This window comes from Huijunlia imazamoxiresistens (genome assembly GCF_037132455.1).
In the GTDB taxonomy this organism is placed as follows: Bacteria; Bacteroidota; Bacteroidia; order Chitinophagales; family Chitinophagaceae; genus Flavisolibacter; species Flavisolibacter imazamoxiresistens.
The window spans coordinates 1-57,671 of the sequence record NZ_JBBBEI010000009.1; the positions used below are offsets into that span (position 1 = coordinate 1).

The following is a 57,671-nucleotide window of genomic DNA, read 5'->3' on the forward strand; positions in this document are numbered from 1 at the left end:
TGCCGCATAAGGCTTTGTAACGACTTTATTAATCCTTAGATTCGAACAAAACATCAGTTTTTAGACAAACTGACGTTGTAGGCAATTTTTAGGCAGACATTTGCGGGAACTTCAAACAACAAAATTAAAAATGGACAAAGAACTTCAGCTGAACGAATTAATTAAGAGCCATATAGAAATTCAAAAACACAATTTAATAGAATGGAACAGCTTTAGGAACAAGTCTCATATTGGAGCTATCCCATTCGGCAATAAAGATTTACATGGCGACTTTATCTATAATGAAAACAAAATTAATAAAAGGTACTCGCCTTTATTTGAAGCATTAAATGACGAAGGCTATATTCATGACAATTGCCTAATGGATACAGGATATACAACGCTGATAGTTTGCCGAAAAATTGGAGCAACAAAAGGTAATAAAGAGATTTCCTTTAAACATTATAGTAGCTTTACGAAAGTTGAAGGGAAAATTGAAAATAGGTTTTGTGTTTTTCAGGACCCGTTGACAAAACTTTCACAGCACGGACATTTCGATATACTTGGCATATATCCAACCGCTGATGAGGCGCAAACTTTTTCCCTGCATTTTACGAGGTCTGAGGAAATTTCAACCGTAATAGCAAAAATAAAGTTTTGTATCACTTGGCACTAAGCAATTCAAACCGCCTACAACATCGGCTTGCCAAAATACGGGCTTGCGAACCTCCGCTGATCTAATTATACATACTGCGCAACAAAGCAAAGGTTTGGCTAAAATGCTTTGAATTCCCGTACTTCTACAAGCCATTGGACGTTATGGGCAACCTTATGCAACCAGTTTTATTGCTTATCATATTTTTCTTTATAGTTAATTTTCAGGAACACCACTTCCAGGGACGAAAAGTGACGCTAAATGATATTACTTGGACATTTGTAATTCCTGAGCCCTTACATTTCTCCGACTCTTTATTCGATAAAAATGGCAACATCAAACCTGAAAAATGGACGCAGAGCGGAGAGCCCTTCTCCTTTGACTTGTTTTCAATTAATAATGGCAACAAGGGCTCTATCGGGGCTTTTCTTAGGAAAGACACGCTAAGTGCTAAACAATGGGAGGACGACTTAAGAAAGGACGCTACATGGTATTTTGAATCTGTCAGTCAGCTTCCTACTAAAAGGTTGCTTGATTCAGCCTATAGCAGCGAAGTTTTCAATCAACAAACCTATAAAAGACAGTACATTAAATACTTTGATGCTAAAAGGAAAGACACCGTGTTTTTATTTCATTACTTTACCAGGTGCAAGGCGAAGCAAAAGAATCTAAACCTAACTCTTGATATTAGCTTTGCTTTTACTGACTCCTGTTATGGACATAAGTATTTTGAGTTGGTAAACAGTTCTAACTTTTCCGACTGATGCGCATAACAATAGCTTTGTAAAAGTTGGGCTGAAGAACTATTTTTCAACATGAAATCAATATTAAACTGAGGTGCTAAAATGAGGCTGAAGGAACTCAGAATGCCCAACCTTCACAAAGCTCCTCGACGTTATGGGCAACTCCAACAGTCATTAAGTTCAATGATAAAAGATTTGACAATTCAACAACGTCAATTAGCAGGCTTCATGGGTGACATTTCCGAACGTTGCTATTATGCAGGTTGGATGCAAGGCTTAGAATATGTTTTATGGGATGCTTTGTTGCATGGACAAAGGCAATATGGTCATGGTACCATTTCTCAGAAAGAAATAAAGGCTTTGGAAATATTTTCTAACGCAGCTAACGCCTGGATAGTCTTTGATGGCGAGAAAGAAGAAACGGCTATAGATTTACAGGAATGGAAAAAGAAGTTCCGGCAAGATATTGAGCAAAATCCTGGGCTTCTTAAAGGTTAATAAGATGCCTGTGATATGATCCTGGCCAAAACAGGCCTTAGGGAAATATTGTAAATTCAGACCATTGTTCAGCAGAGGCGTAAAGGTGGAGCTATATCTTTCTAAATGCCATGGCCCCAGGCTTTTCGCCAAATCCCTCTACGTTAAGGATAATTGGGTTTATTGATTTTTCATATATTTGGAACATGGGACAGCTCGCCGACATCAGAAAAGTTTTGGAACAGCTTAAACCAGAATTGGCTCGAAAATACCATGTCCAGACCATTGGTCTGTTTGGCTCCGTAGTCAGGGATGACTTTTCGCCAAACAGTGACGTTGATATCCTTGTAGATTTTGACCGGCCCATTGGCGTGGAATTTATTGATCTGGCTGATTACATAGAGCAGCAATTGCAGTATAAGGTTGACCTAGTTTCAAGAAGGGGTATCAAAGACAAATACTTTAAAGCAATAGAAAGGGAAATTGTTTATGTCTAAACGTGATCCCAGGCTTTTAGTTGGCGACATACTCGATAGTGCTAATAAAATATTGGCTTATACGGAAGGCTTAAGCTTTGAGCAATTTTCAGCTGACAGCAAAACTATTGACGCCGTTATACGGAACTTTGAAATCATTGGCGAAGCGGCCAACAGGCTTCCGGAAGAATTTAAGGAACAATATTCCTCTATTGATTGGCGCCGGATCCGGGGATTTAGAAACCGCATTGTGCATGACTATTTTGGGATAGATTACACGATTGTTTGGACAATTAAGGAAACATTTCTGCCTGATTTAATATTGCAATTGAAGCAAATTGATTGGTAGTTGTTGAAGGTGCCCATAACAGCGGCTTGCTGCTATGCTGGCTGGATGAATAAATCATCGAATTTTGCCCTCTATTCCTCCGTAGCTCCGGCTGGACGTTATGAATTGAGCAATGAAACAAATTCTGTACTTTAATTTTTAATCGGCTGCGGTTTGGGCTGACTCAACGCGAATTGCCAGCACAGAAGGAAGCCGTTGAACGTTAGCGGTCATTGTAGCAGAACCCACGAAAACAGACTCACAAAAAAGAGAATTTGAAAAAGGTAATTGCAGCCATCAATATGACGCTTGACGGGTTTTGCGACCATACCTCAGGTGTCCCTGACGAAGAAATACATCAACATTATGCCGACCTGTTGCGAAGCGCTGGTACCGCTTTATATGGCAGGATAACCTACCAGCTTATGGAATTCTGGCGAACCGTGCTGGATAATCCCACAGGCGATAAAGCAATGGACGACTTTGCAGCCGCAATAGACAACACCCCTAAGATCGTCTTTTCCCGCATACTGAAAAATGTAGATTGGAAAACTGCGAAATTAGCCGGTCAGGACCTTGAGCAAGAAGTTTTGGAACTCAAACAGCAACCGGGTAAAGACGTTTTCGTGTGCAGTCCGAGCTTGATCGTCGCTTTGACGAAACTTAATTTGATAGACGAATATCAACTTTGCGTTCACCCTGTTATCGCAGGCAGCGGTTTGCCGTTATTTAAAAACATCAGCGAAAAAATTACGCTTAAACTGATAAAGACCAAAACGTTTAGCAGTGGTGCCGTCATTCTTTATTATGAACCGGCAAACGAAAGAATAACGAACCGCTAACAGCGCAGGAAACCTATTTTCCCAAACCGGACAAGAGGACCTTAGATGTTGATTCCATCTTCCTACAGCGGGAGTTGTTTTTTGATCCCACTATATATTGATGGATAGCGACAGAAAAGGCCATCCAGGGCAGGCGATTGCGCTGCATCTCTTTAAAACACCCCCTCAAACTTTATCTTTCTTTTCTGTTTTACCAACGGTTGCTGGCTTCAATATTGATGAAGGCTTTTTTATGAAAAGCATGCTTTTATCCCTCCTCACCTGCTTGCTGCTGGCGGTTACCCTGCAGGCACAGCAGGCAAAAGGCCGGTTGGACATACAACTCCATAAAAACATCCTGCAACCGGGTGATTCGTTATCGGTAAGGGTGGATTACAAAGATGGTGGCGGCCAAAAGGCGTCCCTGGCTACGCTGGAACTGATAATTGAAAACGAACAGGGGCTGCGCACCCGCCTCCGTTGGCCCCTGATCAACGGCCAGGCTTCCGGCGCCCTGTATCTGCCCGATTCGCTGCCCCGTGGCAAATACATATTGCTTGCCGGTTTACAGCAACGGTTCTTTGAGGTGATCGGCAAAGTACAGAACGCCGGGAACAGCGGCAGCATACAAGCCCTGCTCCTCACCAAAACCGGCGACTGGGACGAGCAGGAAGTGCCCGTGGCGCCGGACGGCACCTTTGCCATCCGTAACTGGTTGTTTGAAGACAATGCATTGATGGCTTTTTCCGCAACAAAGAACCCTAATAAGCCGCTGGATATCCTTATCCGTACCCAACTCGATTCCAGCTCTACTCCGTTGGCGGTGGCCGGCCGGGCATTTTACATAGGTAACCCGCCAGCAACGGTGCGGTCCACCCTCCACCAGCCTGTGGAAACCACTGAGGCGGTTTTTGCAGACCGGGGAAGGGTACTACCCGCAGTAGTGGTCAGGAGTACCGCCAAAAGCCCGGCACAGCAGTTCAACGAAAAAAATGTGAGCAGCTTGTTCCGCTCGGGCGACGAGCGGCTGGTGAGCGTTATGGACGACCCCAGCGCGCCTGGTTTTCCCAATATTTTCGCTTACCTGCAGGGCCGCGTTGCCGGTCTGCAAATAGAACCGGCAGGTGCCAATGACGGTATGGTTAGGTGGCGGGGCAGCCCTGTAACCTTTTTCATGGATGAAGTACGCACATCCGCCCAACAGGTTGCCGGCATCCCCATGACAGACATTGCCATTGTAAAAGCCTATCCCCCGCCTTTCGTTGGCGCTCCCGGGGGCGGTGGCGGCATTGCCATTTATACGCGCAGGGGCGGCGAAGCAAGTTCCCTTCCTCCCAATAGCCAGGTGTTTAAAGTAAGGGGCTACACTCCATCGGCCACGGTGCTGAACATGAACAAGCTAAGCATGTAAACTATATAGAAAAAGAAATCAAAATCCCCCCGGCCGGAGGGGATTTTTTTTAAGGCGTTGCGGATTTCGTCGGTTACGGCCTCCTGATTATCCAACGCGGCGGGACAGCTTTTCCCGGAGCTTTAGTTCCTCCAAATCCACCAGGGAAAGGTATTTGCGGATCAACTCCTCATCGAATTCGGCAGAGCGGTTCATTTCGCCCAGCCGCCGCCGCTGCCGCTCCAGGAGCTCCAGGTAAATGCCTTCAAAACGTTTTAAGGAATCTTCCCTTGCCCCATTGCCATCATTCCCATCCAGCAGTTGCAGGTCTGTTTGTTGCCGCGCATACAAACTTTTTACATAGGGATTCTGCCGGCATTCCTCCACATACCCCTCTTCCAGGAACTGCAGGGAGACCTGTGCGATCTTCTTTTGAATGATCAGCTCCTGTTCTTCTTCCGGCAGGGTGGCATACTTGTCCCCCAGGTTGATTTTCCGGATCAGCCAGGGAAGGGTGATGCCCTGGAACACCAGGGTGACCAGGATCACGATAAACGTAATAAAAAGGATCAGGTTGCGGTACGGGAACGGCTGCCCCCCGGGAAGGAGCAGCGGTACCGAAAGGGCTGCGGCCAGGGATACCACCCCCCGCATGCCGGCCCAACCCAGGATCACGGGGCCTTTCCACCCGGGATTGGCGTCGGCCACCGTAATAAAATGGCTGGCCAGCCGGGTGAACTGGGCTGCCCCAAAGGTGCACAACAGCCGGCAGGCGATCAGCACCCCGGAAATAGCCAGCCCATACCCGATCGCCGTACCTAGGCCTATGGCGCCGAGTTGCCCCGTAATGGAAGGCAGTTGCAGCCCGATCAGCAAAAAGACCAGTCCGTTCAGCACAAACACCAGGTTGGTCCAGACATTGACGCTCTGGATGCGGCCCTGGTAAGTGAGGATATGCTGGCGCCTGCTGGAGAGGAACAGCCCGCCGCTGACCACGGCCAGCACACCCGAAAAATGGAAATGCTCCGCGGCGTAATACATGCAATAAGGCGCCACCAGCGTCAGCACGATCTCGATGCTGGCCGTGGTGGGCAGCCACCGGTGCACGACGTAGAACAGGGTGGCCACGGCCAGGCCGATCAGGATGCCCATGAAAATGACGCCGAAAAAGCTGGCGGCCGCCTGCTGAAAATAGAACTGCCCGGTAACCACGGCCGCCAGGGCAAACCGAAAGACAATAAGGGAGGAGGCATCGTTGAGCAGGCTTTCCCCTTCGATGATGCTGACCATGGACTTCGGCACTTTCACGCCCCGCATGATGGTGGTGGCGGAAACCGCGTCCGGCGGGGAGATGATGCCGCCCAGCAGGAAGCCCAGCGCCAGGGTAAAACCGGGGATCAACGCCCGGGACACCAGGGCAACGACGCAGGAGGTAAGGATCACGATGGGAAACGCAAAGCTGGTGATCACCCGCCGCCACTTCCAGAATTCCTTCCAGGAGGTTTGCCAGGCCGCTTCATACAGCAGGGGCGGCAGAAAAATAAGGAAGACCAGCTCCGGGTCAATGGTGATGCCGGAAAACCGGGCCGTAAGGCTGAGTGCCAATCCGCCCAGGACCAGCACGATGGGGTACGCCAGCCGGAGCTTTTGTGCCAGCATCACCAGCGCCAGGATAATGAGGATAAGAAAAACGTATTGGATAAACAGTTCCTGCATGTAGAAGTAAATATGAATAAAAATAACAAAAGCCCCGGTGGGGGCTTTTGAAAGGGAGCGCCTATTTTCCTGGTTGACGAACAAGCCGGAATCACTGTACCCATAGGCTTAAATTTCAAATGTTACCTCCCCCAGCCATTTTACGGTGGCCGGATCGCGGTGGTCCAAAAAGAGGCTTACCTCCTGGTCCAGCGTTTTGATCGCCTCCATGTCTTCCCCGCTGAGCTGAAAGTCGAAGAGGTGGAAGTTCTCCACGATCCTTTCCGGGCGGACGGATTTCGGAATGGCCACGACGCCCCGTTGGGTGAGCCAGCGCAGGACCACCTGGGCAACCGTCTTTTGGTATTTGGCTGCGAGGGACACCAGGAGCTCGTTTTCAAACATGTGGTTTTTGCCCTCGGCAAAAGGCCCCCAGGACTGGAGCTGAACGCCCTGCTGCTGCAGGAACGCCGCCGTTTTTAGCTGCTGGCAGAACGGGTGGGTTTCAACCTGGTTCACCGCAGGCACCACCTCGTTGTGCACGACCAGGTCCATGAGCCGGTCGGGCTGGAAGTTGCTCACCCCGATGGCCCGGACCCGGCCTTCCCACAACAGGTCTTCCAGGGCCCGCCAGGAACCATGCACATCCCCGAAGGGCTGGTGGATGAGGTACAGGTCCAGGTACTCCAGCCCCAGGCGCTGCAGGGACTTTTCAAAAGCCTTCCGGGCCTTTTCATACCCGGCATCCTGGACCCACAGCTTGGTGGTCACAAAGATCTCTTCGCGGGGCAGGCCGCTTCTTTCGATCGCCCGGCCTACGGCTGCTTCATTCCCATAGGCAGCCGCGGTATCGATCAGGCGATAGCCCGTTTGCAGCGCAGCAGACACGCTTCTTTCGCATTCTTCGGCTTCCGGTATCTGGAAAACGCCAAAGCCCAGAACGGGCATTTCCACGCCATTATTCAAGACAACTTTTTCCATAATTTTTCGGGATTCTTATTTTTTGTTTTGTCGATCGGTTGGACAGGGCAAAGCTCCGCCGCCTTTTTCAGGGAAGGGCGATACCCATTACTGTTTTTCCAACCAATATCACTGGTGGAAGCCTGCGGAACGGGTGAACGACCGGGGAAGCGGTACCTTTGAAGCCGTGAATACGAAGGATATGGATAAGCTATTGGCATTCGATACCATTGCCCAATACAATGCCTACAACAACCACGAAACGCTGCATCCGCTGGTCAGCGTCCTGGACCTCTCCAAAGCGGCGCCGAGGCAGCGATACGGATGCGCCTGGGTTTTTATGTGGTCGTTTTAAAACAGGTCAAATGTGGCGACCTGCAGTATGGGCGGCATTATTATGACTACCAGGAAGGCACGCTGGTGTTCCTGGGACCGGGACAGGTAATCGGTATTGAGAATGACGGCGAGCTGTACCAGCCCCAGGGGCATGCCCTGGCGTTTCACCCGGACCTGATCCATGGCACTTCCCTGGGCCGCCATATCCAGGACTATACTTTTTTCAGCTACCATGTAAACGAGGCGCTGCATTTATCCGAACGGGAAAGGAAAATGGTGCTGGACAGTTTTTCAAAAATCCAGTATGAGCTGGAACAGGCGGTGGACAAGCACAGTAAAAAGCTGATCGTCACCAACATCGAGCTGTTCCTGAACTATTGCGTCCGGTTCTACGACCGGCAGTTCATTACCCGGGACAATGCGCATAAAGGGGTGCTGGAGCGATTCGAGCGGTTGCTGCATGAATATTTCGGGTCGGACGCCCCGCAGACGGCAGGCCTGCCCTCCGTGAAATACTGCGCCGACCAACTGCATTTGTCCGCCAATTATTTCGGCGACCTGGTAAAAAAGGAAACCGGCAAATCCGCACAGGAGTATATCCAGCTGAAGTTGATCGATGTGGCGAAGGAAAAGATATTCGACCCGGGCAAGTCGGTCAGCGAGGTCGCCTATGAGCTGGGATTCAAATACCCGACGCATTTCAGCCGGCTGTTCAAGCAGCGCACGGGATATACGCCCAATGAATACCGGATGCTCAATTGACCGACATTTAAAAGTAAAATAGGTGCGGAGGAGTTAAGCCAGTTGATTCTTTGCTTACCTCCTCCGGCCTTTAATAAGCTTTCCGCAGCATATCGGCAAATTCGGCCGGCAGCGGGCTTTCTTCAATGGCTTTCGCAGCTTGCTCCACGTCATAGTCAAAGCGTACGAACTCCACCTGCACCGTTTCCTTGTTCCCAATGGCGCTGTCGGCGTTGATGGTCAGCAGCACGTAACAGCCACGTGCATCTCCGTCCTTGGGCTTACCCACCGAACCGATGTTGACGGCATGGCGGTAATGCGGCTGCTCCTGCGGCTCCGTGGGCAGCACCCGGTGGTAGGGCTTGTGGGTATGCCCGAAGCAAAGGATATCGGCATCGGCTTCTTCCATAATGCGCAGCAGGCTTTTTTCTTCCCGTTCCTCAAACAGGTATTCGTTGATCTTGCGCGGGCTGCCGTGCACCAGCAACAAATTCAGCTTGTCGTTGTTCAACTGGAACGCTACCCGGATGTGGGCCGGCAGGGTGCGCAGGTACCGGCGTTCGTCGGGCCGCACGGCTGCATCGGTAAAGGCGATGGATCGCTGACCCAGGTCCTTATCCTTGTCGGTCTTGTAGGCGCAGCCGCATTCGCCTGTCATCAGGCCGATGCCCTGGTCGTAATTGCCGGCAATGGTGGGGATGCGCCGGCGGCGGATCTCGTTGATCACTTCGTTGGGCCATACGTTGTAGCCCACCAGGTCGCCCAGGCAGTAAACGGCATCGGGCTGTTGTTCGTCGATACTTTTCAAACAAGCCTCCAGCGCGGGCAGGTTGGCGTGGATGTCGCTGAATAAGGCAATTTTCATTTTTGTTGGGGGTTATAAGTTAAGTATTTCCATACGGGAATGGCCGCTACGGCTCCCGCAGTGGGGGCGGTCAGGTAGATCCAGAGGGAGGCGGTATGGCCGGACACCAGGGCGGGCGCCAGGGAGCGGGCGGGGTTCATGGAGGCGCCGCAAACGGGACCGGCAAACATCGCCTCCAGCAGTACCGTTGCGCCTATGGCCAGGCCGGCAAACAGCCCCTGCTCCTTGCTGCCGGTAGCCACGTTTATGATCACCAGCATCAGGAAAAACGTGAGCAGGAATTCCAGCACGAACGACTGCAGGTCGGTTCCGGCCGGCAGGGTAGCGCCCAGCAGCGGGTTTTGCGGAAACAGGAAGCGCAGGGTCAGGCTCGCCAGCAGGGCGCCGGCCACCTGGCTCAGCGCATAGGGAACGACTTCCCTCCAGGGAAACCGCCCCGCCACGGCAAAGGCAATGCTTACCGCGGGGTTCAGGTGTGCCCCCGATATGCCGCCCAGGGTATAGATCATGGCCATGACAATGAAGCCGAAGGTCATAGCAACGCCCACATGGGTCACCACCCCTCCGCTTTCCTGGTTGATGACGATGGCGCCGGTGCCGCAAAAGACCAGGGCAAAGGTGCCGAGTAATTCAGCCGTATATTTTCTCATGACGGGCAACAGCCGGGTTCGCAACAGGTATTTGGTTTCTCGGCATAGACGGTAATGCTGTAAATGCCCGTACCGGAAGCTTTGAAGGCGGCGATCTGGCCGGCATCCAGGTAAGCGGCCAGGATATCATCCGGCAGGTTGATTTGCTTTTCCTTTTGCAGGGTGATGTTCTGGAAACCGTTGCCTTCAATCAGCTCCAGGTATACCTGCTTTTGAATGGCACCGGACACGCAGCCGGCGTACATTTCCGCGGCGCTGCGGATGTCATCGGGAAGGTTGCCCTCCAGCACGATATCGGAGATGCTGAAGTGGCCGCCGGGCTTGAGCACGCGGTAGATCTCTTTAAAGACACCGTCCTTGTTGGGCACCAGGTTGAGTACGCAGTTGGAGACGATCACGTCGGCCACATTCGCGGTCAGGGGCATTTTTTCAATATCGCCCTGGCGGAACTCCACATTGTTGAAGCCCCGTTTTTCCGCATGGGCCCGGGCTTTTTCGATCATGGCGGGGGTAAAGTCGATGCCGATCACCTTGCCGGTTGCGCCGGTTTCGTGGCGGGCGACAAAGGCATCGTTGCCGGCACCGCTGCCCAGGTCGATTACCACATCCCCCTTTTTGATTCGGGCGAATTGGGTGGGCAGGCCGCAGCCCAGCCCCAGATCGGCGTCCGGGTGATAGCCTTCCAGCTGGTGGTAGTCATCGGCCATGATATTGTATACGTCGGTGCTGCAGCAGCCCGACCCGCAGCAGGACGACTGGTTGGTTTGCTTATCCTGGAGGGCAATTTCAGCATACTTCTGCCGCACCATTTCTTTGAGCTGTTCCTGGGTTTGCATGGTTGACTATTTTAGGATGAAGAAATAAAGTTCCTGCAAGGGGGGTAGTTTACCCATAATTATTACATTGCAATATTGCAATGATAAAAGCCAAAAAAATCAGCAGCAACGGCTGCCTGTTGCCTTGTAAGAGGCAAAAAAGTTTGCTACCAGGTCTTTACAGAGCTTCCAGTGCTGCTCATCGATGCAATAGCAAACGGAAGTTCCTTCCACGGTGCCTTTGATCAGGCCGGCACTTTTCAGTTCCTTGAGGTGCTGGGAGATGGTCGCCTGGGCCAGTCCCAGCTCTTCTACCAGGTCGCTGCAGATGCAGGCATTGGCCTTGATCAGCTCCTGCAGGATGGCAATGCGGGCCGGGTGGGCCAGCGCCTTCATCAGCTGCGCCAGCTGGTTTTGCTCTTTGGTAAATTTTTCGGATTTGGTAACACCCATAATTACATTGCAATATTACGATGATCCGGCAATAAAAAAAACAGGGCCCCCAAAATATTTTATGCTCCCTCCTTACCCCGCCACGATCGGAACAGGCCGGCAATTTTTTTGGCCTGTTCTGATAATCCCATCAGGAAATAAATTTGTAGCACTGAAGCGTAAAGATCTAAAGAAGGACCGGCGGTACCGGCAGGAATAAAACATTAAAAAAAACCGCTCTTATAAAAAATGTAAGTATGTACACACCCAATGGCTTCCGGTTTCCGGACGAAGCGGAAAAAATAGCTTTTATGAAGCAATACAGTTTCGCAACGATAATCACCAATAAAGGCGCTCTTCCCCTGGCGACCCAGCTGCCGTTCTTTATCGACGACCGTTCGGACCGATTGGTCCTCAGCGCTCATTTTGCCCGTGCCAACGAGCAGGCCCAATATATTGAGGCCAACACCTCCCTGGTCGTATTTGCCGGGCCGCATGCCTATATCTCCCCGGTACATTACGACAGGCGGGAAAGCGTACCTACCTGGGATTACCTGGCGGTACACGCTTATGGAAAAGCGAAAATTATGGAAGAGGAATCTTCCAGGCTTAAAGCCCTGGAACAGATGATCCGTTTCTATGAACCGGGCTACCTGGAACAATGGAACAGCCTCCCGGATACATTCAAACAGGGAATGATAAAGGGTATTGTCGCCTTTGAGCTGGAGGTAACCGACTTGCAGGGGCAAAAGAAATTAAGCCAGAATAAATCCGCAGCAGAGCGGCACCGGATTATGGAGCATTTGGAAAAAAGTGCGCATACTCATGAACAAGACATCGCCGCCTACATTAAAAACTTATAATGGAACCGGAAGCGTATGGAAAATATAACCATCAAAAGAGTCACGGCCAACGATATTGACCAATTGCAACAAGTGGGAAGGCAAACCTTTTTCGAGACCTTTTCCGCCGGGAACACCGAGGAGAACATGCAGCAATATTTGGAAGAACGCTTTTCCCTGGAGCAACTGGCTGCCGAATGGAACAACCCTCACTCGGAATTTTATTTTGCCGCACTGGACGATAAGGTCCTCGGTTATTTAAAACTGAACGCCGGGCCGGCACAAACAGAGCTAAAAGACGACCGTGCGCTGGAAATCGAGCGGATCTATGTGCTAAAAGAATTTCATGGAAAACAGGTGGGCCAATTGCTGTATGAAAAGGCCCTGCAAATCGCCCGGCAGCGAAACGCCCGGTATGTTTGGCTAGGGGTATGGGAAGAAAACCCCAGGGCCATAAATTTTTATAAGAAGAACGGCTTCCTGGAGTTTGACCGGCATATTTTTAAATTAGGCAGCGAGGAGCAGACCGATATACTGATGAAAAAAATTTTGGAATAATGCGTTTGATCCGTGCGGGCAGGCACATATGGTACCCTTTATTTTACACTCCCCTTCATCTTGCCGGCATACAACCTGCTTACCACCGCTTCCCGGGAGACCGACCAGCTCAGTAAGGCTTCCAGCAGCTCCGCCAGGCTTCGGGCCGGTAACCCGGCCTTACGGGCGGAAGTTATTAGTAAACGGGATACCTGTTAATATCAGGTGATTACCGGCTAAAATAGGTTGATAGCACCAAGCGGAACCTTCCTAGTTTTATGGGGAATTCTCCCTGAAAATTACCCCGGGAGGTGAATAGGGGGGAGCAAACATAACCTTAATGATCAAGAGGATGTAAACATGAAAATGTACAAAGTATTCTTGCGCGTCAGCCTGTTCGTTGCGGTTTTGAGCCAGGGCGGAAACACCGCTGCCCAGGCACAAAACGGGGACCAGATACTGGACGGGATCGGCGAAACCGAAATGATTGCCCGCTATGTGTTTAACGGAGATGTCCGGGACTGGTCCCGCAATAATCTGCACGCCCGGTTCCAGGGCGCCGAAGCCCCGTTTGTCCAGGACAACCGGTTTGGAAAGGTGTTGTCGCTTTCCGGGGAGCACAATGCGTTTGTGACGATCCCGGGAGAAGCGCTGACCGACCTGGAATCGCTCAGCATATCCGGGTGGATCTACCTGCGCTCCAACCAACCCGGCCAGCGCTTCTTTGACTTCGGAAGGAGTGCCGCCAAACATTTTTTTGCGGCCCCCGCCGGCACAAAGGCCCAGGAAGGCTACCAGGCCCTGATCACAACGGAAAAAGGCAATAAAAAAGGCGCGGTGGCCCCGGCAATCGAAACGAACAAGTGGGTGCACCTGGCCATCGTGATCGATATCCCTTCCAAAACCATGGTCACCTATGTCGACAACAAGCGGGTCGGCGAAACCCGGGACATCCCGCTGGAATTAACCGATGTCTTCGGCCAGCAGCCGGGAGAAAAGCTGCTCTATATCGGCAAATCGCTGCTGCCGGGAGATCCCAACCTGAATGCCCTGGTCCATGATTTCCGGATCTACCGTGTTTCCCTGAGCAGCGGGCAGGTGGCCGGCATTTATAACCATGCCCAAAGCGGCAGGGGCCTCAATGCCGGCGCGGTAAATACCGGACGCCGGCGCGTGGAGGAGGACCTCCCCCGCTTTTCGCCCACCGAGGCACGGCTGTATAACACCTACCTGGCCCAGGTATCCGACGTGGCAGTGGAAACGGAAGTAGGAAACCTGCCGCGGCTGCCCAGTTACGTACCGGGAACCTACACGAATAAAATGAACGGCAAAGGCCCGCAAGTACGGGTGCTGTGGCCGGCCGCCACCGACAACAGCGCCGTGCTGCAACCCGGACGCTACACCATAACCGGACGGGTGGCCGGAACTCCCTTTCAGCCGAAGGCGGTGGTCACCGTAAAAGCGCCAGGGAAAACCGCTACGCCTGCGGTAAAGCTGGAAACCTTTGACCTGAACCAGGTAGCCCTGAAAACCGATGCACACGGCCACGAGACCAAATTTGTCGAAAACCGCGATAAGTTCATCCGGACACTGGCGACCACCGATCCGAACTCCTTTCTCTATATGTTCCGCCATGCGTTTGGCCAGCAACAGCCCGAAGGCGCAAAACCCCTGGGCGTCTGGGACAGCCGCGACACCAAGTTGAGGGGGCATGCCACCGGCCACTACCTGACGGCCATTGCACAGGCCTATGCCGGCACCGGGTACGACAAGGCGCTCCAGGCCAATTTTGCCGGCAAGATGGAGTATATGGTCAATACGCTCTACGCGTTGTCCCAACTGTCCGGAAAGGCGAAAGAAGCCGGCGGCACGCAGGTGTCCGACCCGGGGGCGGTGCCGTACGGTCCCGGCAAATCCGCTTTTGATTCCGACCTCAGCGATGCGGGCATCCGCACCGATTACTGGAACTGGGGAACAGGATTCATCAGCGCTTATCCGCCGGACCAGTTTATCATGCTGGAAAACGGCGCCAGGTACGGCGGGCAGAAAAACCAGGTGTGGGCTCCGTATTATACCCTGCACAAGATCCTGGCCGGCTTGATGGACGTGTATGAAGTGAGCGGCAATAAAAAAGCCCTCGCCGTCGCTTCCGGCATGGGCGACTGGGTCTATACCCGCCTGAGCAAAGTGCCCACCGATACGCTGATAAAAATGTGGAATACCTACATCGCCGGGGAGTTTGGCGGCATGAACGAGGCCATGGCCCGCATGTACCGGATGACCGGCAAACAGGAGCACCTGAAGACAGCGCAGCTATTTGACAACATCCGGGTGTTCTTCGGCGATACCGCCCATGTGCACGGGCTGGCCAAAAACGTGGACCTTTTCCGCGGGCTGCATGCCAACCAGCACATCCCGCAAATCGTCGGCAGCATCGAAATGTACCGGGTCTCCAATAATCCCGAATACTACAAAGTGGCCGATAACTTCTGGTACAAGATGGTCAACGACTACATGTACAGCATCGGCGGAGTAGCGGGTGCCCGTAATCCCAATAATGCGGAATGCTTTATTGCGCAGCCGGGCACCTTGTACGAGAACGGCTTTGCCGCCGGGGGGCAGAACGAGACCTGCGCCACCTACAATATGCTGAAGCTGACCAGCAACCTGTTCCTCTTCGACCAGCGGGCAGAGTTCATGGACTTTTACGAGCGGGCGCTGTACAACCATATCCTGGCTTCCGTAGCCGAGAACAGTCCCGCCAATACCTACCACGTGCCGTTGCGGCCGGGGGCCGTCAAGCAATTCGGCAACCCGAACATGACCGGCTTTACCTGCTGCAACGGCACCGCCATCGAAAGCAGTACCAAGCTGCAACATTCCATTTACTTCAAAAGCAGGGACAACCAGGCGCTTTATGTGAACCTGTTCATCCCCTCCACGCTGGAATGGACCGAGCGCAAGGTACGCGTGGAGCAGACCACCGACTTTCCGAAGGAAGACCAGACCCGCCTGACCATCAGGGGCGGCGGCAAATTTGACCTCCAGGTGCGGGTGCCGGGCTGGGCCACCAAAGGGTTTTTTGTAAAAATCAACGGCAAAGAGCAAAAGCTCCAGGCTAAGCCGGGCAGTTATGTGAAAATAAGCCGTGTATGGAAAGACGGCGACGTTGTCGAATTGAAAATGCCCTTCCAGTTTCACCTGGACCCGGTTATGGACCAGCCGAACATTGCCAGCCTGTTTTACGGACCGGTACTGCTGGCCGCCCAGGAGCCCGAAGCCCGGAAAGAATGGCGGAAGGTCACCCTGGACGCGGAAGATATCGGCAAGTCCATCAAAGGCGATCCGCAGCAGTTGCAGTTCACCATCGATGACGTGGTGCTGAAACCCTTTTATGAAACCTACGGGCGTCATTCCGTTTACCTGGATGTGACGCTGCAATAGCCCCGGGGCCAAAAACCCTGACGGCCTGTTCCGCAACACTGCTCCGGGGTGACGCAAGCGCCACCCCGGAGCAGTTTCGTTTTGCAGCCATGCATGCAACCGGATTTTTCCCGCGATAAAAGGGGTGCCGAAGATCTGCCTCACTTCAAAAAAACTTTAGATTTCCCCAGGGGTAAGGCATTTATGGGTAAAGGGCGGGACGCACTTTTCCAGGCCCTTTCCGAATCGGGAAAACAGGCTGCCGGCAACTACCGGGTGTGCAGAAAAGATGCCGCGATTGAACAAAGATGGCATTGCACGTGTACTTATTACAATAAACTGCCGGATGGCGCCAACTGCTTTTCATATTCGCCGGATCCTGTTCATCGAAGATGGGGGAGTGGACTATACCGTTTTCAGGGAGGCCCTGGAAAAGGTGGATGCCGGCATCGAGCTGTATTTTCTGCCCGGCTGCAATTACAGCCACTTTGGGGCGGGCACCTTTATCCCGGACCTGATCTTCCTGACCCTGAAGTCCCCGGGTAAGGAGCACGCCCATTGCCTCCGGCAGATCCGCAACAGCGACTATGCGGCCATACCCGTGATCATGTATGCTGCCAACGGGGGAGAGGAGCAGGTGCAAAAGGCCTACCGGGACGGCGCCAGCCTGTACCTGGTAAAGCCGGTCCTGCTGCAGGAGCTGGTAAGCTGCCTGAAAAAAATACTGAAGGAAATGAACTGGGGGAACCCGGCACAGGTAACCCGGTCTTTTTGCATCGATGGAAAATACATCGCCCTGAAAGGCCGGGACATGCCCTGACCTTGCGCCGCCCGGCGGGCAGCGTGAACGCCCGCCCCGACCACTACCGCATGGTGGTGGAATGAACGTAGATTTAGGCCCTTATAATGCACAAAAATGACGCACCCATCGCCCCCACCCGGCCCGCACAGCATGGGCACCGCCTGCCTGCAGGCAGCGCATGCCTATTCGTTTCACCACGCCCACCTGACGCCCATCTTCGCCACCGCCACCTTCACCTTCGACAGCGCGGAGCAGGGCAGGGACGTGTTTTCGGGCAAGGAGCCCGGTTATATCTATTCGCGCTTCGGCAACCCCACGGTGACCGTGGCCGAGGACGTCATTGCCCGCCTGGAAGCCTTCGGGCTGCAGGACGAAGAAGGCAGGCCCCTCGAGCTGAAAGCACTGCTGCATGCCAGCGGCCAGTCGGCCCTGGCGACGCTGCTGCTGTCGGCACTGTCTGCCGGCGATACGGTGCTTTCGCATTACTCGCTCTATGGCGGCTCCCACGAGCTGATCTATGGCTTCCTGCCCCGCTTTGGCATCCACAGCCGCATTGCCGACCTCAGGGACCTGGAAGGGGTAGCAGACCTTATCCGGAAAACCCCTTCGTTAAAGCTGATCCATGTGGAAACCCCCGGCAATCCCTCCCTGCAGTGCATCGACCTGGAGGCCATCTGCACCCTAGCCCGGCGCCACGGGCTGCGGGTATCGGTGGACAATACCTTTTCCACCCCCTACCTGCAGCAGCCCTTCCGGTTCGGGGCCGACTTTGTCGTGCATTCCACCACCAAGTTCCTCAACGGCCACGGCACCTCCATCGGCGGCGTGCTGGTGGGCCGCGACCACGCCTTCATGAAGGAAAAGGCGTACGGCGCCTACAAGGTGCTGGGCGCCAACGCCAACCCCTTCGACGCCTTCTTGCTGCTGCAGGGCATCAAAACCCTGGAGCTGCGCATGGAAGCCCACTGCCGCAATGCGGCGCAGGTGGCGGCCTTCCTTTGTGCGCACCCCCGGGTGGAAAGGGTCCATTACAACGGCTTGCCCTCCCACCCGGATTACCATACGTCCCAAAAGCAAATGCGGCTGCCCGGGTCGGTCTTGAGCTTTGAGCTGAAAGGGGGGCTGGAAGCCGGCATGGCCTTTATGAACCGGCTGCAGCTGTGCGTGCGGGCCGTTTCCCTGGGCACCGTGGACACCCTGGTTTCCCACCCGGCCTCGATGTCGCATTCGGGCATGTCGCGGGAGGACCGCCTGCAATCGGGGATCACCGACGGGCTGATCCGCATGAGCGTGGGCATTGAAAACAGTGTGGATATCCTCGGCGATCTGGAGCGGGCCCTGTCCGGGGCAGGTGGGGATTTTTAAAACGGGGATGCCCGGAAAATGGTATAATATTTCGGCTGCTTAAGAAACGAAATATTTGCTATATGAAGTTGCTGGAGGTAAAGGTATTGCGGGGACCTAACTACTGGTCCATAAGAAAACAAAAGCTCATTCAGATGCTCCTGGACCTGGAAGACCTGGAATTCCGGCCCACCAACGAGATCCCCGGGTTTTACGAAGGCATCAAAGCCCTGATGCCCTCCCTGTACAACCACTATTGCAGCGAAGGCCATCCCGGCGGCTTTTTTGAACGCGTGAAGGACGGTACCTGGATGGGGCATGTGATCGAACACCTTGCCCTGGAGCTGCAAACCCTGGCCGGCATGAGCACCGGCTTCGGCCGAACCAGGGGCGCCGGGAAGGAAGGGGTTTATTTCGTGGTTTTTTCGTATTGCGAGGAAGAGGAAGGCCTGTACACCGCCGGCGCCGCCCTGCGCCTGGCCGAGGCCCTCATCCGGGGAGAAGCCTTCGATATCGCTAAGGAAGTGGACACGATCAAAAGCCTCTGGCACAAAGAAAAGCTGGGACCGTCGACGCATTCCATTACCGCGGAAGCCCTGCGCCGCGACATCCCGGTCATCCGCCTGGACGCCTCCTCCACGGTGCAGCTGGGCTATGGCAGCAAACAAAAGCGGATCGATGCGGCCATGACCTCTTATACCGGCATCATCGGGGTGGAGATCGCGGGCAACAAGGAAGTGACCAAGAAGGTGCTGGCAGAGGCCCTGGTGCCCGTGCCGGCCGGCCGCATCCTTACCTGCGTGGACCAGCTGAAAGCAGCGATCGAAGAAGTGGGGTTCCCCCTGGTGATCAAGCCCCTGAACGCCAACCAGGGAAAAGGCGCCACCACCCACCTCACCACCTGGCAGGACGCCACCGCGGCCTTTGTGCGGGCCAAAGAATTCTCCGAAGAGGTGATCGTCGAAAAGTTCATTACCGGCAACGACTTCCGGGCCCTGGTGGTGAATTATAAGTTCGTGGCCGCCGCCCTGCGTACCCCGGCCGCCGTCACCGGCGACGGCCTCCATACCATCGCCCAGCTGATCGACCGGGTCAATGCCGACCCGCGCAGGGGCCAGGGCCATGAAAACAGCCTGACGGCCATCCGGGTGGACGAGGTGACCTGGGAGCTCCTGGCAAAAAAGAACTACCGGCTCGATACCGTATTGCCCAAGGACAGGGTGCTGCACCTGAAGCCTACGGCCAACTTAAGCACGGGGGGAACGGCCACCGACGTGACCGATACGGTGCACCCCGCCAACATCCGCCTGTTTGAACGCATCGCCCACCTCATCGGCCTGGATGTCTGCGGCATTGATGTGATGGCCGCCAACCTGTCCGAGCCCATCAAACAATCCGGCGGCGCCGTCATCGAGGTGAATGCGGCCCCGGGCCTGCGCATGCACCTGCAGCCTTCTGCCGGCCAGCCGCGCAACGTGGCCGCCCCAATCATCGATATGCTTTTCCCCACCAATGACGGACGCATACCTATAGTGGCCATCACCGGCACCAACGGCAAGACCACCACCACCCGGCTGCTGGCCCATATCGTGCAGCACGAAGGTTATTGCACCGGCTATACCACCACCGACGGCATTTATATAAACGGCGAACAGCTCAACGACGGCGACGCTGCCGGCCCTGCTTCCGGCCGGCTGATCCTCAGGGACCATTCGGTGGAGTTTGCCGTACTGGAATGCGCCCGTGGCGGCATGTTGCGCAGCGGCCTGCCCTTTGACAAATGCGATTGCGCCATCGTGACCAACGTGGCTTCGGACCACCTGGGGATGGGCGGCATCCACACCATCGAACAGCTGGCCAAGGTCAAAGCCATCGTGCCCGAATCAGTCAAGGAAACCGGCTACGCCGTGCTCAATGCCGACGACGACCGGGTGTATGCCATGAAGGACCGGGTGCACTGCAAGGTGGCGCTCTTTTCCCTTTTCCCCGACAATGCCCGCATCGAACAGCATTGTGCGGAAGGCGGCCTGGCGGCCTTTGTCGACGACGGCTAGGTATTGCTGCGCCGGGGCCGCAACCTGATCCCCATTGAAGAGGTTCAGCATATTCCCGTAACCTATGGCGGCATGGCGACGTTCAATATTTACAACGTCCTGGCCGCCAGCCTGGCGGCCTTTGCCAGCAAGATCAACCTCAATACCATCAGCCAGGCGCTGCGCACCTTTGTGCCCACCAACGAAATGATGCCGGGACGGATGAACCTGTTCCGGTTCCCCGATTTTTCGGTCCTGCTGGATTATGCCCATAACCCCCACGCCCTGCAGGCGCTGGGCCAGATGGTCACCGCCTTCGGGGCAACGGTGAAGGTGGGGGTGATCACCGGCGTGGGCGACCGCAGGGACGAGGACCTCATCGCCTTTGCAGAGGAGGCTGCCCGCATTTTCGATAAGATCATTATCCGGCACGATAAAGACCTGAGGGGACGTACGGCGGAGCAGCTGAACGGGCTGCTGTACCGGGGCATCCACCTGGTGGATCCCCATAAGCCGGTTTCCTTTATCCCGGACGAGTGCGCCGCCGTGGACGAAGTGGTACGGACGGCCATCGCAGGGTCGCTGGTGGTCATCCTCAGCGACGACATAGAAGAAGTCTATGACCGGTTGAACTATCACCTGGACCGGGAAAAAGAAAAAGAAGCAGCCCCCCAGGTTTAAGGAACCCAACAGGCCCGCCGGGTACGGAAAGCATCATTTTTGCGTTATAGCGATGAGCAAGGTTTTTGGTAACCATCAGCAAACCTATTTTATGATACAGGCCGCTTTACCGGATAATGAAACGCAACGGCTGCAGGAGCTGCAGTCCTACCACATCCTGGACACGGAAGGGGAAAGTGATTTTGACCAGATCGCGGAACTCGCCTCCCTCATCTGCAACAGTGAGATTTCACTCGTCTCCCTGGTAGACAAGGACCGCCAGTGGTTTAAAGCGCATAAAGGACTGGGGATTGACGAAACGCCCCGGGAGGTTTCCTTTTGCGCCCACGCCATCCTGCAGGACGATGTGTTTATTGTGGAAGATGCGCAACGCGACGAACGTTTTTGGGACAACTCCCTGGTCACCGGCGGGCCGCACATCCGCTTTTATGCCGGCGCCCCGATCATATCGGAGCAGGGCCATAAGCTGGGCACCGTCTGCGCCATCGACAAACACCCCCGGCAGCTGACGCCCACCCAGAAAGAAGCACTGGAAAAGCTCTCCCGCCAGGCAGCGGTCCTGCTCGAGTTTAAAAAGCAGAATGCGCAGCTGAAACAGGCGGCAGCCGAGCAGCAGAGGCTGGCGGCACAGGCCGAAAGGCTGAACGAGGAGCTGTTCCGCAGCAACGAAGACCTGCAACGGTTCGCCCATGTGGTCTCCCACGACCTCAAGGAGCCGGTGCGCAAGGTGCTGACCTTCGGGGAACGGCTGCAGCACGAGTTGAACGGCATGCTGACCGAAAGATCTACGCTCTACCTGTCCAAGATCAGGGAGGCCTGCCACCGCATGCACCGGATGGTGGAAGGGGTGCTGCAGTATTCCTCGCTCAATGCCCGGGAAGCGGAAAAAGAACCGGTCGACCTTTCCGAAGTGATGGACCGGGTGGAAGGCGACCTGGAACTGAAGATCGCAGAAAAAGTAGCCGTCATCGAACGAGGCCCCCTGCCGGTGGTGACGGGCTCGCCGGTGCTGCTCTACCAGTTGTTTTACAACCTCGTCAACAATTCCCTGAAGTTTGTGCGGCCGGGGGTACCGCCCCGCATAAAGGTCCATTGCACCGGCAAAGCCGGGGGCTTCTTTGAAATCACCCTGCAGGACAACGGCATCGGCTTTGAACAGGAGCAGGCCGAAAAGATCTTCCAGTCGTTTACCCGGCTTCATTCCAAAAGCGAGTACGAAGGAACGGGCCTGGGCCTTTCGTTGTGTAAAAGCATCGTCGAGCGGCACGGCGGCACCATCCGGGCCGAAGGGAAAGAAGGCGCAGGCGCTACCTTTTATTTTTCCCTGCCGGAATAAAGTGCCCCACCCCGCGACCCTCGTTTTAACGAAGCTTTAATTTACCGGGGCTTTTCTATCGGATTTTTTGCTAGATTTGTTGACATGGCAGGTAGCACTCACCATAATGCACAAACGATTTCTCCCCGGTACGTGGTGCCGGATACGAGGGATTGCTATACCTGTTCCTTTACCGAGTTTTATCCTTTCTGCTCCAAGCTGTATTACTTCTCCAGCTACAAGGAGTTTAACGGGCTTTCCCGCGCCTGATGCTTCCGGGATAGCTTTTTCTAAGAACCATACGTCACCTGTGCACGGTGCCGGCACGCTCCTGTAGCCGGGACGCCGAACGCACCTGATTGTAGCGTTTTCCTTTATGGGCTTTCCCGGCCGGTTTCTGCGGCTGCCCAGGCGCCTGCCTCCTTCCCTTTATTCACATCCCTAAAATGATATGTTATGCCTGAGGTAAATGAACAACCCATTTTCAGCCAGGAAGATTATGAGCGGGCAAAGCTGGAGGCCCGTGACCACTGGCCGCCGGAGGTGGTGCGCCTGAATTCCAGGGTGACCATCCAAGACGCAAAAGAAGGAAAAGTCCTGGAGCTTACGGTGGTCCTTCCCGAAAAAGCAGATATAAAGCAGCGCAAAGTATCGGTGCGCTCCCCGGCAGGCACGGCACTGATCGGCTGCCGCACGGGCGATACCGTAGCGTGGGAGGTGCCTTCCGGCAGGAAGGCCTTCACCATCCTGGAGGTCGCTCCTTCAGGTAATTAACGATTCGGGAACACTAAAAAAGCAAACACATGTACCTCTATCTTTTTCTGGCCGTCCTTATCGGCCTCCCCGCCCTGTACGGGATGCTGCAGGTGGTCCGCCAGGGGCGTAAAAAAAGCCGGCAGCTCCGCCTGGCCGGGGCCTTTGACGCGCTGGTGCGCCAGCACAAGCTTTCGGTAGAATGCCTGGATATCCTGGAAGGCAGGATCATTGCCCTGGACCGGAAAAATAAAAAACTCCTGCTGATCGACCATACCGGCAAGCACCGGCAGGAGTGCTGCATCTCCCTGTTCCACGTCCGGGAGGTCAGGATCGTAGAAGATCAGGATCCCGTTCACCGGTGCACCCACACCTTGTCGGTGGAACTGGCGTGCCGCAGGGCTGATACGCGGTACCGGTTTTATTTTTATCGCGACGGCCGTGACGCGGTAACGGAGCTGCCTTCCCTGTCCCGCAAAGCCCTGCACTGGCACAGCCGCATCAGCCTCCACCGAAGCCCGGGCATTATTTCCCTGGAACAGGAATTTACCGGGTAACAAAAAGGGCTTCAGTCCATACGGCCTTTACAACTGACAGTCGTTTTCATTAGATGGGCATACCAGATTCCTCGCTTGCCTAAGGCGGGCCAGGGGCCGCGCTGCCAATGACAAAAAGGACAAAGCGCTACTTTAAGACTGTCATTATAAACGCAGTGAGGAATCCCGTCGGAAACGAAGGAATATTTCTATTCGAAGGAGGGGTTTCCTGTACCACAAAAGGACTTTTCGTGCCCCGACGGGATTCCTCACTGCGTTTATAATGACAGCTCTACAGGTTGTCACCAGCTTTAGAATTGTTCCTTCGAAATGGGTCTTCTGAATAACAGTCTTAAACAAACACTCTTCACTATTTGCGGAGGACAAAGCGGTAATACACCAGCTCCCCGGATTTCAACTGGCTATGGGCCTGAGAACCCACCACGCCGGAAAACTCTTTAAATACCCCTTGCAGCCAGGAGGGCACATGCTCCTTGATGCGTTGCTGCTTCACCGGCTCCTCCTGCTCTATAGCCATCGCTACATTGGGGCTGATATTTTCTTCAGATACCAACTGCAAGCCGCAGGCCCGGAGCTGCTCCCGGAGCAGGGCCATGTCTTTGGCCACCCGTATATCCGCCAGTAAAAGATAGCCCCCTTTCCGGAGCACTCTTTGGACTTCCGATAAGAACTGCGGCACGGAGCCATAGGTATGGGAAGATTCCACGTTGATGACCGCGTCAAAGCTGCCGGGGGCGAAGGGAAGGCGCTCGGCGCTGCCCTGCACAAACCCGAGACCGCCGGCGCCAAAGTATTGATTAGCCCTTTTCACTGCCTGGAGGGCAATGTCCACGCCCATGACTTTTGCGGGACGGAGGTACTTTTTCAGGTAAGCGGCGCCCCCGCCCCTGCCGCTGCCCACTTCCAGGACGTCCCATCCCTCCAGGTTTATTTTACCGGCCAGGTAATGGTACAAGCCAATAGGGTAGCGGTTGATCTCGTCGGCAGGGGCAAGGGATAAAGCCGGCTCCTGCGGCAAAGGCGCATAGCCGTAGTTCATAAAGGACCAGTTCTTTACCGTAAACTTTTTGGCGAGGACCTCGTAAATGGGCTTCCAGAGCAGCCGCCGGAAAAGGGCGTAGTCGGTGAGTTTCAAAAAGAGCCGGGTGATCATAAAAAATTTTGAAAGCGAATGGGGACATAAAGCTAGGGGGATTGAAATGAAAGAGGATATTCTTATTCAATTTATTGAATGCCTTATCTTAGTTGGCCCCGACCAAAAACGTAAACCACATGCAACTTTTTCGCATCCTCCGGCTGTCGCTGGCCTTTGTACTGCTATCCGGCACGGAATCCCCCGTTAGCGCACAACGCATTGACCGGCAGGCGCTGGTGAGCCGGCATAATGTAAAACTTTCCGAAGCGGATGCGCTGGCGCCGCTGTCGGTAGGCAACGGCGATTTCGCCTACACGGCCGATGTTACCGGCATGCAGTCGCTGGAAGGTTATTACCACAAAAACGGCATACCGCTGGAAACGATGTGCACCTGGGCCTGGCACTCCTTCCCCAACACGCAGCAGCTGAAGCTGGAGGACGCCATGAAGCCGATCGACTTCCACGGCCGGCAAATTATGTATGCCAGCCAGGAGAAAAGCCCGGCCGGCGAATACTACCGCCAGAACCCGCACCCGGTACCCCTGGGACAAATCGGCCTGACGGACGCGGGCAGGGCGCTGGAGGTGACCGACATTACCGGGGTGGACCAAACGCTCGACCTGTGGCGGGGGCTGATCACCAGCAATTATACGCTCCACGGCCAGGCGGTATCGGTGCAAACCGTTGCCCACCCGCAGCAAAGTATGGTGGCCTTCTCCATTCAATCCAACCTGCTCCGGTCGGGCAGGCTGACGCCGGTCCTCCGCTTTCCGTATGCCTATGACCTGAAGATCAAGAACAAGCCGCCCTTTGACTGGAGCAAGCCCGACCGGCATCAGACCACCATCGTCCGCCAGTCGGCCAACAGCGCTTTGCTGCAACGCAGCATCGAGGGCACCACCTACTATGTGGCCCTGCACTGGCAGGGCAAGGCCCGGCTGGAAAAGGCGGGCAACCATTCTTACCTCCTGAACGCCGCCGGCAGTGACAGCCTGCAGCTGGTTTGCCGGTTTTTGCCCGCCCGAAGCATGCAGCCGCCGCCCACCTTTGCGCAGGTAAAAGCGGCCGGCGCTGCCGGCTGGAAAGATTTTTGGGAAAAAGGCGCCGCAGCCGACCTGTCGGCCAGCAAAGACCCGCGGGCCACCGAGCTGGAACGCCGCATCGTACTGTCGCAATACCTGCTGAAAGTGAACTATGCCGGTTCGTTCCCGCCCCAGGAGACCGGCCTGACGCACATCAGCTGGTATGGCAAGCATAACTCCGAAGTGTATTGGTGGCATGCGGCCCAGTTTTACGAGTGGGGCCATCCCGAGCTGTTGGAAAAAAGCTTTGCCTGGTACCAGAAGATTTTACCCAAAGCCGTTGCCGAAGCCAAACGCGAGGGCTTCGAAGGGGCCCGCTGGCCCAAGATGGCGGGCATCGACGGGCGCACCAGCCCGGGCAGCATCAACCCGTTCATCATCTGGAACCAGCCTAACCCGATCTACCTGGCAGAACTGATCTACCGGGCAAAACCGACGCCGGCCACCCTGAAGCAATACAGCGACGTGGTTTTTGAGTCGGCCAAATTCCTGGCCTCCTATGCTTTTTACGATACCAAAACAGGGCGCTACGTGCTGGGCCCGCCCATCAAGGCGGTGAACGAGCACACGTCGGAAAACGCCACCCAAAACCCTACCTTCGAGCTGGTGCAATGGTACTACGGCCTGAAGGTGGCGCAGGACTGGCGGGTGCGGATGGGCCTGCCCCGCCAGCCAAAATGGGACGATATCCTCAACAAACTTTCACGCCCCACCATCAGCAACGACAAGTACCTGGAGATCGAGACCGAGCCTTCCGGCGGCGGTTCCGACATGATCATGGCCCTGGGCTACCTGCCGCAAACGCCCATGATCGACCCAAAGATCATGGCCAATACCTTTAACGCCATTTACCAGCGCGGCGGCATGCGCAGCTTCATCAGCTGGAGCCTGGGCAAGGGGGCGCTCACCGCCGCCCGGCTGGGAGAACGGCAGAAAGCCATCGACATCTTGTGCAATGATACCTTCGGCGCCCATTTTTTAAAGAACGGGCATGTGCAGCGCGCCAAAGAACCCTTGACCTGCCCTGCTTACCTGCCGGCAAACAGCGCCTTCATGGCGGCCGCGGGCTTGATGATCGCCGGGTGGGAAGGTGGCCCGGACAGCAATGCGCCCGGCTTCCCGCAGGACGGCAGCTGGACGGTAAAATGGGAAGGATTGAATAAATTACCGTAACATGATCCGAACCTACAAAGCAATGATCCCGTGGGCGCTCCTGCTGGCCGTTCTGTGCGGGTGCAGCGTGCTGCAGCCGGGAGCAAAGAAGCAGGCGTTCGCCAAAGGCGCCGACATCGGCTGGCTGCAGCAGATGGAAGCCACCGGGTATAAATTCTATAACGACAACGGCCAGGAAGAGGATTGCTTCAAAATCCTGAAGGACCACGGCATCAATACGATCCGCCTGCGCACCTGGGTGCACCCTTCCGACCACCGGGCTAGCGGCCATAACAGCAAAGCGGAAACCGTGGCCATGGCGGTGCGTGCCCGCAAATGGGGCATGCGGGTCATGATCAATTTCCATTACAGCGACAGCTGGGCCGACCCCGGGAAGCAAAAAAAGCCGGCGGCCTGGGAAGGCCATGATTTTCCGAGGCTGCTGCAGGATGTCTATGACTACACCTATGACGTCATGAGCGATCTGAAGAAAGCCGGCGTACAGCCCGAATGGGTGCAGGTGGGCAACGAAATTCCCGGGGGCATGATCTACCCGGAGGGAAGCACGGCCCACTGGCCGCAGCTGGCGCAGTTGATCAATAAAGGGTATGCGGCGATCAAAGCGGTAAGCCCCCGTTCCCAGGTGATCCTGCACCTCGACCAGGGAAACAACAAGCAGCGGTTCCGCACCTGGTTTGACAGTGCCCGGGCCCACGGCGCCCGGTACGACGTGATCGGGCTTTCTTATTATCCCTACTGGCTGCCCGGGAAGCCCGATTACACGCTTTCCATCGACGACCTGGGCCAGAACATGAAGGACCTGGCGGCACGCTATGAAAAGGAAGTCATGGTGGTGGAGGTCGGCGGAGAGGATACCCAACCGCAAAACACCTACGACATGCTGGTGGCGGTGATCCGGAAAGTAAAGGAGGTTCCCCGTAAAAAAGGGCTGGGGGTCATTTACTGGGAACCCCAGGGCGCCAGGAGCTGGAGCCGGTACCCGTTAAGCGCCTGGGGCGAGGACGGCAGGCCCACCAAAGCACTGGACGCCTTCCTGGCAGACTGACGTCTAACGTCAAGGCATCCGTGCATTGCGTTGGGCCTACCCACATCATCCCTTCTTATACTGGTCGTCGCTGACCTTTTCCATCCAGTCGACCACTTTGCCCGCCAGGTTTTCCTGCAGGGCAATATGGGTCATTCCATTGGTGGCGGTAGCGCCATGCCAGTGCCGTTCGCCCGGCTCAAACCAAACGACATCCCCCGGGCGCACTTCCTCCACCGGCCCGCCTTCCCGCTGCACCCAGCCGCAACCGGCCGTAATGATCAGGGTTTGCCCGAGCGGGTGGGTATGCCAGGCGGTTCGTGCGCCGGGTTCAAAGGTGACGCTGGCGGCGGCTGCCCGCCGGGCACCATTGGCATCGAATAAGGGGTCGATGCGCACCGCCCCGGTAAACCAATCCTCCGGGCCTTTGGCGGAAGGCCGTGCGCCTGTTCTTGTGATTTCCATTGCTGCTGTTGTTTAGGTGCTCAAAGGTAGGCCGGTCCGGCCCATCGCGGGTAATGATTATCCCACCAATTATTATGGAATTCAAACCTCCAGGCTGCGCAACGACTTGGGGTTGGTGCCGGTCATCCGCTTGAAGTAGTTGTTAAAATAAGAAGGGTATTCAAAGCCCAGGGCATAGGCAATGTCAGAAATGTTCCAGTCGGTATGCTGCAGCAGGGCTTTTGCTTCACTGATGATGCGCTCGCTGATGTGGGCGGAGGTCGGCTTGCCGGTCACTTCCTTTACGGCACGGTTCAGGTAATTGACATGCACGTTCAGGCTTTTGGAAAAATCCTGCGCCGTCTTCAATTGAAGGGGGCGGTCCGAGCTTTCGATGGGGAACTGCCGTTCCAGCAGCTCCAAAAACACGGAGGCCAGGCGGGAGGCCGCATTGGTGTGCCGGTCGTATTTTTCCGAAGGCTGCAGCTTTAAGGCCTCGTGAATGATCAGGTGGATGTAGTTGCGCATCAGGTCGTCTTTGTATTGGTAATCGGCCTGTTGCTCCTCGATCATTTTCCGGAAGATGGTGTTTAAAAACTCCCGCTGCTGATCGGTGATTTTTAAAATGGGCGTGCCCCCGATCTTGAAGAAAGGCGACTGTTGCAGGGTTTCGGAGCGGTCGGACATTTTCAAAAAGTCTTCGGAGAAAAGGCAGGTGTAGCCCACATAGCTGGTGGAAAGGGTTTCCCAGGAATACGGGATGTGGGGGTTGCCGAAAAACAAAACCGTGCCCTCGGTTTCAAAGCTCCGGTCCGCGTAGTGGATGATGCTCCTGCCGGTGGTCAGGCAGATCTTGTAAAAGTCTTTCCGGCTGTAAATGCGGGTGGCCTGCCCGTCGCCTTCAATCTGGTACACGTTGAAGCCCTTCAGCTTTAGCTCGTTATTGAAGGCGGAAACCAGGCGCACGCTCTTGTTTTGCATGGGGTAAAGTTAAGGAAATCAATACAGCTTATGGGCGAATAAGGCCGGGGCGCACTACCGGGGCGGGCAGGGCGGGAGCGGGGGGCGGGCGGCCCCTAAATCTGGCACAGCTTTTTCTATTGCTGAACACCATACTGCCGGCAGGCCGGCGTTGCCACCGCAACCGCCCCCTGCCGCCAGGCCCTAAAACCATTCATCATGAAACAAGTTATTGCAATGGCTGTGGCAGCCCTCTCCCTGGCAGCCTGTAACAATGAAAGTTCCACCACCGGCGAAGCCGCCGACACCAGCATGACGACCACTACCACCACCACGGATGTCGGCTATGATACCACGGCAACTTCCACAACGACCACTACCTCCACCACCACCACTTATACCCCCCGGGAAGGCGACGTCACCTACCGCAACAACAAGGTACTGGTGATGCGGAACGGGGAATGGGTGGAAGCCAAAGAAGACGTGCGGCTGGACAATGGTGACGTGGTGACCCGCAACGGTAAAGTAAAGCGGGCCGATAAAGAGGTGGACCTCGACGAAGGCGAGGTGGTCGACAGGACCGGCAACTTCTTTGATAAGGCCGGCAACGCCATTGAAAATGCCTGGGACAAGACGAAGCATGGCGCAAAAGTGGCCGGTAAAGCCATCGGCAACACGGCGGAAAAAGTAGGCCGCAAAGTGAAAGATGCCGTAGACGGCGACCATGACCGGAAAGAAAAGAACCCATAAAGCAGCAATAGTTGCCTACCTGTTTCCCATCCCTGTCCCCCCTTAAGGACGGGGATGGCTGTTTTAAGGCACCCGGGGCCGGGAACGGAAAATGTTACTACTTTATTTAATTTAAAAAAAATCCCTCTATATCTGACAATTGGCTATTTTAGCGGCCTTTGGATCAATTTTCTAAGAAGCGGTCCGGGATCATATTCGGATGATCCCGGATTCGACAACCACCCATTTGAACATGCGTACCTGTTTTCTTATTGAAAATGATGAAGAGGACCAGGAGATCTTCAGCCTGGCCCTGCAGGAAGTAGCCCCCGGCAGCAACCTGGTTGTTGCCGAAAACGGGGTGAGCGCCCTTGCCCTGCTGCAGGCAGACAGGGCTCTTTTGCCTTCTATGATCTTTATCGACATGAATATGCCCCTGATGAATGGCAAGGAGTGTTTGCAGGAGCTCAAAAAGATCGGCTACCTCCGGGAAGTGCCGGTGTACATTTATTCCACTACGGCCGACCCCGCAGCCATTGCCGAAGTAAAGGCCCTGGGGGCGGAAGATTTTTTTGAAAAACCCTCCAGTTACCATCAATTCACGGTTTTGCTGGCAAAGCTGATCGCCGGTTACCGCTTACGCAGCCATCGTTCGTGCAACGTCTGATCGCCGTTGCCCGTCCTTACCCCTCACCCTTACCCAGCAAAACTATTTTTTTGAATACGGTTATCAAAACAATCTCCCTCCTGGTGCTCCTGCTTCCCCTGGGGGCTGCGGCACAGGAAGAAAAGCTGTCGCCGGAAGCCTTAAAGAAGCTGTCGGTGGAAGAATTGATGGATGTGGAAGTGACCCTGGTATCCCGCTCCCCGCAAAAGCTTACCGAGGCCGCGTCGGCAATCCAGGTGATCACCGGGGACGACATCCGGAGATCCGGCGCCACCAGCCTGCCGGAAGCCCTGCGCCTGGTGTCCAACCTGCAGGCGGCACAACTCCAGTCCAATGCCTGGATCATCAGTTCCCGCGGCTTCAATACCATTTTTGCCAACAAGCTCCTGGTGATGATCGATGGCCGTACGGTGTATACCCCTTTATTTGGCGGCGTGGTCTGGGAACTGCAGAACGTGCTGCTGGAAGACGTGGACCGCATCGAGGTGGTCAGCGGTCCCGGCGGCTCGCTCTGGGGCGCCAATGCCGTCAATGGCGTGATCAATATTGTGACCCGGTCGTCCAAAGAAACGCAGGGGCTTTATGGAAGCCTGGCGGCCGGCACCTTTGTCAAGGACATGGCGGCCCTGCGCTATGGCGGAACCATCAACGACCAGATCTCCTACCGGGTCTACGGCCAGCATTTCGACCGCGAGGCCACCCGGCTGCCTTCCGGGGCAAAGAACCACGATGCCTGGGGCCTCAGCCAGGGCGGCTTCCGCCTGGACTGGAACGCCTCCGCCTCGGACCAGCTGAGCGTCCAGGGCGATTACTTCGGCGGTGCCCGTGAGGGGTCGGCCGGAAAATCGGCGATCAACGGGCAAAATGTCCTGGGACGCTGGAACCATACGGTTTCCAACCGGTCCGACCTTTCGCTGCAGCTGTACTTCGACCGGTACGACCGCGAGGATAAAGCCTCCGCTTCGGATACCCGGCTGCATACCTTCGACCTGGATTTCCAGCACCGCTTTCCTTTAGGCAAACGGCAAAGCATCCTGTGGGGCGCGGGTGCCCGGCTGGCACAGGACTCCAGCTGGTTTGCCACCAACCTGATGGGGATCCTGCCCACCCGCAAAAGACTGGACCTGTACAGCGGCTTTCTCCAGGATGAGGTCAGCCTCGGCAAACGCCTGAAGCTGACGGTGGGCACCAAGCTGCTGCACAACGTCTATACCGGCTTCGAGCTGCAGCCCGGCGCCCGTTTCGCCCTGACGGTACGCAAGGACAACCTCCTGTGGGGGGCCGTCTCCCGGGCGGTGCGTACGCCCAGCCGCTACGATGTGGATTATTACCTGCCGGCCTACCCGGTACCGCCCACCAGCCCCAGCGTTGCCGGCGGCCCCAACTTCGTTTCCGAAAAGATGGTGGCCTACGAGCTGGGCTACCGCATCCGGCCCAATGCCGTCTCCAATTTTTCGGCAGCCGTCTTTTACAACCGCTACCGGGATGTGTACAGCGTGGAGGCCCTGCCGGGTACCCTCACCTACCAGATCCAGAACGGATCGGAGGGCGCCTCCTGGGGACTGGAGCTTTCCGGCACCTATAAGCTCACCAATAGCTGGCGCCTGAGGGGCGGTTATACCTATTTTGACAAGGACCTGCACGCCAGGCCCGGGCACGTGTTCGACCCCGCCTACCTGGGCAATGATGTCAAGCACCAGGGCCTCCTGCACTCGATCCTGGACCTGCCCTTTCACCTGCAGCTGGACCTGACGGGCCGCTACCTGGACCGGCTATCCAAAACCCTGGCCACCGCGGAAGTGCCCCCTTATGTTACCTACGACGCCCGCCTGGCGTATACCTTTAAAAAAGGGGAGCTGTCGGTGGTCGGCCAGAACCTGCATAAAGACAAGCATGCAGAGTTTGGCACCCTGCAGATCCCCCGGAGCGTTTATCTTAAAATCACGGGGCGCTTTTAATGCACACACAAAAAATATATAGCCGCCCGACCGGAGGAAGAATGCTGCTGCAGTGGTCCTTTTGTTTTGCCCTGGCCTTTGCCTGGCTGGGGTTGAACGCCCAGTCCAACCCTTCGCGGGAATACCAGGTGAAGGCGGTGTTCCTGTACAACTTTACCCAGTTTGTACAGTGGCCGCAGGGGGGCTCCAGAGGTCCCTTCATCATTGGCATTTTAGGCAACGACCCTTTTGGCGCTTACCTGGACCAGACGGTGGCCAACGAGAGAGTGGCAGGCCGCAGCATCGTGGTGCGGCGGTTCCGGGAAGCGGGCGACGTCGGTGCCTGCCATATCCTTTTTGTGCACGCCGCGCAAGCCACCCCCGGGACGCTGGCCGCCCTGAAAAACCGGGGTGTATTGACGGTAGGGGATGCCGGCAACTTCATCAGCCGGGGCGGCATGGTCCGGTTTTATACGGAAAACAATAAAATACGATTGCAAATCAACCTGGCGGCCGCCAAGGAGGCAGACCTGGAGATCAGCTCCAAGCTGTTGCGTGTGGCTGATGTGGTGGAATGATAACGGATAACCCATGAATGCGAAACATACCTCCATACAGCAAAAGCTCATGCGTGTCATCCTCCTGACGAGCGGGGCGGTGTTATTAATGACGTGTGCCGCCTTCTTTATCTATGAGCGGATCACCTACCGGGATATCACCCGGCAGCAGTTGTCCACGCTCAGCGAGATCGTGGCGGCCAACAGCACGGCGGCCCTGGCCTTTGACGACAAGGAATCCGCCACCGAGATCCTGGACGCACTGGCTACCGAAGAGCATATTGTGGCCGCAGGTTTATACGACAAGGAGGACGGGCTGTTTGCCCAGTACGGAGCGCAGCCTTCGGGGCTTCCCGCCCGGCCCGGCCCGGACGGGTACCGCTTTTCCGACCGGCACCTCGACGGGTACCAGGGGGTCTATTTAAACGGTATCCGCATAGGAACCCTCTACATCCGCTCGGATATGAAGGCCATGCACGGCCGCTTCCGGCTGTATGGCCTGATCACCGTCCTGTTCATGGGGGTTTCCTTCCTGGTCGCCTACCTGCTGTCCAAACGCCTGCAAAAATCGATTTCCATCCCCATACTGGAACTGGCCCAAAAGGCCCGGGTAGTATCGCAGCAGCACGACTACTCGGTGAGGGCGCTCAAACACAGCGAAGATGAAGTGGGGGCGCTGACGGAGGCCTTTAACCACATGCTGGCCCGCATCGAAGCCCAGAATGCCGACATTACCGCCTTTGCCCACCAGCTGGAGCGGAAGGTGGCCCTGCGGACCAAGGAGCTGGAAGAAACCAATACCACCCTGCGCCAGCAAAACGACTTTGTCGAATCGATCCTGAACGCCTCGGTCGACCTCATTGCCGTTTTTGACCGCGACTACCGTTATTTGAAAGTAAACCAGCAGGCCACCCGGTTTTACCATTTAAAAAGAGAGTCCCTGACCGGCAAAAAATTGCTCGAGGTCTTCCCCCAGCTGGCCGGATCGGCTATGGTGGAAGACCTGGAAAAAGCCTTCGGGGGCCAGGTGGTGCACCGGCCGGCCTACCATTCCTACCTGGCCAACCGCCAGTTTGAAAACTTCTTTATTCCCCTGCGAAACAGCAACGGGGAGGTCGACCGGGTATTGGTGATCGGCCATGATATCTCTTCCATCATGGAAGCCTCCGAGAAGCTGAAGGCCGTGAACATGGCGCTGGAACGCTCCAACCAGGACCTGGAACAATTTGCCTATGTGGCCTCCCATGACCTGCAGGAACCCCTTCGGAAAATCCAGGTGTTCTCCGACCTCTGTGAGAAGAATGCCCAGAAGCCGGAGGTATTGAACCGGTACCTGGGAAAGATCAACTCGTCGGCCCGGCGCATGACCGAACTGATCAAGGCAGTGCTGAATTACAGCCGCCTGTCGAAAGAAAGCGCTGAATTCGTGGCCGTGGATATCAACCAGGTGATCGAAAGCCTGCGGGCCGACCTGGAACTGACCATCGAGGAAAAGGCGGCCGTGATCACCACCAACAAACTGCCGCTGGTCATGGGCAATGCATTGCAGCTCAACCAGCTGTTCCTGAACCTGCTCACCAATGCCCTGAAGTTCTGTGAGCGGCAGCCCCGGATCAGCATTCATGCCTCCAGGGCAACGGCCGCCGAGCTGGGAGACCATCCCTCCCTGGACAAGGACCGGCACTATGTAAAAATCGTTTTCGCGGATAATGGGATCGGCTTCAACCAGCAATATGCCGACAAGATCTTTACCATCTTCCAACGGTTGCATAACCGCGATAATTACAGCGGCACGGGCATCGGCCTGGCTTTATGCAAAAAGATCGTGGAAAAGCATGGCGGAAGCATCGCCGTATCCAGCAGGGTAGGAGCGGGCACCACTTTCTTTATCTTCCTGCCGCTCCATACCGCTTACCCCGGGCCTTCGGCCCTGCTCCCGCAAGCCGTCTCTTATCCAAAGGCTTAGCGCTCCCTTGGCCGCGGCTGAAGCGGACGTTGATGTAGATCAAGGCCTTTTCTTGCCTTACCGCAATGGAAAGAGGGTGTTCCGTAAAGTAGCTTTGCAGGGAACGACGTATGGAACGAAAAACCTTTATCAAAAACATCGTTACAGGAGCAATTGGTATGACTACTCTATCCGCATTCAGAAATTTCACCGCCGGCTTACCCGAACAGGAAGGGCTGATGCCCGTGCTGTTCGTCGGTCATGGCTCGCCCATGAACGGCATCGAAGACACGGAGTTCAGCCGCCGGTGGACCCAAATGGCGCAGGAGATCCCAACGCCCAAAGCGGTGCTGGTGGTATCGGCCCACTGGTTCACCAAAGGCACCCGCATTACCGCCATGGATTTTCCCAAAACCATCCACGACTTCGGCGGCTTTCCCCAGGAATTGTTTGACGTACAATACCCCGCCCCGGGCCACCCGGCCCTGGCCAGGGAAACAGCCGGCCTGATCCATTCGACGGGGGTGGAGCTGGACCACGACTGGGGACTGGACCACGGCACCTGGACCATCGTCCGGCACATGTATCCGTTGGCCAACATCCCGGTGCTGCAGCTGAGCATTGATTATACCAAGGGCCCGCAATACCATTACGACCTGGCGGGGGAGCTGCTGGCGTTGCGCAAAAAAGGCGTGCTGATCATCGGCAGCGGCAACCTGGTCCACAACCTCCGCATGGTGGCCTGGGACCGCCTGAACGACCCCGAATATGCGTATGACTGGGCCAAAAAAGCCAACGACCAGTTCAAGAATTTGATCCTGGACGGGAACCACCAGCCGCTGATTCACTACAGTTCCCTGGGAAAGGAAGCCCTGCTGGCGATCCCCACCCCGGAGCACTACCTGCCCCTGATGTACACCCTGGGATTAAAGACGGCGAAAGACAACGTCTCCTTTTTCAACGACAAGGCGGTCGGCGGCTCCCTCACCATGACATCCGTAAGGCTGGGCGCCTGAGGCCACGATAAAGAAATTTCAACCGGATATCAAACCGGCAACAGGATCTTAAATGTGGCTCCGGAGCCGGGGGCGCTTTCCGCCCAGATGTAGCCCCGGTGGTTTTCCACCACCTTCTGCACAATGGACAGGCCCACGCCCGTACCCCGGTATTCGGCATTGCTGTGCAGCCGGGTGAACACCTGGAAGATCCGCTCGGCATCCTTAGGGTCAAAGCCGATCCCATTGTCCTTTACTTCGATCAGGTGAAAGGCGCTTTCCCCTTCCGCGAACAGGTCCGGCTTCACCTCTCCCGCCCGCACCACCCGCGACGTGATGGTGATCTTCGGGCGCGTGCCCGGCGCACTGTATTTAAGGGCATTGGAGATCAGGTTTTGAAACAGCTGCAAAAACTGCCGGCGGTTGCCCTTGATGGTAGGCAGGCGCCCCACCTGCAATACCGCGGCCTTCTGCTCCACTTCCAGCTCCAGGTCCTCCAGCACCGTTTCCACTTTTTTATTGAGGTTGATTTCCACTTCTTCCACCACGCCCTTGGACACCTGCGAATAGGACAGCAGGTCGTCTACCAGGGTGCCCATGCGTTTGGAAGCCCCTTCCAGCCGTTCGAACAGCCGTTTCTGGCTGTCGGTCAGGGTTTCAAAAAGTTCGCCCTTCAGCCGGTCGGCGAAAAAGTGGATCTTCCGGATCGGCTCTTTCATGTCATGGGAGGCGGCGGAGGCAAAGTCTTCGAGGTTCTGGTTGGAGCGTTTCAGCTCGGCGTTGCTTTTCTGCAGCGCTTCGTTGGCCCGGGCCAGCTCGCGGGTCCGCAGCACCACCACTTCCTCTATTTTCTGGCGTGCCAGCACCTGCGCCGTCACATCGATGGAGATGACCAGCACCCCCAGCACGTTGCCTTCGGAATCCTTGTGCGGCTCATATACAAAGTTCTGGTACACGGTTTCGGCCTTGCCCTTGCGCACCAGCGCTACCGGCCGTTCATAGGCCTGGAAGGGTTCGCCGGTGCGGTACACTTGCTCCAGCAGCTTTTCCAGTCCCTGTTCGCGGGCATCGGGCAGCCCTTCAAAAATGGGTTTGTGCATCACCGCTTCCACGGGCTTGCCCCAGAGTTCGATCATGGCATCGTTGGCGATATCCACGATATGGTCGGCCCCCATCAGGATGCACATGGCCACCGGCGCCTGCAGCACCAGGTTGCGCAGGTTCTGCTCGCTCTGTTCCACCCGTTGGCGGGCGGTATGCAGGTCGGTGATGTCCACGCCTGTATTCATGACCCCGGTAATCTGCCCGTCCTCGTACAGGGGCGTAAAGCTGTAGTGAAAGTAAAAGGTGCGGGGCTTGTCGTCCACCACCAGGTCGAGGCGCTGGTTGCGGGCATGGAAGGGAATGCCGGTGGTATACACGCGCTCCAGCTGCTCCAACACGCCCTGGTACTGCATTTCCGGCAGCACCTCCGCATAGCGTTTCCCAATAACCTCCGTTCCCTTGCCCCAGATATCCATGATGCAGGAGTTGGCCATTTCGATGCGCATTTCCGGCCCGGCATAGACCGCTATGGGGTAGGGTGCGTTCTGGATCAGGAAGCGCACCCTTTGTTCGCTGCTTTCCACCTGCCGGCGGGCTTTGATCTGTTCGGTGACGTCCACGGCCACCGCAATGACCCCCGAAACCGAGCCGTCGCCTTCGCGGAACGGCTCGTACACAAAATTGAGGTAGACGGTCTCCATGGTTCCCCCGCGGGGAACGGAAACGGGGCGCTCCCAGGCGGTAAAGGTTTCGCCGGTGGCCACTACTTTCTGCAAAATTTCTTCCAGGCCCTGGTGGCGGATCTCCGGCAGGGCTTTGAACACCGGCCGGTGGAGCACTTCTTCCGCTCCCTTTCCCCAGATCTCGTACATTTTTTTATTGGCCACCTCCACCACGAAAGAAGGCCCGCGGACGATGCACATGGCCACGGGCGCCTGCAGGATGGTGCTGCGCAGGTTTTGTTCGCTTTCCGCCAGCTTCCGGCGGGCCGTTACCCGTTCGGTGACATCGGTGGCAATGGAAAAGATACCCGTCACTTCGCCCTCTTCGTAAAAAGGCTGGTACAGCAGGGTGACATAGAGCTGGTCGCGGCGGCCGTCGCGGTCGTACCAGACCGGGATTTCGTCGGATTGAAAGGGTTCGCCGGTAATACGCACCCGGTCCAGCAGGTCGATATAGCCTTGCTCGGCCACTTCCGGAAAGGATTCCAGTACCGGTTTGCCCACCACCTGGGGGCCTTTGCCCCACAGCTTCAGGATCGGCTCATTGGCCATTTCAATGACGTAATCGGGCCCTTTGAGCAAATACATGCCTACGGGCGCCTGCATGAGTAAATTGTAAAACTTCTCGGTCTCTTGGGTATCGTACATAGTCATTTCCAGGGTTCGGGAAAACAGTATTTAAGCAAATCTAGCTGATTCCCTCGTTTTCAAATAGTTGTAAATGCTAAAATCTCCAGCCCCTGAGTCCTGCAAAATAGGAACCAAAGGCCGCTTTTCTTCCCGGGCGTCCCGTGTAGGCTCAAATATATGCGATCGGCGTGCTTAACTTTATCCCGGAACCTGGTCGGAAAGGTTACCGGCTGATGCCCTATGAACGAAAGTTATGAACGAACCGGCTTGCATCGAAATTTTTATTCCCTCCGGTGGAAACAGATCTTCCTGTATTTCCTGGGATGGCTGCTTACTTCCGGCCTGCGGGCGCAGGACTTTGTTTTTTCCCCGGTGGACGGCCGCGAAGCACTCAGCGAAGAACAGATCCGCAACATCACCCAGCTGCCGGGACGCTTCCGGCCGCGTATGGATCGGCACCGGTCAGGGACTTTTCTGCCGGGAACCGGGCGGCCGCATCCTACGCTACCGGCAAGAGGGCGTTACCTGTTTTTTCCGGGGGCCGGCTAAAGAGTTGATCATCGGCACCCAGAGCAGCGGGCTTTTGAGCAGGAACGAAACCACGGGGGCATTCAAAACCCTTTATCCCGCCCAGGTGCTGCCTGCTGCAGGACCGCGAAGGCCTGCTGTGGATGGGCACACAGGACGGGCTCAATCTATGGGATGAGCGGAACCGCCGGCTCTACCAGCTGCATATTTCGGACGGGTTGGTCAACAACAGCATCAAAGCCCTGGTCGAAGACAGCGATCACTCCCCTGGAGCGGCGATGTGCGCTCCAACTGGGAAACCTTTCGCAAGCAGATCCCGGCCGGCCTGAATTTTTCCCTCACCGGCATCCCTTACTGGAATACGGACATCGGCGGTATCTTTGCCGGCAGCTTCGTCAAGGGCGGCGGCGCCCAAAACCCGGAATTCCAGGAGCTGTACACCCGCTGGATGCAGTTTGCCGCCTTTACGCCGATGATGCGATCGCATGGAACGGATATCCCCAGAGAAATCTACCAGTTCGGCAACCGCGGCGACCAGGTGTTTGACGTGCAGGAAAAGTTTATCCGCCTGCGCTACAGCCTGCTGCCCTACACCTATTCCACGGCCTGGGACGTCACCCGGAACGGGGGCACGTTTATGCGCCCGCTCTACCTGGATTTTGCACCGGACAAGCAGGTGTTAACAATAGATAACGAATACCTGTTTGGCAAATCCCTTCTGGTGGCCCCGGTCACCCAAAAAGGAGCGACCTCCCAATCCGTTTACCTGCCGGCCGGCACCGCCTGGTACGACTTCTGGACGGGCGAAACCACCGAAGGCGGGAAAAGCGTGGAGCGGGCAACGCCCCTGGAGATCGTCCCGCTCTATGTAAAAGCCGGCGCTATCCTTCCCTGGGGGCCAAGGGTACAGTATGCCGCGGAAAAGAAGTGGGACCACCTGGAAGTCCGCATCTACCCCGGCGCCAACGGTACCTTCACCCTGTATGAAGATGCCGGTGATTCTTACGATTACGAAAAAGGCGCTTTTTCAGAAATTACCTTCCGCTGGAACGACAAGGCCCGCACACTGGCCATCGACAGCCGGAAGGGCCGCTTTCCGGGAATGCTTGCCGGCAGAACCTTTAACCTGGTCGTGGTGAAGGGGCCAAACGGCGCCGGTGCCGATGGGGCGGCCACCATCACCAAAACCCTTGGCTATAACGGCAAAGCGGTGACTGTAAAATTGTAACCGGTATACGAAACAGTAACGCCCTCCCGCTTTAAAGGAGGGCTTTTTTTTACAGGATACACCCTTAAATAAAAATCCCCTCCGGAGGGAGGGGAAGATTTATAAGGCGTTTCGGAAGTCGTCGGTTCAGGATACAGACGCCTTTGGTTTTTCAGGATCTGGACGTTTTCAAAAGGTACTTACGGATAAAAACGGGCTTTTTCAGGATACGGGAAACGGTCGGTTTGGACGAATTGGATTTGGTTTTTTTTGGATATTCAGGCTTTCAACAGGTATCGGATCGTTTGACCAGTCAAAGATAGAATGCCGATGAGCGCTTTGCCTTGTTCCTTCGGTGAATGCCCCGCTTTTGAAGGTGAATCTTTTATGAAAAAGAAGCGTTAAGAGTATAGCTGCGCAACGCAGTAAGGGTAAGGCCTGAATGGCGTTGACCGGTGAATCATCCGGAAAGATGACGGGCGTCTACACTTCAAATTTGGTCAGCTGATTGTTTTTATAGCAATAGAATTCATAGGTCGCTTTCTTGCCAAAAGCAAAGACCTTTTCGAGGTATACGGCATCATAATTTTTCTTCAGCAGAAGGTACTTTTCCTGCAGGCGGCCGGGTAGTTCCCCGGGCTCAATAGGACGTTCCACTTCCAAACCATCATCCAGGGCATACTCCACTACCAGGTTGGTGTTTCTCCAGGAAATGACGGAAGCCCGTTCGTTATCGCGATGGATCGTAGCAAAAGAGATCTTATCGTTCTTCAAAATTTGATCCGTCGTACCCACCAGCAACAGGATCCCGGAAAACACCATGGCTCCATACCCTATTTTCCGGAACAGGTGTTCGCTTAAATAAGGAAGGATAAATTTTACCGTATAGGAAGACACCACCGTGCCGGCGGCTACCGCCAGTCCCAACCCTAATGCCCTGTGGGAATACAGCCCCAGTGAAATATAAATGACCAGCTTTATGAAATGAAGGAACACTTCATTTGCCGCCCGTGTAGCGATGATCTGCTCTTTGGAAAGGCCGAACTTTAAGTAAAACCGGTTGAACAAAAGACCGATGGCCCCGGTAATGCCGGAAACGAAGCCGGCTAAAAAACCTATAGTCGCCAGGACAAATTTCGGGCAGGGCTTTTGGGAGGACGCTTCCTTTTTCTTCGATTGGAAAAGTTGCGGCACATTACCTACCAGGAAAAGGGCAACGACCAATTGCAAATAATCGGGATTAATGTATTTTATCAGGTAAGCGCCTGTCCACACTGCCGGAATGGAAAAAGGAACGAACCAGAAAAAGATCTTCCAGCGGATATGCTTTTTAAAAACGGCAATTCGCGATACGGAGCTGGTAAAGCTGCCGATCGTTAACGAAAACGGAACTACGGAAGCCGGCAGGAACAAGTTGAGGATCGGGAGGAGGATCAGGCTGGCCCCTCCACCACAGATCGCACTCATCCAAAACGCTATTATGGTTCCAAAAAACAAAAAAATCAATTCTAAAATCATAGGCAAAAGGTAAAAGGCCGCGCATCAGGATTTTAGGCCCTCCGGCAAAGCTGCAACCCGATTCTGAGGAAATATTGAAAAGGCGCCTCCCTTTCCTTTATTTCCACCCCGGAAAATTTCCGAAAATACCCTCCTAATATCAGATAATGTCCCTCTGCCGCCTTCGTATCCGGGCATATCATTGCTTTACCGGGGCCGTTGAACGGGCGAATGGAAGAAGGTTAAAATGCGGGTAAAGAAGGGCAATTTTTGCAAATAGACCTATCAAAAATGCCTGCTGACAATTGCGTGTGTTCCTGAAGGTTAGTTCAGGAAAAATCCTGCCTGTACGCCCCGGTTTGCGCTGTTGCTGTTACTCAAAACCAATTATAAACTTCCAGAACCCTCCTGATTTTTCTTATGAAGAGAACTCGACTTTTATTCGCGCTCGGCCTTTTGGGGTGCCTCTGTGTTGCCAAAACATATGCACAGATCGGTTACCCCTACTTCCCTGAAACTAATGTAAAGGCCGACCTGTCCGGTGTGGCCGCACCGGTAGCCACGCCCTCCACCTTGGTGGTGAACCAGTCCAAGGATTTTACGTTGGAAGTAAACGGAACGGCAGGCGTTCCTGTAAGAATTGCCAACGGCTTCACCTCTTATGACTATACGCCGGGGAAAACCGCCCGGGTCCGTTTTGTTAAAAAAGCATCCGTTGTATATGTTTACGAAGATGCGGTATACAAAACAATCATCAGCCCCACGCTGCTGCTCCAGTTTCCCGCCATCCGCAGCGAAAGCGATCATGCTGCCAATAAAACCGGGATCTATAATGCGGCGAACCTGGTGGCCAATCCCGGCTTTGAGACGCGGGTCGTCCAGGGAACGTCGACGACCCACTTCAAGGACGGGGTGTATTGGAATGCCTATAATGAATCGAAAGCCCTGGACTGGAGCACCGGAACGACCGCGGCGATCCGCAGTTCCGCCGGCTTTTATTCGGAAGGTTCCTATGCCCTCATCATGCACGGCACCACCCGCTACCTGACCCAAAACCTGGGCAAGCTGAAGCCCGGCGCCTATTACCAGATCAGCTACGACTACTGGACGTCGGCACCCGCCAGCAACGGGGGCGCTACCTACAATATCCTGCTGGGGACCGAACAGTTTGGCAGCAACGTGACCACCCTGACCGGCCACACCACCTCGCTGACCGACGTCACCAAACAAACCTTTTCCGGTGTGTTCCAGGCCCCGGCAACGCTCGCAGACGTGCCCGTATGGCTGACCCTTCACCGGCCCATTTCCAAGGTAGACTGGATTGACCGCGTCAGCCTGGTGCAGACCGTTTCCGCCAGCACCCCCGCCGGGATCACAGGGGCCGGCGGTGACGTGCTGTATGTGGAAGGTACCGCCTACGCGCCCAAGATCCACCTGGATGCCGCCGCCGGCGATTACGTGGAAATGACCCCGCTGGTGGTGAACCCGAGCTTTGAAACCTCCACCACGGGCTGGACGAACAACGGCATGGTCACACAAACCAACACGTCCTTTGGCGCCTTTAAAAACGGAACCACCTACGTGGAGAAATGGGTGAGCGCAGCGCCCCTGCCCAATGTCAGCATCACGCAAACCCTGTCCGGGCTGCCCAACGGGAAATACACGCTGACGGCAGCCGCGCACCATTTGCTGCAAAACCCGCTCTCGGGCAAACCCGGGGCCTTCCTGTTTGCCAATGATGCCCAAACGGAAGTAGGCGACCGGAAGGATTATTCCGTGGACTTCCTGGTAGCGGACCGCACGGCCGTTTTGGGCTTCAAAACCCTGAACGCACAGGGCAACTGGGCGGCGCTGGATCATTTCCGGCTGCGCTACAAAGGCTTTAGCGCCGACGCCATGATCGCCAGCCTACAAGCCGTAAAGGATTCGGCCACGGCTTTGCTGGATAAAAAGATGCAGCATACCGTTCGTACCGGGCTCCAGGATGCCATCGATGCCGCCCAGGGGGTAATAGCGAATGCTGCTCCAGAAGAAGAGGAGCTGACGGCCGTACTGCTGCAACTGCAAAACGCGGTAAAGGAGGGAGGCATCTCTGTTGCCGCTTACAGCGGGCTGCAAACGGCGGTGGACAGCGCCATTGCGGTGTACGGTAGTGGCACCGGCACAGCGGCCGATACGCTCCAGGCGGTTATTGAAAAGAACCAAACCCTGGCCGGAAATTTCAACGCTACCCTGGAGGAGTTGAAAAACGGCGTGACCGAAGTGTATGCGGCCCTCTTTGCCTTCCGGGTGGTCAACGCCACCGGCGCTGCACCCATCGTCACAACGAACCCGGAATTCGCAAGAGGGGCGACCATGGCTTTCGGCCGGAGCACCATCACCGGTATGGCCGCGACGGACGTGCTGGAGCATGGCTTCTGCTGGAGCACGCACCCGCAGCCGACCATCAACGATCACAAAACAACGAAGTACTTTTCGAACAACGGCTATATCTACCGGCTGGAAAACCTGCAGCCGTCCACGGTTTATTATATGCGGGCCTATGCCCTTTCCAAAAGCTATGCCGTCGGCTATGGCGCGGTGGTGAAGGTGATCACGATCCCGAAAGGCACGATGACGTATACCTTTGCCTCCAGCGTAACGAATTCCGGCGACGCGGAGCTTACCGCCCGCATTAAATCCGCCATCGGGTCCGCGGTGGACGTTTATTTCAACAACCTGACCAGCATCAAGGGACATCGCCTGGACGTACGCTACAATGCGGGCACGCCTACCGCTGAAGCCAGCTATGGCGGCTACCTGCAGTTCGGGCCCAATGCCAGCTACCAGCGCACCGGCACGGCGCTGCATGAAATCGGCCATACCATCGGCGTAGGACAGCACAGCATGTGGTACGGACCCAACTCGCCCCTGCGGCAGACGGGCAGCAGCGGCGCCTGGCTGGGCGAGCGTGCCAACAAGGTGGTGCAGTTCATCGACAACAGCCCCGCAGGTTATATGCGCGGCGACGGCACCCACATGTGGCCCTACGGCGTGAACGGCGCCCAGGAAGACAACGGCTCCGAGTTGCTGTATACCGCCAATGCCCTGATCGTGCAGGGCCTGGGAGAGGACGGGCTGCCCCCGACCGGCGGCTTTGCCACACCGGCCTATACCTTCAGCCAGGAGGATACGGTGAAGTACTATATTAAAACAGAAGACGTGCAGCTGGGACGGGACGTCGCCTTCCTGTCGGAGAACGCCTCCGGCCAACTCGCCAGCAAGGTGATCACCGCTGCGGCAGCGCTGGCAAACGACAGTGCGGCCTGGTATTTCCGGTTCGACCCCGCTACCGGCTATTACCAGATCCGCAACGCCGCCACCGGCAACTATTTCTCCTACCAGTCGGCAGGAGAGAACGGCATCACGTTAACGGCGGTGACACAGCCGGCGGCTTCCCAGTCGTTCCAGCTGATGGCCGCCCGGGCCGCTACCCGCCTGGGCAAAAACGGCGATACGCTGGCCGCCCGGGCGTATTGGATCGTTCGCCCCGAGGCCCGGCTGAACCCGCCCACCCTGGCCGCTACCGCCAGCGGCGCCACCAGCGCCGTCACCTTCAACTTCAACGATGATGCGGCCGCACAGCGCTGGCTGCTGTTGTCCGGTGCGGAAGTGGAGGCCTTTAAACAGGTGGAAGGCAGCAACCAGCCGGTGGTGACGAACCCGTATAGTGCGTCGGGAGACGGCCAGGTGGCCCTGACCTGGGACTTCCAGTTCGACACCCGGTACGATATCCAGCGCAGCGAAAGCGCCGGCGGCACTTTCCAGACCATTGCCACCGGTTTCAGCGGCGTACGTTATGCCGACGAGGCGCTGGTCAACGGCAAGACCTATTACTATAAAGTGGTGGCGCAGAACACCGCCGGCAGCAGCCCCGAAACGCCGGTGTTGCAGGGGACGCCGGCAGCAGGACGCCACCTGTATATTCCCTTTGACGAAGCGTCCGGCAGCATGGCCCGCGACGAATGGGGCGGGTACCACGCCACGCTGAACACCACCGCAGCCCGCGCTGCCGGCACTGCCGGGGGGGCGCTCCGGCTGGATGGCACGGCAACGGCATCCGCCACCCTGGCCACCGGGGCCCTGAGCACCCTGACCGATTTCACCATCACTACCTGGGTGAAGCTGGATGCCCTGAGCAACTGGATGCGCATCTTCGACTTCGGCACCGGCACCTCCAAATACATGTTCCTTTCCCCGCAGGTGAGCGTGGCTACCGGCAAGTCCACCGTCCGCTATGCCATCAAGAACGGCGGCAGCGAGCTGAGTGTCAGCTATGCCGACAGCCTTTCGCTGAACACCTGGACCCATTTTGCCGTGAGCCAGAGCGGCGATACCGCCCGCCTCTACATCAACGGAAAGCTGGTGGCGGCCAACAATGCCGTGACCATCCGCCCGGCTGACCTGGGCAGCACGAATCTGAACTACATCGGAAAGTCGCAGTTTGCCGACCCGATGCTGAAAGCCTCGGTCGATGAATTCAAGATCTACAACCGGGCCCTGACGGTTTCGGAACTGGCCGACGCCATGAAGCAAGAACAGACCATCAGCTTCCCCGAATTCACGCAAAAGAGGGTAGGGGACGCCGGTTTCTCCGCCGGGGCTACTGCCTCTTCGGGCCTGGAGGTTACCTATACCTCCTCCAACGAAAGCGTAGCTACCGTGGTGAGCGGGCTGGTACAGCTCAAAGGCACAGGTACCGCCACCATCACCGCTTCCCAGGCAGGCAATGCCACCTATGCCCCCGCTTCGAAAGAGCAGGTGCTCACCGTGCTGCCCTTCCACCTGCAGGTGCAGCACAAGGACGGCGACGGCGGCCAGACGGCCAACAACAACCTGCGTCCGTACCTGAAGATCGTAAGCCTCGACACCGTTCCGGTGCTCTTTAGCGAGCTTACCGCCCGCTACTGGTTCACCACCGAAAACGCCAGTCCCGTTATTGCCAATATCGACTGGGCCAAGATGGGTACCGCTCATGTGAAAGCCCGTTACGTGGCCCTGGGCACACCGCTGCCCGGCACCACCGGCTATGTCGAATACAGCTTCGATACAACTGCCGGCCTGCTGAAGGCAGGCGGCAACTCCGGCGAGATCTTTTCCAAGGTGTACCACAGCAACTGGGTAAAGATCAATGAGCTCAATGACTATTCCTATGCCGCCCATACGTTCTACACGGCGCATCCGCAGGTGACCCTGTACCGCAACGGGCAGCTGGTGTGGGGCGTAGAGCCCACGGAAGGCGGAGTACCCACCGCTGCCCGTCTCGGCGCAGCGGAAGAAGCGGCCGCCTTTTCGCTCACCGTCGCTCCGAACCCTTCCGCCACCCAATTCACCCTGGTCATCGGCAGCGCCGGCACCCTCCAGGTGTTTGATATGACGGGTAAGCTGGTGGAAGCGCACCGCATCGCGGCGCCGAACACGACGCTGCAGCTGGGAAGCAGCTACCGCCCGGGTACCTACCTGGTGGAAGTGGCCCGGGGCAGCGAACGCCGGGTGGTGAAACTGGTGAAACAATAACCGCGATAAAGCGCTGATCTCATTTTTTTCGAATACAAGCAAGGAAGGGGTTTTTACTCCTTCCTTTTTTATTTCCCAAAAACTTCCGATCCTGATTTTTAAACCTTTTCCGTTAAAAAATGAACCCTCTTCCGGCTCCTTCCGCTTAGGTTTGCACGGCAAACACAAGTATCAATGAAGAAAAAAAGAACCGGGGGCCTGGTGATCGGGCTCCTGCTACATTCCGCGATGGTCTGGTCGCAAACGGCCGCCCCGGCCGGCGGACCAGGGGTGCCCAAGTACCCCGTGCCTTATGAAGTCCCCACAACGGCTACGATCAAAGCGGTAGTGGACCGGATCCGGGATCGGATGGTCCGCAATGCCGACTTCCACCTGGTGGACGCCACCACCGGCAAACAAATCGCCGGTTTCTCCGAACCCAACCGGAATGCCGCTCTTCCCGAAGCCGCCAGCGCCTTTATCGACTGGTCGTACCCCAACGGTGTTTCCCTGACCGCCTGCCATGACCTGACGGAGGTGACCGGGGATACCAGTTACCTGAACCACGCCATCCGCTTTTTTGATTTTACGTTTAAGGCAATGCCCTACTTCCGGGAAATGCAGGACAAAGGGCTGGTCAAAAACCATCCCTACCAAAAGATGGTCCGCATGCAGGCGCTGGACCACGGCGGGGCCATAGCGGCCGCCCTCATAAAAGTGCAGCGCAAGCACCCCGATGGGCGGTTCCGGGCCTGGATCGATAGCGTGGACCAGTACATCTCCCACCGGCAGTACCGGTTGAAGGACAAGACCATCGCCCGGGAACGTCCCCAGCCCGAGTCGCTTTGGGCCGATGATCTCTATATGTGCATTCCCTTTTTTACCCAAATGGGCGCGCTGACCGGCGACAAGAAATACTACCAGGATGCGGTGCGGCAGGTGATCCAGTTGTCCGAGCGCTTATTTGACAAAGAGGCGGGTTTGTACGACCATGGCTGGAACGTCAACTCCTCGGCCTACGATCCGCGCTTTTTCTGGGCCCGGGCGAACGGCTGGTGCACCATGGCCATGGCCGAACTGCTGTCCGAACTGCCGCAGAATTTCAAAGGCAGGGACCAGGTGCTGCACCTTTTCAGGAAACATATCCAGACACTGGCCCGGCTGCAGGACGGCACAGGGCTCTGGCATAATATACTGGACCGGCAGGACACGTTTTTGGAAACGTCCGCCAGCGCCATGTTTACCTACACCATCGCCAAAGGCATCAACGAAGGCTGGATCAGCCATGTGTACGGGCCGATGGCGGTCATGGGCTGGAATGCCCTGGCCACCAAGGTAACGCCTTCGGGAGAAGTGTGCGATATCGTGGAAGGCACCACCTTTGCCCACGACAACACCTATTATTTCTACCGGGGCACCAGCTGTACCACCTCCTTTTACGGACCCGTCATGCGGGCCGGGTCGGAAGTGATGCGCCTCCTCAACAACCCCAAACTGGAGATCACTCCTCCCAAGCCCAATGCGGTCAACAGCGCCATGCATTTCCGGTTGAAAGGCGACAAACCCGCCCGTTAACCCCAAAAAATAAAATTGAAAAAACGCCCTCCCGACTTAACAGGAGGGCGTTTTTTATAAGGGCCCTTACGCTTCCTTGTACTATTTAACGTAGGTTGACCGAGCTGGACGAGAAGCCCGGAGGGCTTCACTGTGAATAGCCCCGGGTGAAACCCGGGGTCAGCAGTAGTTAGGCAACACAACCCCGGATGGGGTTGAATGTGGGACCCACAGCAAACAGGCAGTCCGGGATCAGAAAGGCTTTTCGAAGACTCCTTCCAAACTGAATACTGTTTTAACCGAACAGGACACAATCAACCCCTTCAGGGTTGTCGTGGTGGTGAACTACTGCTGACCCCGGGTTGCACCCGGGGCTATTCACAGTGAAGCCCTGCGGGCTTCCCTTCCACGGTCAACCTAGGTGAAAGGGATATTACTTCCACCCACCACCTAAAGACCGGTAGAGTTCCACATTTGCGCTGAGCTGTCCCCGGGTGATGGCGGCCAGTTCCAGTTCGCTTTGCAGGGCATTGCCTTGGGCCGTGATCACTTCCAGGTAATTGGCCATGCCGGTGGTAAACAACATGTTGGCGTTGGCAATGGCCTTTTGCAGGGTCTGTACCCGGTTCAAAGCGATGCTTTTTTCTTTCTTCAACTGCTCCCTTCGAACCAGGGCGTCCGACACTTCACCTACCGCATTCAGTACGGACTGGCGGAACCGGATCACCGTTTTTTCCCGCTCCACTTTGGCGAGTTCGTAGGCCGTCGCCAGTTGCTTTTTTTGAAACAGCGGCTGTACGACGCCCCCGGCCACCGTCCCGAACAGGGAAGCGGGAAGGGTGAACCAGTTGGTGGCCAGGAACGAGTTCAGCCCGCCGGCAGCCGTTATGGTAAGCGCCGGGTACATGTTCGCCCGGCTGATGCCCACCTGTGCATTTGCCCGGATCAAACTAAGTTCCACGCTTTTGACATCCGGTCGCCTGCTCACTAATTCCGAAGGAACGCCGGCGGATAAATGCTCCGGGAGGGATACCTGGCTCAGGAGCGTGCTGCGTTGGATGCTGTCCGGCAGTTGCCCGGCTAATAGGCGCAGGGCGTTTTCCTGCAGGGCGCTGTTCTTTTCCAGCCCGGGTACCAGCGCCGCTGCCGCCAGCCGCTGCGCCTCCGCCTGCTGAACGGCCAGGGAAGATACCTGGCCGGCATCAAACTGCAGCCGGATTATTTTGAGCGTGCTGTCGCTTAAGGCGATGTTCCTTTTGGCAATGGCCAGCTGGGCGTCCAGCATCAACAGGTTGTAAAACCCTTCGGAAACCGTGGCCACGATATTGGTCTGCAGCCACTTTCTGGCTTCCTCCGTTTGCATGTAGGCCGCCAGGGCGCCGGCTTTCTGGGCCTTGATCTTGCCCCAGATATCCGCCTCCCATGATAGCGTAATATTGGTAGAATAATCCTCGATATGGGTGGTGCCCAAAAAGGATTTGGCGCTTAAGCCGTTTAGGCTGTTGTCGGAAGGACGGTTCGAGGTGGCGGATACCTGCAGTCGTGCGTCCGGCAAATACGCCCACCTGGTTTGCTTTAAAAGCAACTGGGCGCCTTCGATATTTTTCAGCGCCAGCTGCATGTCGTAGTTATGGGCCAGCGCACTGTCGATCAGCTGTTGCAGGGAAGGGTCGGCAAAAAAGCTTTTCCATTTAATGTCCGCAATGCTTACCGTATCGGTGGAAACGGCGTTGCGATAGCTGGCCGGCAGGGCCGGTTCCGGGGTGGCAATATCCTTCGATACGTTGCATGCCGCAAGTACGGATAGCAGCAGGATAAAAAAGATATTGTTCGTATGCTTCGTCATTGTATTCGGTTGAAATAAAGTTTAAAATGGAGGGGTTATCCGACCAGTACAGGGTCAGGCTGCTGCAACGGCTCGGAATGATGCGCCGGGAGTTGGACCTTCGGCTTTCCGGTTATTTTCTCCTGCAGATGCTGGAAAAGGACAAAGAGCACCGGGATGATAAAGATGCCCAGCACCACGCCTGTCAGCATACCGCCGGCGGCACCCATACTGATGGAGTGGTTGCCCTGGGCCGAGGGACCGGTGGCAATGCTCATCGGGAACAGCCCGAACACAAACGCCAGGGAAGTCATGATGATGGGGCGCAGGCGCAGCTTTGCCGCTTCTATGGCGGAAGGGATCAGTCCCCGCCCGGCCTTGCGCCGCTGCACGGCAAACTCGATGATCAGGATGGCGTTCTTGGCGAGCAGGCCGATCAGCATGATCAGGGCCACCTGCACATAAATGTTGTTCTCGATACCGGTCACTCCCAGTACGGCAAACACGCCGAAAATGCCTGTGGGGATCGAAAGGATCACCGCCAGCGGCAACAGGTAACTTTCGTATTGGGCTGCCAGCAGGAAGTACACGAATACGAGGCAAAGCAGGAAGACGATGGCGGCCTGTCCGCCGGAGGAAAGCTCTTCGCGGGTTTGCCCCGAAAACTCGTACGCATAGCCGGAAGGCAATTGCTCCCGGGCGGTTTCCTGGATGGCCCGGATGGCATCGCCCGAACTATAGCCCGGCTTGGGGATGGCATTGACCTGGATCGAGTTGAACAGGTTGTAGCGGGAGGCCGTTTCCGAACCATACACCCGGCTCAGTGTAACCAGGGTATTGATCGGCACCATTTCACCGGACCGGTTCTTCACAAAGACACGGTCGATGGCGGCCGGGTCGTTGCGGTCCGCAATGTCGGCCTGCACCACGACGCGGTAGTATTTACCAAAGCGGTTGAAGTCGGACGCCTGTGCGCTGCCGAAATACGCCTGCATGGTTTGCAAAATATCCCGGACATTGACGCCCAGCTGGGCGGCCTTTTCATCATCCACCTCCAGTTGCCACTGCGGGTAGTCGGCTTTAAAAGAAGTAAAGGCGAAGGCGATCTCTTTTTTCGCCATCAGCTTGCCGATAAAGTTGTTGGCAATGCCGCTGAATTGGTCCAGCCGGCCGCCGGTCTTATCCTGCAGGACCAGGTCGAGGGCTTCCACGTTGCTGAAACCGGGCACCGTGGGAAAGCTGAACACGAAGAAGGTGCCCCCGCTGACCGCCGCCAGCTGGCTGCGGATGGTGTTTTGGATGGCGTTAATATCCTTTTCTTCGCCCCGGTCCTTATTGGGCTTTAACAGCACAAACATGACCGCTGCCGAAGGACTGCTGGAAGAGGTCAGCAGGTTGAAGCCGGAGATGGAGGTCACGAACCGGGCGGCGGGCAATGCCCGGAGCTTTGCTTCGGCCTGGTTCAGCACAGTGGTGGTGCCGGCCAGCGAGGTGCCCGAAGGCGTGGAAACCGAGATGGCCACAAACCCCTGGTCTTCCGTCGGGATAAAGCCCGACTTGGTGGTGTTGACCATGTACACGGTCACCAGGGAAATGACGGCCAGCGCCCCCAGGCTCACCCAACGATGCCGCAGCAGCCACTTCACACCCCCTAGGTAACGGTGGGTAAGGGCCGTAAAGCTGCTGTTGAACCCGTCAAAGAATTTTTGCTGAAAGCTTCTTTTGGGACTGGCGATACCTTCTCCATGTGTCCCATGATGTTCCTTTAAAAACAGGGCGGCCAGCGCAGGGCTGAGCGTCAACGCGTTCACGGCGGAGATCACGATGGCGATGGACATGGTAAAGGCGAACTGCCGGTAAAAGATGCCGGTGGAACCGCTCATAAAACCCACGGGCAGGAACACGGCCGCCATAACGAGGGTGATGGAGATGATGGCGCCGGTGATCTCGTGCATCGCCCTGGTGGTCGCCGCCTTGGGCCCCATTTTCCCCCCTTCCATTTTCGAGTGGACGGCCTCCACCACCACGATGGCATCATCCACCACAATCCCGATGGCCAGCACCAGGGCGAACATGGTCAGCAGGTTGATGGTGAAGCCGAAGAGGCTCATAAAGAAGAAGGTGCCCAGGATGGCCACGGGAACGGCGATGGCGGGGATCAGCGTGGACCGAAGGTCCTGCAGGAACAGGAACACCACGATGAATACCAGCAAAAAGGCTTCGATCAGGGTATGAATCACCTGTGAGATGGATTCGTCCAGGGCGGTCTTCGTGCGGTAAAAGTTATTGTATTGAATACCGGCCGGAAAATCCTTCGACGCCTTTTCCATTAATTTATCCACGGCGATCTGGATCTCGTTGGCGTTGGAGCCGGCCAGCTGGATCACGCCGATCACCACGCCGTCGTTCCCGTTCAGGTGGGTGACGCTGGTATATGAATAGGCGCCCAGTTCCACGCGGGCCACGTCTTTCAGGCGCAGCACCGAACCGTCGGCATTGGCGCGGATGGCGATGTTCCCGTATTCCTCGGGCTTGGTCAGCTTGCCCTTGTATTTGATCACGTATTCGAACACTTCGTCGCTGCGCTCGCCCAGTTTACCCGGGGCCGCTTCGAGGTTTTTATCCTGGATGGCCCCCATCACTTCCGCAGGCGTTATTTTATACGCCGCCATCTGGCTGGTGTTCAGCCATACCCGCATCGAATAGTCTTTCACGCCCCCGAAGATGCTGGCGGAACCCACGCCGGGTATGCGTTTGATCTCGGGAATGATATTGATCTGGGCATAGTTGGCCACGAAGGTCTGGTCGTATTTTTTCGGGTCCTCGGTGTACAGGCCGATAGCGCCGATCAGGCTGTTTTGCTGCTTCACCGTGGTGATCCCCTGTTGCACCACTTCGGCCGGCAGCTGGCTGGTGGCCTGGGTGACCCGGTTTTGCACGTTGACGGCCGCCTGGTCGGGGTCGGTGCCCTGCTTGAAAAATACGGTGATGGCCAGGGAGCCGTCGTTGCTGGCGGTCGAGCTCATGTAGCTCATATTTTCCACGCCGTTGATGCTTTCTTCCAGGGAAGGGGCCACCGAACGCAAAACGGTTTCGGCGTTTGCTCCCGGGTACACCGCCGTCACCAGGACCGCCGGGGGCGCGATGTCCGGGAATTGCTGTAAGGGCAGGCGCAGCATCGCCAGCACGCCCAAAATGACCAGCAGGATGGAAATGACCGTAGCGAGTACCGGCCTTTCGATAAATTTTTGAAACATGGTAGTAGTGTTGAAGTTGTCTGTTGGGGTTTTTCGCGGGAATCGTCGGAAAGTCCAGGCAAAGCACGGCCTGGTCGTCCCGGGGAGGGCGGAACGACAGCGCAGGTGCGGAATGCCGGACAGAAGGATTATTTAGGAGTAACGGCCATGGAGAGGGTAGGATTGGGCTTTACGTCCAGGGGTTGGATGATCATGCCTTCCGCCAGGTGGTCCAAACCGCTCAAGACGATCCGGTCACCCGCCTTGATGCCCTCTTTCACGATATAATTGGTGCCGCTTTTGCCCCCAATGCTGATGGGTTGTTTGGCCACTTTATTGCTGTCGCCGACCGTGTACACGAAGATCTTATCCTGCATGTCCACCGTGGCCGACTGCGGCACCAGGATCGCGTCCGTATGCTGTTGCTGCAGGCGAACTTTGCCGGTATTGCCCGAACGCAGGAGGCCCTGCGCATTGGGGAAAACGGCCCGCAGCGTGATGGCGCCGGTCGTTTTATCAAACTGCCCGTCCACCATATCGATTTTCCCGGGGTAGGGGTAAACCGTTTGATCCGCCAGGATCAGCGAGACGGCCGGCAGTTTTTTCAGCTTGTCGTTCAGCGTGCCGCCCGGGAACTGGGATTTGAAATGGATAAAGTCGGTCTCCCCCAGGGAGAAGTAGGCATATACTTCATGCACGTCCGAGACTTCCGTCAGCGGCTGGGGGTCGGTGGGCGCCACCAAGCTGCCGCGTTTTTTGGGAAGCCTGCCGATATAGCCGCTTACCGGGGCGGTGACCTGCGTATATCCCAGCCGGATCTTTGCGGCGGCCACGTTGGCCCGTGCCTGTGCCGCGTTGGCCACAGCGATCTGGTAGGCTGCTTTGGCCACTTTCAGCTGGTGGTCGGAAACCACTTTGTTTTGCACCAGGGGCGTCAGCCGGTCGATCTCCAGTTGTGCATTGGTGACGGCCGCCAGGGCTGCCTGGAAGCTGGCCGTAGCGCTGTTCAATTGTTCGCGGAAGGGCTGGTCATTGATCTTAAAGAGCACCTGGCCGGCCCGCACCTGGGCGCCTTCATCTACCAGGACGTTTTCCAGGAAGCCGTCCACCTGGGGGCGGATCTCGACGTCTGATTTGCCCTGCAGGGCGGCGGTGTAATCCTGGCCGGTAGCCGCCAGGGCGCTGCTGATGGTCACGACTTCCGCGGTGGGCGGGGGCGTGGCGGGAGCGGGCTGCTGCTCGGCACATCCGGCGAGCAGAAGCAGGAGGAGAGGAAGGGGAATAAATCGCTTCATAACTAAATTAAATCGTTTAACAGCGTTAAGTAATTGGGTGAAAAAAAACGGTCGTTGGACCGGTATAAGGAGGTTTGGGGACTTTAACGGCAGTATATCCATTTAACGCCGTTAAGCTGTCGGGCCAAAAAAAAGCTATCCTGTGATAGACCTGATGATCCCTCCAATAGCATCTTTTAAAACCAGCCGGTTGATCTCGTCGGACTCGCCCCGGTTGACCAGGTTGATCGAGATCAGCCCGTGAATGACCGACCAGAACGTATAATACTTTCTGCAGACTTCCGTCTCCGGTGCATCCGGCATCAACTGCCGGATCACGCTGCTGACCAATTTGGCCGGCACTTCGGCCTCCGGCGCTTTTTGCCCGGTGCAGCAATTCATGGCCACGCCGAACATCAGCTGGTACAGTTCCTTCTTTTTAAAGGCGAAGTTCCAGTAGGCCATCCACATGGCTTCCAGTTGCTCCGCCGGGTCCTGGTGGTGGTCCCGGGCCGTTTCCATTTCTTTGGCCAGGTACAAAAACCCTTTTTTATTCAGTTCGGCCAATATGGCTTCCTTGTTCGAAAAATATTCGTAGATGATCGGTGCCGTGTATTCTATTTCGTCCGCTATTTTGCGCATGCTGAGCGCTTGCCATCCTTCCTCCTTCACGATCTTATAAGCAGCCTCCAGGATCTTTGCCCTGGTTTCTTCTTTTAACCGTTGTATCCGTTCCCTGCTGGCCATGGTTTCTATTTACGCGGGTAAATTATTTAACACCGTTAAGTAAAGGTAACGCCCTTTTTTATTTCCAAACAAATTTTTTTCAAAATGCAGCCGTTATTGAGTGGATTCCCGGATCACCAGACGGGAAGGCAGGAGGATTATTTCTTTTTTTGACAATGGCCGCTTTCGCTCCAACTCCCGGAACAACAGGCCGGCGGCGGTTTTGCCGATATCGAAAGCCGGCTGGACCACCGTGGTCAGGGGCGGATGCAGGATGGGGGCGGTTTCCAGGTTGCAAAAGCTGAGGACTTTCAGCTGGTCCGGGATGGAGATCTTTAATTTCTGGCAGACCAGGTAGACGAGGGACGTCAGCTTCTCCACCGACGCGATCAGGCCGTCCGGCCGCTCCTGCTGCAACTGCTCCTGCAGAATAGCGATATTCTCCTCCGCATCATTGCTGCACTCGATCACGATCGGCGCCCGTTCCTTGGGATAATCCTTCAGCGCCTGGAAATACCCTTCCCTTCGCTTATTGTTGATGGACAAATTTTTCGAGATGGACAGGTAGGCTACCTTCCGGCAGCCCCGCTTCAGCAGGTGCTGCGTGGCCTGGTAGCTGCTTTCAAAATCGTTGGTGCCCACCCTGGCCAGCCCGGGCTCCTCCGGGATCCGGTCGAAGTACACCACCGGGACGTTGCTGCCGGTCAGGCCGGCGATGTGTTCGCTGCCGGCGGTCTCGGTGGAAATGGACACCAGCACGCCGTCCACCCGTCCGCTTTTAAAGTCCTCCATGATGGCCCGCTCTTTTTCAAAACTTTCATACGTCAGGTACACCAGCACATGGTAACCCTTGTCATTGGCCACGCTTTCAATCCCCTTCAGGGCCAGCGAAAAGAAACTGTCCGCCACCTCGGGGATCACCACGGCGATGGTATTGCTTTTCTTCCGGCGCAGGCTCCGGGCATAAGGATTCGGCTTGTAATTCAGCTCCCGGGCCATGGCCGCCACCCGCGCCCTCGTTTCCGCGCTGATCTCGTGGCTGCCGCTCAGCGCCTTGGAAACGGAGGAAATGGAAAGGTCCAGTTTTTTGGCCAGTTCCCGGATGTTGATCTCGCTCATCGGATGTTGTAATTATGGGACTATAATAGGGTCAAAGGCCCCTGGTTTTGAGCCCATTAGCCTGCTCCCGCCTTTACGAAAACGGTTTCGTAAATGTAGCTGTTAAATAGATTTAAATAAAAAGGAAAAACGCAAGTTTGTACAACGATTGCGGATAACGATGTCTTTTAAATTGCTTGTCATAGTGCTGCCACAAAACCGGTTGCGGCTCCCTGTCCCGGCAATTCAAAGTACCCCATCCCGCTCCCAATACACTCACTTTAAAATAATAAAAAACGCCATATGAAGAATGTCGAAAACGTTCTCCCTGAAAATCCGTTGAAAAGCCTCGATGAATGGGAAGAAGACCTGCTCCGTCGCTATCCCGACCCGGACACCATCGCCACCGCCAAATCCGCGGAAGAATACCGCAACTACGATGCCCCGGCCCGCGATTCCGTCCGCGAATTCTACCGCATCAACCACCAGTACCAGAC

At 56.0% G+C, this 57,671-nt stretch carries 50 protein-coding genes and 1 pseudogene (1 of these 51 running past the window's edge); 35 read left to right on the forward strand and 16 right to left on the reverse strand.

Features of this window, described 5'->3' with window-relative positions; translation table 11 throughout:
• Positions 1 to 130: 130 nt before the first annotated feature.
• From V9K67_RS12660 to V9K67_RS12690, 7 genes are all read left to right on the forward strand, one after another.
• Positions 131 to 655 (forward strand): hypothetical protein, encoded by a 525-nt coding sequence (locus V9K67_RS12660; protein ID WP_336722973.1) that lies wholly within the window; start codon positions 131 to 133, stop codon positions 653 to 655.
• A 143-nt stretch (positions 656 to 798) separates the two neighbouring features.
• The gene (locus tag V9K67_RS12665) at positions 799 to 1,398 is read left to right on the forward strand and encodes a hypothetical protein (RefSeq protein ID WP_336722976.1); all 600 of its coding nucleotides are present in this window, start codon (positions 799 to 801) and stop codon (positions 1,396 to 1,398) included.
• Between the two features lie 81 nt (positions 1,399 to 1,479).
• A complete protein-coding gene (locus V9K67_RS12670; RefSeq protein WP_336722978.1) occupies positions 1,480 to 1,875 on the forward strand; it encodes a hypothetical protein in 396 nt (131 codons plus the stop codon).
• A 185-nt stretch (positions 1,876 to 2,060) separates the two neighbouring features.
• Positions 2,061 to 2,351, forward strand: coding sequence for a nucleotidyltransferase family protein (locus V9K67_RS12675; RefSeq protein WP_336722980.1), 291 nt, complete (start codon positions 2,061 to 2,063; stop codon positions 2,349 to 2,351).
• The gene (locus V9K67_RS12680) at positions 2,344 to 2,679 is read left to right on the forward strand and encodes a HepT-like ribonuclease domain-containing protein (RefSeq protein WP_336722983.1); all 336 of its coding nucleotides are present in this window, start codon (positions 2,344 to 2,346) and stop codon (positions 2,677 to 2,679) included. The genes V9K67_RS12675 and V9K67_RS12680 overlap by 8 nt, the downstream gene beginning before the upstream one ends.
• Before the next feature lie 254 nt (positions 2,680 to 2,933).
• Complete coding sequence (locus V9K67_RS12685; RefSeq protein WP_336722985.1) at positions 2,934 to 3,500, forward strand: dihydrofolate reductase family protein; 567 nt, start codon at positions 2,934 to 2,936, stop codon at positions 3,498 to 3,500.
• Between the two features lie 232 nt (positions 3,501 to 3,732).
• Entirely contained in the window at positions 3,733 to 4,890 is a 1,158-nt protein-coding gene (locus V9K67_RS12690; protein WP_336722986.1) for a hypothetical protein, read from the forward strand.
• Between the two features lie 87 nt (positions 4,891 to 4,977).
• On the opposite strand, the gene V9K67_RS12695 is transcribed toward V9K67_RS12690, so the two are convergent.
• Both V9K67_RS12695 and V9K67_RS12700 read right to left on the reverse strand, forming a co-directional pair.
• Entirely contained in the window at positions 4,978 to 6,585 is a 1,608-nt protein-coding gene (locus V9K67_RS12695) for a Na+/H+ antiporter (RefSeq protein ID WP_336722987.1), read from the reverse strand.
• A gap of 108 nt (positions 6,586 to 6,693) precedes the next feature.
• Positions 6,694 to 7,545, reverse strand: a complete 852-nt coding sequence (locus V9K67_RS12700) for an aldo/keto reductase (protein ID WP_336722989.1) — start codon at positions 7,543 to 7,545, stop codon at positions 6,694 to 6,696.
• 181 nt (positions 7,546 to 7,726) lie between these two features.
• Here V9K67_RS12700 and V9K67_RS12705 point away from each other — a divergent pair, with 181 nt between their 5' ends.
• Together V9K67_RS12705 and V9K67_RS12710 are read left to right on the forward strand one after the other, a co-directional pair.
• Entirely contained in the window at positions 7,727 to 7,879 is a 153-nt protein-coding gene (locus tag V9K67_RS12705; protein WP_336722990.1) for a hypothetical protein, read from the forward strand.
• Positions 7,849 to 8,622 (forward strand): helix-turn-helix domain-containing protein, encoded by a 774-nt coding sequence (locus V9K67_RS12710; RefSeq protein WP_336722992.1) that lies wholly within the window; start codon positions 7,849 to 7,851, stop codon positions 8,620 to 8,622. The genes V9K67_RS12705 and V9K67_RS12710 overlap by 31 nt, the downstream gene beginning before the upstream one ends.
• A gap of 70 nt (positions 8,623 to 8,692) precedes the next feature.
• On the opposite strand, the gene V9K67_RS12715 is transcribed toward V9K67_RS12710, so the two are convergent.
• From V9K67_RS12715 to V9K67_RS12730, 4 genes are all read right to left on the reverse strand, one after another.
• Positions 8,693 to 9,466, reverse strand: a complete 774-nt coding sequence (locus tag V9K67_RS12715; protein ID WP_336722994.1) for a metallophosphoesterase family protein — start codon at positions 9,464 to 9,466, stop codon at positions 8,693 to 8,695.
• Entirely contained in the window at positions 9,463 to 10,116 is a 654-nt protein-coding gene (locus tag V9K67_RS12720) for an aquaporin (RefSeq protein ID WP_336722997.1), read from the reverse strand. Before V9K67_RS12720 ends, V9K67_RS12715 begins: the two co-directional genes overlap by 4 nt.
• Positions 10,113 to 10,952, reverse strand: a complete 840-nt coding sequence (locus tag V9K67_RS12725) for an arsenite methyltransferase (RefSeq protein ID WP_336722998.1) — start codon at positions 10,950 to 10,952, stop codon at positions 10,113 to 10,115. Before V9K67_RS12725 ends, V9K67_RS12720 begins: the two co-directional genes overlap by 4 nt.
• A gap of 99 nt (positions 10,953 to 11,051) precedes the next feature.
• Complete coding sequence (locus tag V9K67_RS12730; RefSeq protein ID WP_336723001.1) at positions 11,052 to 11,384, reverse strand: ArsR/SmtB family transcription factor; 333 nt, start codon at positions 11,382 to 11,384, stop codon at positions 11,052 to 11,054.
• 236 nt (positions 11,385 to 11,620) lie between these two features.
• Here V9K67_RS12730 and V9K67_RS12735 point away from each other — a divergent pair, with 236 nt between their 5' ends.
• From V9K67_RS12735 to V9K67_RS12785, 11 genes are all read left to right on the forward strand, one after another.
• Positions 11,621 to 12,226, forward strand: a complete 606-nt coding sequence (locus V9K67_RS12735; protein WP_336723004.1) for an FMN-binding negative transcriptional regulator — start codon at positions 11,621 to 11,623, stop codon at positions 12,224 to 12,226.
• Between the two features lie 15 nt (positions 12,227 to 12,241).
• Complete coding sequence (locus V9K67_RS12740; protein ID WP_336723006.1) at positions 12,242 to 12,763, forward strand: GNAT family N-acetyltransferase; 522 nt, start codon at positions 12,242 to 12,244, stop codon at positions 12,761 to 12,763.
• A 345-nt stretch (positions 12,764 to 13,108) separates the two neighbouring features.
• Positions 13,109 to 16,186, forward strand: a complete 3,078-nt coding sequence (locus V9K67_RS12745; protein ID WP_336723008.1) for a beta-L-arabinofuranosidase domain-containing protein — start codon at positions 13,109 to 13,111, stop codon at positions 16,184 to 16,186.
• Between the two features lie 325 nt (positions 16,187 to 16,511).
• Positions 16,512 to 16,985 (forward strand): response regulator, encoded by a 474-nt coding sequence (locus V9K67_RS12750; protein WP_336723010.1) that lies wholly within the window; start codon positions 16,512 to 16,514, stop codon positions 16,983 to 16,985.
• 96 nt (positions 16,986 to 17,081) lie between these two features.
• On the forward strand, positions 17,082 to 18,332 hold the full coding sequence (locus V9K67_RS12755; protein ID WP_336723013.1) for a trans-sulfuration enzyme family protein: 1,251 nt from the start codon (positions 17,082 to 17,084) through the stop codon (positions 18,330 to 18,332).
• A 62-nt stretch (positions 18,333 to 18,394) separates the two neighbouring features.
• Positions 18,395 to 20,365: a cyanophycin synthetase gene (gene cphA / locus V9K67_RS12760; RefSeq protein WP_336723016.1), complete on the forward strand. Its 1,971-nt coding sequence runs from the start codon at positions 18,395 to 18,397 to the stop codon at positions 20,363 to 20,365.
• Positions 20,366 to 20,437: 72 nt separating this feature from the next.
• Entirely contained in the window at positions 20,438 to 21,025 is a 588-nt protein-coding gene (locus V9K67_RS12765) for a glutamate ligase domain-containing protein (RefSeq protein WP_336723018.1), read from the forward strand.
• Positions 21,026 to 21,116: 91 nt separating this feature from the next.
• On the forward strand, positions 21,117 to 22,361 hold the full coding sequence (locus V9K67_RS12770; protein ID WP_336723019.1) for a GAF domain-containing sensor histidine kinase: 1,245 nt from the start codon (positions 21,117 to 21,119) through the stop codon (positions 22,359 to 22,361).
• An 84-nt stretch (positions 22,362 to 22,445) separates the two neighbouring features.
• A complete protein-coding gene (locus V9K67_RS12775; RefSeq protein WP_336723020.1) occupies positions 22,446 to 22,610 on the forward strand; it encodes a hypothetical protein in 165 nt (54 codons plus the stop codon).
• 186 nt (positions 22,611 to 22,796) lie between these two features.
• A complete protein-coding gene (locus V9K67_RS12780; protein ID WP_336723022.1) occupies positions 22,797 to 23,114 on the forward strand; it encodes a GreA/GreB family elongation factor in 318 nt (105 codons plus the stop codon).
• 29 nt (positions 23,115 to 23,143) lie between these two features.
• Complete coding sequence (locus tag V9K67_RS12785; RefSeq protein WP_336723025.1) at positions 23,144 to 23,650, forward strand: hypothetical protein; 507 nt, start codon at positions 23,144 to 23,146, stop codon at positions 23,648 to 23,650.
• Between the two features lie 349 nt (positions 23,651 to 23,999).
• Here V9K67_RS12785 and V9K67_RS12790 read toward each other — a convergent pair whose 3' ends face one another.
• A complete protein-coding gene (locus V9K67_RS12790) occupies positions 24,000 to 24,803 on the reverse strand; it encodes a class I SAM-dependent methyltransferase (RefSeq protein ID WP_336723028.1) in 804 nt (267 codons plus the stop codon).
• Positions 24,804 to 24,922: 119 nt separating this feature from the next.
• Between V9K67_RS12790 and V9K67_RS12795 the strand changes: the two genes are divergently transcribed.
• Both V9K67_RS12795 and V9K67_RS12800 read left to right on the forward strand, forming a co-directional pair.
• On the forward strand, positions 24,923 to 27,040 hold the full coding sequence (locus V9K67_RS12795; protein WP_336723030.1) for a hypothetical protein: 2,118 nt from the start codon (positions 24,923 to 24,925) through the stop codon (positions 27,038 to 27,040).
• Between the two features lies 1 nt (position 27,041).
• Entirely contained in the window at positions 27,042 to 28,085 is a 1,044-nt protein-coding gene (locus tag V9K67_RS12800; RefSeq protein ID WP_336723033.1) for a glycoside hydrolase family 53 protein, read from the forward strand.
• Positions 28,086 to 28,130: 45 nt separating this feature from the next.
• On the opposite strand, the gene V9K67_RS12805 is transcribed toward V9K67_RS12800, so the two are convergent.
• Together V9K67_RS12805 and V9K67_RS12810 are read right to left on the reverse strand one after the other, a co-directional pair.
• Positions 28,131 to 28,529, reverse strand: coding sequence for a (R)-mandelonitrile lyase (locus V9K67_RS12805; RefSeq protein ID WP_336723036.1), 399 nt, complete (start codon positions 28,527 to 28,529; stop codon positions 28,131 to 28,133).
• 81 nt (positions 28,530 to 28,610) lie between these two features.
• A complete protein-coding gene (locus V9K67_RS12810) occupies positions 28,611 to 29,489 on the reverse strand; it encodes a helix-turn-helix domain-containing protein (protein ID WP_336723038.1) in 879 nt (292 codons plus the stop codon).
• 198 nt (positions 29,490 to 29,687) lie between these two features.
• Between V9K67_RS12810 and V9K67_RS12815 the strand changes: the two genes are divergently transcribed.
• The 6 genes from V9K67_RS12815 to ygiD all read left to right on the forward strand — a co-directional run bounded on the left by V9K67_RS12815 (position 29,688) and on the right by ygiD (position 36,319).
• The gene (locus tag V9K67_RS12815; protein WP_336723039.1) at positions 29,688 to 30,218 is read left to right on the forward strand and encodes a DUF6799 domain-containing protein; all 531 of its coding nucleotides are present in this window, start codon (positions 29,688 to 29,690) and stop codon (positions 30,216 to 30,218) included.
• A gap of 232 nt (positions 30,219 to 30,450) precedes the next feature.
• The gene (locus tag V9K67_RS12820) at positions 30,451 to 30,864 is read left to right on the forward strand and encodes a response regulator (RefSeq protein WP_336723042.1); all 414 of its coding nucleotides are present in this window, start codon (positions 30,451 to 30,453) and stop codon (positions 30,862 to 30,864) included.
• Positions 30,865 to 30,914: 50 nt separating this feature from the next.
• Positions 30,915 to 32,822, forward strand: coding sequence for a TOL_0244 family TonB-dependent receptor (locus tag V9K67_RS12825; RefSeq protein ID WP_336723043.1), 1,908 nt, complete (start codon positions 30,915 to 30,917; stop codon positions 32,820 to 32,822).
• Entirely contained in the window at positions 32,822 to 33,379 is a 558-nt protein-coding gene (locus V9K67_RS12830; RefSeq protein WP_336723045.1) for a TOL_0243 family YfiR-like periplasmic protein, read from the forward strand. The genes V9K67_RS12825 and V9K67_RS12830 overlap by 1 nt, the downstream gene beginning before the upstream one ends.
• A gap of 13 nt (positions 33,380 to 33,392) precedes the next feature.
• Positions 33,393 to 35,324: a sensor histidine kinase, YfiR-like protein-associated gene (locus V9K67_RS12835; RefSeq protein ID WP_336723046.1), complete on the forward strand. Its 1,932-nt coding sequence runs from the start codon at positions 33,393 to 33,395 to the stop codon at positions 35,322 to 35,324.
• Between the two features lie 158 nt (positions 35,325 to 35,482).
• Positions 35,483 to 36,319, forward strand: coding sequence for a 4,5-DOPA-extradiol-dioxygenase (gene ygiD / locus V9K67_RS12840; RefSeq protein WP_336723048.1), 837 nt, complete (start codon positions 35,483 to 35,485; stop codon positions 36,317 to 36,319).
• A gap of 29 nt (positions 36,320 to 36,348) precedes the next feature.
• On the opposite strand, the gene V9K67_RS12845 is transcribed toward ygiD, so the two are convergent.
• Positions 36,349 to 38,712, reverse strand: a complete 2,364-nt coding sequence (locus V9K67_RS12845; RefSeq protein ID WP_336723051.1) for a PAS domain-containing sensor histidine kinase — start codon at positions 38,710 to 38,712, stop codon at positions 36,349 to 36,351.
• 249 nt (positions 38,713 to 38,961) lie between these two features.
• Here V9K67_RS12845 and V9K67_RS12850 point away from each other — a divergent pair, with 249 nt between their 5' ends.
• The 4 genes and pseudogenes from V9K67_RS12850 (at position 38,962) to V9K67_RS12860 (ending at position 40,450) form a co-directional block, all read left to right on the forward strand.
• Entirely contained in the window at positions 38,962 to 39,243 is a 282-nt protein-coding gene (locus V9K67_RS12850) for a hypothetical protein (RefSeq protein ID WP_336723052.1), read from the forward strand.
• Positions 39,244 to 39,317: 74 nt separating this feature from the next.
• A complete protein-coding gene (locus V9K67_RS27160) occupies positions 39,318 to 39,551 on the forward strand; it encodes a two-component regulator propeller domain-containing protein (RefSeq protein ID WP_414696773.1) in 234 nt (77 codons plus the stop codon).
• A pseudogene (locus tag V9K67_RS12855) lies at positions 39,479 to 39,811 on the forward strand (TIM-barrel domain-containing protein); the annotation flags it as partial. The gene V9K67_RS27160 and the pseudogene V9K67_RS12855, both read left to right, overlap by 73 nt.
• Before the next feature lie 48 nt (positions 39,812 to 39,859).
• Positions 39,860 to 40,450 carry a DUF5110 domain-containing protein gene (locus tag V9K67_RS12860; protein WP_336723245.1) on the forward strand — a complete coding sequence of 197 codons (591 nt, stop codon included), beginning with the start codon at positions 39,860 to 39,862 and terminating at the stop codon, positions 40,448 to 40,450.
• 462 nt (positions 40,451 to 40,912) lie between these two features.
• Here the strand turns inward: V9K67_RS12860 and V9K67_RS12865 are convergent, their stop codons facing one another.
• A complete protein-coding gene (locus V9K67_RS12865; RefSeq protein WP_336723054.1) occupies positions 40,913 to 41,947 on the reverse strand; it encodes a sulfite exporter TauE/SafE family protein in 1,035 nt (344 codons plus the stop codon).
• Positions 41,948 to 42,346: 399 nt separating this feature from the next.
• Between V9K67_RS12865 and V9K67_RS12870 the strand changes: the two genes are divergently transcribed.
• Positions 42,347 to 47,482 carry a cellulose binding domain-containing protein gene (locus V9K67_RS12870; protein WP_336723055.1) on the forward strand — a complete coding sequence of 1,712 codons (5,136 nt, stop codon included), beginning with the start codon at positions 42,347 to 42,349 and terminating at the stop codon, positions 47,480 to 47,482.
• Positions 47,483 to 47,656: 174 nt separating this feature from the next.
• Positions 47,657 to 49,036 (forward strand): glycoside hydrolase family 88/105 protein, encoded by a 1,380-nt coding sequence (locus V9K67_RS12875; RefSeq protein WP_336723058.1) that lies wholly within the window; start codon positions 47,657 to 47,659, stop codon positions 49,034 to 49,036.
• Positions 49,037 to 49,448: 412 nt separating this feature from the next.
• Here V9K67_RS12875 and V9K67_RS12880 read toward each other — a convergent pair whose 3' ends face one another.
• The 5 genes from V9K67_RS12880 to V9K67_RS12900 form a co-directional block, all read right to left on the reverse strand.
• Positions 49,449 to 50,861, reverse strand: a complete 1,413-nt coding sequence (locus tag V9K67_RS12880) for an efflux transporter outer membrane subunit (RefSeq protein ID WP_336723060.1) — start codon at positions 50,859 to 50,861, stop codon at positions 49,449 to 49,451.
• Between the two features lie 35 nt (positions 50,862 to 50,896).
• Entirely contained in the window at positions 50,897 to 54,097 is a 3,201-nt protein-coding gene (locus tag V9K67_RS12885) for an efflux RND transporter permease subunit (RefSeq protein WP_336723063.1), read from the reverse strand.
• Positions 54,098 to 54,225: 128 nt separating this feature from the next.
• Entirely contained in the window at positions 54,226 to 55,371 is a 1,146-nt protein-coding gene (locus tag V9K67_RS12890) for an efflux RND transporter periplasmic adaptor subunit (RefSeq protein WP_336723064.1), read from the reverse strand.
• Positions 55,372 to 55,506: 135 nt separating this feature from the next.
• A complete protein-coding gene (locus V9K67_RS12895) occupies positions 55,507 to 56,097 on the reverse strand; it encodes a TetR/AcrR family transcriptional regulator (protein WP_336723066.1) in 591 nt (196 codons plus the stop codon).
• A 93-nt stretch (positions 56,098 to 56,190) separates the two neighbouring features.
• Positions 56,191 to 57,195 (reverse strand): LacI family DNA-binding transcriptional regulator, encoded by a 1,005-nt coding sequence (locus V9K67_RS12900; RefSeq protein WP_336723067.1) that lies wholly within the window; start codon positions 57,193 to 57,195, stop codon positions 56,191 to 56,193.
• Positions 57,196 to 57,477: 282 nt separating this feature from the next.
• Between V9K67_RS12900 and V9K67_RS12905 the strand changes: the two genes are divergently transcribed.
• Positions 57,478 to 57,671 carry the 5' portion of an inositol oxygenase family protein gene (locus tag V9K67_RS12905; protein ID WP_336723069.1) on the forward strand. Its footprint extends 688 nt past the window's final position, so the window shows 194 of its 882 coding nt (coding positions 1-194); the start codon lies at positions 57,478 to 57,480; the stop codon falls past the right edge of the window.

Bases quoted from the DNA above. Each gene is read 5' to 3' on its own strand.
- V9K67_RS12660 (WP_336722973.1), top strand. From the start codon at position 131: ATGGACAAAGAACTTCAGCTGAACGAATTAATTAAGAGCCATATAGAA.
- V9K67_RS12665 (WP_336722976.1), top strand. From the start codon at position 799: ATGGGCAACCTTATGCAACCAGTTTTATTGCTTATCATATTTTTCTTT.
- V9K67_RS12670 (WP_336722978.1), top strand. From the start codon at position 1,480: ATGAGGCTGAAGGAACTCAGAATGCCCAACCTTCACAAAGCTCCTCGA.
- V9K67_RS12675 (WP_336722980.1), top strand. From the start codon at position 2,061: ATGGGACAGCTCGCCGACATCAGAAAAGTTTTGGAACAGCTTAAACCA.
- V9K67_RS12680 (WP_336722983.1), top strand. From the start codon at position 2,344: ATGTCTAAACGTGATCCCAGGCTTTTAGTTGGCGACATACTCGATAGT.
- V9K67_RS12690 (WP_336722986.1), top strand. From the start codon at position 3,733: ATGAAAAGCATGCTTTTATCCCTCCTCACCTGCTTGCTGCTGGCGGTT.
- V9K67_RS12695 (WP_336722987.1), bottom strand. From the start codon at position 6,585: ATGCAGGAACTGTTTATCCAATACGTTTTTCTTATCCTCATTATCCTG.
- V9K67_RS12700 (WP_336722989.1), bottom strand. From the start codon at position 7,545: ATGGAAAAAGTTGTCTTGAATAATGGCGTGGAAATGCCCGTTCTGGGC.
- V9K67_RS12705 (WP_336722990.1), top strand. From the start codon at position 7,727: ATGGATAAGCTATTGGCATTCGATACCATTGCCCAATACAATGCCTAC.
- V9K67_RS12710 (WP_336722992.1), top strand. From the start codon at position 7,849: ATGCGCCTGGGTTTTTATGTGGTCGTTTTAAAACAGGTCAAATGTGGC.
- V9K67_RS12715 (WP_336722994.1), bottom strand. From the start codon at position 9,466: ATGAAAATTGCCTTATTCAGCGACATCCACGCCAACCTGCCCGCGCTG.
- V9K67_RS12720 (WP_336722997.1), bottom strand. From the start codon at position 10,116: ATGAGAAAATATACGGCTGAATTACTCGGCACCTTTGCCCTGGTCTTT.
- V9K67_RS12725 (WP_336722998.1), bottom strand. From the start codon at position 10,952: ATGCAAACCCAGGAACAGCTCAAAGAAATGGTGCGGCAGAAGTATGCT.
- V9K67_RS12730 (WP_336723001.1), bottom strand. From the start codon at position 11,384: ATGGGTGTTACCAAATCCGAAAAATTTACCAAAGAGCAAAACCAGCTG.
- V9K67_RS12735 (WP_336723004.1), top strand. From the start codon at position 11,621: ATGTACACACCCAATGGCTTCCGGTTTCCGGACGAAGCGGAAAAAATA.
- V9K67_RS12740 (WP_336723006.1), top strand. From the start codon at position 12,242: ATGGAAAATATAACCATCAAAAGAGTCACGGCCAACGATATTGACCAA.
- V9K67_RS12745 (WP_336723008.1), top strand. From the start codon at position 13,109: ATGTACAAAGTATTCTTGCGCGTCAGCCTGTTCGTTGCGGTTTTGAGC.
- V9K67_RS12750 (WP_336723010.1), top strand. From the start codon at position 16,512: ATGGCGCCAACTGCTTTTCATATTCGCCGGATCCTGTTCATCGAAGAT.
- V9K67_RS12755 (WP_336723013.1), top strand. From the start codon at position 17,082: ATGACGCACCCATCGCCCCCACCCGGCCCGCACAGCATGGGCACCGCC.
- cphA (WP_336723016.1), top strand. From the start codon at position 18,395: ATGAAGTTGCTGGAGGTAAAGGTATTGCGGGGACCTAACTACTGGTCC.
- V9K67_RS12765 (WP_336723018.1), top strand. From the start codon at position 20,438: ATGGCGACGTTCAATATTTACAACGTCCTGGCCGCCAGCCTGGCGGCC.
- V9K67_RS12770 (WP_336723019.1), top strand. From the start codon at position 21,117: ATGATACAGGCCGCTTTACCGGATAATGAAACGCAACGGCTGCAGGAG.
- V9K67_RS12775 (WP_336723020.1), top strand. From the start codon at position 22,446: ATGGCAGGTAGCACTCACCATAATGCACAAACGATTTCTCCCCGGTAC.
- V9K67_RS12780 (WP_336723022.1), top strand. From the start codon at position 22,797: ATGCCTGAGGTAAATGAACAACCCATTTTCAGCCAGGAAGATTATGAG.
- V9K67_RS12785 (WP_336723025.1), top strand. From the start codon at position 23,144: ATGTACCTCTATCTTTTTCTGGCCGTCCTTATCGGCCTCCCCGCCCTG.
- V9K67_RS12790 (WP_336723028.1), bottom strand. From the start codon at position 24,803: ATGATCACCCGGCTCTTTTTGAAACTCACCGACTACGCCCTTTTCCGG.
- V9K67_RS12795 (WP_336723030.1), top strand. From the start codon at position 24,923: ATGCAACTTTTTCGCATCCTCCGGCTGTCGCTGGCCTTTGTACTGCTA.
- V9K67_RS12800 (WP_336723033.1), top strand. From the start codon at position 27,042: ATGATCCGAACCTACAAAGCAATGATCCCGTGGGCGCTCCTGCTGGCC.
- V9K67_RS12805 (WP_336723036.1), bottom strand. From the start codon at position 28,529: ATGGAAATCACAAGAACAGGCGCACGGCCTTCCGCCAAAGGCCCGGAG.
- V9K67_RS12810 (WP_336723038.1), bottom strand. From the start codon at position 29,489: ATGCAAAACAAGAGCGTGCGCCTGGTTTCCGCCTTCAATAACGAGCTA.
- V9K67_RS12815 (WP_336723039.1), top strand. From the start codon at position 29,688: ATGAAACAAGTTATTGCAATGGCTGTGGCAGCCCTCTCCCTGGCAGCC.
- V9K67_RS12820 (WP_336723042.1), top strand. From the start codon at position 30,451: ATGCGTACCTGTTTTCTTATTGAAAATGATGAAGAGGACCAGGAGATC.
- V9K67_RS12830 (WP_336723045.1), top strand. From the start codon at position 32,822: ATGCACACACAAAAAATATATAGCCGCCCGACCGGAGGAAGAATGCTG.
- V9K67_RS12835 (WP_336723046.1), top strand. From the start codon at position 33,393: ATGAATGCGAAACATACCTCCATACAGCAAAAGCTCATGCGTGTCATC.
- ygiD (WP_336723048.1), top strand. From the start codon at position 35,483: ATGACTACTCTATCCGCATTCAGAAATTTCACCGCCGGCTTACCCGAA.
- V9K67_RS12845 (WP_336723051.1), bottom strand. From the start codon at position 38,712: ATGTACGATACCCAAGAGACCGAGAAGTTTTACAATTTACTCATGCAG.
- V9K67_RS12860 (WP_336723245.1), top strand. From the start codon at position 39,860: ATGCGCCCGCTCTACCTGGATTTTGCACCGGACAAGCAGGTGTTAACA.
- V9K67_RS12865 (WP_336723054.1), bottom strand. From the start codon at position 41,947: ATGATTTTAGAATTGATTTTTTTGTTTTTTGGAACCATAATAGCGTTT.
- V9K67_RS12870 (WP_336723055.1), top strand. From the start codon at position 42,347: ATGAAGAGAACTCGACTTTTATTCGCGCTCGGCCTTTTGGGGTGCCTC.
- V9K67_RS12875 (WP_336723058.1), top strand. From the start codon at position 47,657: ATGAAGAAAAAAAGAACCGGGGGCCTGGTGATCGGGCTCCTGCTACAT.
- V9K67_RS12880 (WP_336723060.1), bottom strand. From the start codon at position 50,861: ATGACGAAGCATACGAACAATATCTTTTTTATCCTGCTGCTATCCGTA.
- V9K67_RS12885 (WP_336723063.1), bottom strand. From the start codon at position 54,097: ATGTTTCAAAAATTTATCGAAAGGCCGGTACTCGCTACGGTCATTTCC.
- V9K67_RS12890 (WP_336723064.1), bottom strand. From the start codon at position 55,371: ATGAAGCGATTTATTCCCCTTCCTCTCCTCCTGCTTCTGCTCGCCGGA.
- V9K67_RS12895 (WP_336723066.1), bottom strand. From the start codon at position 56,097: ATGGCCAGCAGGGAACGGATACAACGGTTAAAAGAAGAAACCAGGGCA.
- V9K67_RS12900 (WP_336723067.1), bottom strand. From the start codon at position 57,195: ATGAGCGAGATCAACATCCGGGAACTGGCCAAAAAACTGGACCTTTCC.